The 57163-nt window shown below is 59.8% G+C and carries 49 protein-coding genes and 10 pseudogenes (1 of these 59 cut by a window edge); 29 read left to right on the top strand and 30 right to left on the bottom strand.

The window, feature by feature from the left end:
• From B4968_RS01990 to deoD, 3 genes are all read left to right on the top strand, one after another.
• Window positions 1-1820, top strand: partial view of a protein meaA gene (locus tag B4968_RS01990; RefSeq protein WP_083096148.1) — the 3' portion only. It extends 154 nt beyond the left edge of the window; only the last 1820 of its 1974 coding nucleotides appear in the window; the start codon falls outside the window, past its left edge; its stop codon occupies window positions 1818-1820.
• 123 nt (window positions 1821-1943) lie between these two features.
• On the top strand, window positions 1944-2261 hold the full coding sequence (locus B4968_RS01985) for an H-NS histone family protein (protein ID WP_083096146.1): 318 nt from the start codon (window positions 1944-1946) through the stop codon (window positions 2259-2261).
• 20 nt (window positions 2262-2281) lie between these two features.
• A complete protein-coding gene (deoD, locus tag B4968_RS01980) occupies window positions 2282-2986 on the top strand; it encodes a purine-nucleoside phosphorylase (RefSeq protein WP_083096144.1) in 705 nt (234 codons plus the stop codon).
• Between the two features lie 217 nt (window positions 2987-3203).
• Here the strand turns inward: deoD and B4968_RS01975 are convergent, their stop codons facing one another.
• From B4968_RS01975 to B4968_RS01910, 15 genes and pseudogenes are all read right to left on the bottom strand, one after another.
• A complete protein-coding gene (locus tag B4968_RS01975) occupies window positions 3204-4061 on the bottom strand; it encodes an urea carboxylase-associated family protein (protein WP_083096278.1) in 858 nt (285 codons plus the stop codon).
• Window positions 4062-4146: 85 nt separating this feature from the next.
• Window positions 4147-5358: a type III PLP-dependent enzyme gene (locus B4968_RS01970; protein ID WP_083096142.1), complete on the bottom strand. Its 1212-nt coding sequence runs from the start codon at window positions 5356-5358 to the stop codon at window positions 4147-4149.
• Window positions 5359-5575: 217 nt separating this feature from the next.
• Window positions 5576-5764 (bottom strand): hypothetical protein, encoded by a 189-nt coding sequence (locus B4968_RS01965; RefSeq protein WP_083096140.1) that lies wholly within the window; start codon window positions 5762-5764, stop codon window positions 5576-5578.
• A gap of 131 nt (window positions 5765-5895) precedes the next feature.
• The gene (locus tag B4968_RS01960) at window positions 5896-6675 is read right to left on the bottom strand and encodes a succinate dehydrogenase iron-sulfur subunit (protein ID WP_083096138.1); all 780 of its coding nucleotides are present in this window, start codon (window positions 6673-6675) and stop codon (window positions 5896-5898) included.
• Between the two features lie 156 nt (window positions 6676-6831).
• Window positions 6832-7272 carry a hypothetical protein gene (locus B4968_RS23960; protein ID WP_241525502.1) on the bottom strand — a complete coding sequence of 147 codons (441 nt, stop codon included), beginning with the start codon at window positions 7270-7272 and terminating at the stop codon, window positions 6832-6834.
• Between the two features lie 54 nt (window positions 7273-7326).
• Window positions 7327-7746 (bottom strand): hypothetical protein, encoded by a 420-nt coding sequence (locus tag B4968_RS23955; protein WP_241525501.1) that lies wholly within the window; start codon window positions 7744-7746, stop codon window positions 7327-7329.
• Window positions 7747-7806: 60 nt separating this feature from the next.
• A complete protein-coding gene (locus tag B4968_RS01950; protein ID WP_139792546.1) occupies window positions 7807-8013 on the bottom strand; it encodes a hypothetical protein in 207 nt (68 codons plus the stop codon).
• Between the two features lie 25 nt (window positions 8014-8038).
• A complete protein-coding gene (sdhA, locus tag B4968_RS01945) occupies window positions 8039-9847 on the bottom strand; it encodes a succinate dehydrogenase flavoprotein subunit (protein WP_083096134.1) in 1809 nt (602 codons plus the stop codon).
• A 25-nt stretch (window positions 9848-9872) separates the two neighbouring features.
• On the bottom strand, window positions 9873-10244 hold the full coding sequence (gene sdhD, locus B4968_RS01940; RefSeq protein ID WP_083096132.1) for a succinate dehydrogenase, hydrophobic membrane anchor protein: 372 nt from the start codon (window positions 10242-10244) through the stop codon (window positions 9873-9875).
• A gap of 10 nt (window positions 10245-10254) precedes the next feature.
• Complete coding sequence (gene sdhC, locus B4968_RS01935; RefSeq protein ID WP_083096130.1) at window positions 10255-10644, bottom strand: succinate dehydrogenase, cytochrome b556 subunit; 390 nt, start codon at window positions 10642-10644, stop codon at window positions 10255-10257.
• A 152-nt stretch (window positions 10645-10796) separates the two neighbouring features.
• Window positions 10797-11540: pseudogene (locus B4968_RS01930) on the bottom strand (DUF1194 domain-containing protein).
• A 162-nt stretch (window positions 11541-11702) separates the two neighbouring features.
• Window positions 11703-12750: pseudogene (locus B4968_RS01925) on the bottom strand (MaoC family dehydratase).
• A complete protein-coding gene (locus tag B4968_RS01920) occupies window positions 12750-12953 on the bottom strand; it encodes a DUF1737 domain-containing protein (protein ID WP_027241504.1) in 204 nt (67 codons plus the stop codon). The pseudogene B4968_RS01925 and the gene B4968_RS01920 overlap by 1 nt, the downstream one beginning before the upstream one ends.
• A 3-nt stretch (window positions 12954-12956) precedes the next feature.
• Window positions 12957-13508, bottom strand: a complete 552-nt coding sequence (locus B4968_RS01915; RefSeq protein WP_083096128.1) for an NnrU family protein — start codon at window positions 13506-13508, stop codon at window positions 12957-12959.
• A 34-nt stretch (window positions 13509-13542) separates the two neighbouring features.
• A pseudogene (locus B4968_RS01910) lies at window positions 13543-14396 on the bottom strand (HpcH/HpaI aldolase/citrate lyase family protein).
• Between the two features lie 465 nt (window positions 14397-14861).
• On the opposite strand from B4968_RS01910, the gene B4968_RS01905 reads away from it, so the two are divergent.
• From B4968_RS01905 to B4968_RS01840, 12 genes and pseudogenes are all read left to right on the top strand, one after another.
• On the top strand, window positions 14862-15179 hold the full coding sequence (locus tag B4968_RS01905; RefSeq protein ID WP_420916442.1) for a hypothetical protein: 318 nt from the start codon (window positions 14862-14864) through the stop codon (window positions 15177-15179).
• A 771-nt stretch (window positions 15180-15950) separates the two neighbouring features.
• Window positions 15951-16912, top strand: a pseudogene (gene mdh / locus B4968_RS01895) (malate dehydrogenase).
• Window positions 16913-17080: 168 nt separating this feature from the next.
• Window positions 17081-17317, top strand: a complete 237-nt coding sequence (locus tag B4968_RS01890; RefSeq protein ID WP_083096123.1) for a hypothetical protein — start codon at window positions 17081-17083, stop codon at window positions 17315-17317.
• A gap of 60 nt (window positions 17318-17377) precedes the next feature.
• On the top strand, window positions 17378-18571 hold the full coding sequence (sucC, locus tag B4968_RS01885; RefSeq protein WP_083096121.1) for an ADP-forming succinate--CoA ligase subunit beta: 1194 nt from the start codon (window positions 17378-17380) through the stop codon (window positions 18569-18571).
• An 8-nt stretch (window positions 18572-18579) separates the two neighbouring features.
• Window positions 18580-19098, top strand: coding sequence for a hypothetical protein (locus tag B4968_RS01880; protein ID WP_083096119.1), 519 nt, complete (start codon window positions 18580-18582; stop codon window positions 19096-19098).
• Between the two features lie 12 nt (window positions 19099-19110).
• On the top strand, window positions 19111-19995 hold the full coding sequence (gene sucD / locus B4968_RS01875; protein ID WP_083096117.1) for a succinate--CoA ligase subunit alpha: 885 nt from the start codon (window positions 19111-19113) through the stop codon (window positions 19993-19995).
• Between the two features lie 58 nt (window positions 19996-20053).
• Window positions 20054-20446, top strand: coding sequence for a hypothetical protein (locus B4968_RS01870; RefSeq protein WP_139792544.1), 393 nt, complete (start codon window positions 20054-20056; stop codon window positions 20444-20446).
• Window positions 20447-20481: 35 nt separating this feature from the next.
• The gene (locus tag B4968_RS01865) at window positions 20482-23436 is read left to right on the top strand and encodes a 2-oxoglutarate dehydrogenase E1 component (RefSeq protein WP_083096114.1); all 2955 of its coding nucleotides are present in this window, start codon (window positions 20482-20484) and stop codon (window positions 23434-23436) included.
• An 11-nt stretch (window positions 23437-23447) separates the two neighbouring features.
• Window positions 23448-24955: pseudogene (odhB, locus tag B4968_RS01860) on the top strand (2-oxoglutarate dehydrogenase complex dihydrolipoyllysine-residue succinyltransferase).
• Window positions 24956-25159: 204 nt separating this feature from the next.
• Window positions 25160-25547 (top strand): annotated as a pseudogene (locus tag B4968_RS01855) (MAPEG family protein).
• 91 nt (window positions 25548-25638) lie between these two features.
• A pseudogene (gene lpdA / locus B4968_RS01850) lies at window positions 25639-27029 on the top strand (dihydrolipoyl dehydrogenase).
• A gap of 690 nt (window positions 27030-27719) precedes the next feature.
• Entirely contained in the window at window positions 27720-28028 is a 309-nt protein-coding gene (locus tag B4968_RS01840) for an EthD family reductase (RefSeq protein ID WP_083096113.1), read from the top strand.
• 92 nt (window positions 28029-28120) lie between these two features.
• Here the strand turns inward: B4968_RS01840 and B4968_RS01835 are convergent, their stop codons facing one another.
• The 4 genes from B4968_RS01835 to B4968_RS01820 are packed head-to-tail and all read right to left on the bottom strand — an operon-like array spanning window position 28121 to window position 31023.
• Window positions 28121-28726 (bottom strand): pyridoxamine 5'-phosphate oxidase family protein, encoded by a 606-nt coding sequence (locus tag B4968_RS01835; protein WP_083096112.1) that lies wholly within the window; start codon window positions 28724-28726, stop codon window positions 28121-28123.
• Window positions 28713-29453, bottom strand: a complete 741-nt coding sequence (locus B4968_RS01830) for a lysophospholipid acyltransferase family protein (RefSeq protein ID WP_083096110.1) — start codon at window positions 29451-29453, stop codon at window positions 28713-28715. Before B4968_RS01830 ends, B4968_RS01835 begins: the two co-directional genes overlap by 14 nt.
• A complete protein-coding gene (locus tag B4968_RS01825; protein ID WP_083096108.1) occupies window positions 29450-30349 on the bottom strand; it encodes a cell division protein FtsX in 900 nt (299 codons plus the stop codon). Before B4968_RS01825 ends, B4968_RS01830 begins: the two co-directional genes overlap by 4 nt.
• Entirely contained in the window at window positions 30346-31023 is a 678-nt protein-coding gene (locus B4968_RS01820; RefSeq protein WP_083096106.1) for a cell division ATP-binding protein FtsE, read from the bottom strand. The genes B4968_RS01825 and B4968_RS01820 overlap by 4 nt, the downstream gene beginning before the upstream one ends.
• 203 nt (window positions 31024-31226) lie before the next feature.
• On the opposite strand from B4968_RS01820, the gene B4968_RS01815 reads away from it, so the two are divergent.
• Complete coding sequence (locus B4968_RS01815) at window positions 31227-32297, top strand: zinc-ribbon domain-containing protein (protein WP_083096104.1); 1071 nt, start codon at window positions 31227-31229, stop codon at window positions 32295-32297.
• A 239-nt stretch (window positions 32298-32536) separates the two neighbouring features.
• Here B4968_RS01815 and B4968_RS01810 read toward each other — a convergent pair whose 3' ends face one another.
• From B4968_RS01810 to argH, 4 genes and pseudogenes are all read right to left on the bottom strand, one after another.
• Window positions 32537-35323 (bottom strand): TIGR02302 family protein, encoded by a 2787-nt coding sequence (locus B4968_RS01810; protein WP_338153187.1) that lies wholly within the window; start codon window positions 35321-35323, stop codon window positions 32537-32539.
• 63 nt (window positions 35324-35386) lie between these two features.
• On the bottom strand, window positions 35387-36652 hold the full coding sequence (lysA, locus tag B4968_RS01805) for a diaminopimelate decarboxylase (RefSeq protein WP_083096102.1): 1266 nt from the start codon (window positions 36650-36652) through the stop codon (window positions 35387-35389).
• A 407-nt stretch (window positions 36653-37059) separates the two neighbouring features.
• Window positions 37060-37247: pseudogene (locus tag B4968_RS01795) on the bottom strand (hypothetical protein).
• A gap of 142 nt (window positions 37248-37389) precedes the next feature.
• Window positions 37390-38784 carry an argininosuccinate lyase gene (gene argH, locus B4968_RS01790; RefSeq protein WP_083096098.1) on the bottom strand — a complete coding sequence of 465 codons (1395 nt, stop codon included), beginning with the start codon at window positions 38782-38784 and terminating at the stop codon, window positions 37390-37392.
• Window positions 38785-38804: 20 nt separating this feature from the next.
• Here argH and B4968_RS01785 point away from each other — a divergent pair, with 20 nt between their 5' ends.
• The 9 genes and pseudogenes from B4968_RS01785 (at window position 38805) to yddG (ending at window position 47181) form a co-directional block, all read left to right on the top strand.
• The gene (locus B4968_RS01785) at window positions 38805-39368 is read left to right on the top strand and encodes a TlpA disulfide reductase family protein (RefSeq protein ID WP_083096096.1); all 564 of its coding nucleotides are present in this window, start codon (window positions 38805-38807) and stop codon (window positions 39366-39368) included.
• A 63-nt stretch (window positions 39369-39431) separates the two neighbouring features.
• Window positions 39432-40064, top strand: coding sequence for a hypothetical protein (locus B4968_RS01780; RefSeq protein ID WP_083096094.1), 633 nt, complete (start codon window positions 39432-39434; stop codon window positions 40062-40064).
• 109 nt (window positions 40065-40173) lie between these two features.
• Window positions 40174-40599, top strand: coding sequence for a hypothetical protein (locus B4968_RS01775; protein WP_083096092.1), 426 nt, complete (start codon window positions 40174-40176; stop codon window positions 40597-40599).
• 4 nt (window positions 40600-40603) lie between these two features.
• Entirely contained in the window at window positions 40604-41527 is a 924-nt protein-coding gene (locus tag B4968_RS01770; RefSeq protein ID WP_083096090.1) for a sterol desaturase family protein, read from the top strand.
• Between the two features lie 229 nt (window positions 41528-41756).
• Window positions 41757-42566, top strand: coding sequence for an EAL domain-containing protein (locus B4968_RS01765; protein WP_083096088.1), 810 nt, complete (start codon window positions 41757-41759; stop codon window positions 42564-42566).
• A gap of 354 nt (window positions 42567-42920) precedes the next feature.
• Complete coding sequence (locus B4968_RS01760; RefSeq protein WP_083096087.1) at window positions 42921-44096, top strand: acetyl-CoA C-acetyltransferase; 1176 nt, start codon at window positions 42921-42923, stop codon at window positions 44094-44096.
• A 190-nt stretch (window positions 44097-44286) separates the two neighbouring features.
• On the top strand, window positions 44287-45009 hold the full coding sequence (gene phbB, locus B4968_RS01755; RefSeq protein WP_083096085.1) for an acetoacetyl-CoA reductase: 723 nt from the start codon (window positions 44287-44289) through the stop codon (window positions 45007-45009).
• Window positions 45010-45381: 372 nt separating this feature from the next.
• A pseudogene (locus B4968_RS01750) lies at window positions 45382-46330 on the top strand (transcriptional regulator GcvA).
• Window positions 46327-47181, top strand: a complete 855-nt coding sequence (yddG, locus tag B4968_RS01745; RefSeq protein WP_083096084.1) for an aromatic amino acid exporter YddG — start codon at window positions 46327-46329, stop codon at window positions 47179-47181. Before B4968_RS01750 ends, yddG begins: the two are co-directional and overlap by 4 nt.
• A 237-nt stretch (window positions 47182-47418) precedes the next feature.
• Here the strand turns inward: yddG and B4968_RS01740 are convergent, their stop codons facing one another.
• The 3 genes from B4968_RS01740 to B4968_RS01730 all read right to left on the bottom strand — a co-directional run bounded on the left by B4968_RS01740 (window position 47419) and on the right by B4968_RS01730 (window position 48878).
• Entirely contained in the window at window positions 47419-47598 is a 180-nt protein-coding gene (locus tag B4968_RS01740) for a YdcH family protein (RefSeq protein ID WP_083096082.1), read from the bottom strand.
• A gap of 219 nt (window positions 47599-47817) precedes the next feature.
• Window positions 47818-48660, bottom strand: a complete 843-nt coding sequence (locus B4968_RS01735) for a tRNA1(Val) (adenine(37)-N6)-methyltransferase (RefSeq protein WP_083096081.1) — start codon at window positions 48658-48660, stop codon at window positions 47818-47820.
• The gene (locus B4968_RS01730) at window positions 48657-48878 is read right to left on the bottom strand and encodes a putative signal transducing protein (RefSeq protein ID WP_083096079.1); all 222 of its coding nucleotides are present in this window, start codon (window positions 48876-48878) and stop codon (window positions 48657-48659) included. The genes B4968_RS01735 and B4968_RS01730 overlap by 4 nt, the downstream gene beginning before the upstream one ends.
• Window positions 48879-48934: 56 nt before the next feature.
• On the opposite strand from B4968_RS01730, the gene B4968_RS01725 reads away from it, so the two are divergent.
• Window positions 48935-49933 (top strand): polyprenyl synthetase family protein, encoded by a 999-nt coding sequence (locus B4968_RS01725; RefSeq protein WP_083096078.1) that lies wholly within the window; start codon window positions 48935-48937, stop codon window positions 49931-49933.
• A gap of 334 nt (window positions 49934-50267) precedes the next feature.
• On the opposite strand, the gene B4968_RS01720 is transcribed toward B4968_RS01725, so the two are convergent.
• The 4 genes from B4968_RS01720 to soxR form a co-directional block, all read right to left on the bottom strand.
• Complete coding sequence (locus tag B4968_RS01720) at window positions 50268-51095, bottom strand: 4-(cytidine 5'-diphospho)-2-C-methyl-D-erythritol kinase (protein WP_083096076.1); 828 nt, start codon at window positions 51093-51095, stop codon at window positions 50268-50270.
• Window positions 51085-52818, bottom strand: coding sequence for a tetratricopeptide repeat protein (locus B4968_RS01715; protein WP_083096074.1), 1734 nt, complete (start codon window positions 52816-52818; stop codon window positions 51085-51087). Before B4968_RS01715 ends, B4968_RS01720 begins: the two co-directional genes overlap by 11 nt.
• A 184-nt stretch (window positions 52819-53002) precedes the next feature.
• A complete protein-coding gene (locus tag B4968_RS01710; RefSeq protein WP_083096073.1) occupies window positions 53003-54652 on the bottom strand; it encodes an electron transfer flavoprotein-ubiquinone oxidoreductase in 1650 nt (549 codons plus the stop codon).
• Window positions 54653-54825: 173 nt separating this feature from the next.
• Window positions 54826-55293: a redox-sensitive transcriptional activator SoxR gene (gene soxR, locus B4968_RS01705; RefSeq protein ID WP_083096070.1), complete on the bottom strand. Its 468-nt coding sequence runs from the start codon at window positions 55291-55293 to the stop codon at window positions 54826-54828.
• 116 nt (window positions 55294-55409) lie between these two features.
• On the opposite strand from soxR, the gene B4968_RS01700 reads away from it, so the two are divergent.
• The 3 genes and pseudogenes from B4968_RS01700 to B4968_RS01690 form a co-directional block, all read left to right on the top strand.
• The gene (locus B4968_RS01700) at window positions 55410-55793 is read left to right on the top strand and encodes a VOC family protein (RefSeq protein WP_083096068.1); all 384 of its coding nucleotides are present in this window, start codon (window positions 55410-55412) and stop codon (window positions 55791-55793) included.
• Between the two features lie 271 nt (window positions 55794-56064).
• Entirely contained in the window at window positions 56065-56535 is a 471-nt protein-coding gene (greA, locus tag B4968_RS01695) for a transcription elongation factor GreA (protein ID WP_083096066.1), read from the top strand.
• Between the two features lie 109 nt (window positions 56536-56644).
• Window positions 56645-57163, top strand: a pseudogene (locus B4968_RS01690) (hypothetical protein); the annotation flags it as partial.

The following is a 57163-nucleotide window of genomic DNA, read 5'->3' as shown; positions in this document are numbered from 1 at the left end:
AGACCGGCTATGACAGCGACCACATTCTGGCGCGTGGCGAGGTTGGTAAGGTTGGCGTGCCGGTTGGCCACCTTGGCGATATGCGCAGCCTGTTCGACCAGATCCCGCTGGAACAGATGAACACCTCGATGACCATCAACGCCACCGCGCCCTGGCTGCTGTCGCTCTATATTGCGGCGGCCGAGGAACAAGGCGCAGATGTCAGCAAATTGCAGGGCACGGTGCAAAACGACCTGATCAAGGAATATCTGAGCCGCGGCACCTATATCTGCCCGCCCAAGCCCAGCCTCAAGATGATCGCCGATGTGGCCGAGTACTGCTACACCAATGTGCCCAAGTGGAACCCGATGAATGTCTGCTCCTACCACCTGCAGGAGGCCGGTGCCACGCCGGAGCAGGAACTGGCCTTTGCGCTGGCAACAGCACAGGCCGTTCTGGACGAGCTGAAGCCGCGCATCGCCCCTGAGGATTTCCCGGCGCTGGTGGGGCGGATCTCGTTCTTTGTGAATGCCGGCATCCGCTTTGTCACCGAGATGTGCAAGATGCGCGCCTTTGTCGATCTCTGGGATGAAATATGCCGCGACCGGTATGGCGTCGAGGACCCCAAGTTCCGCCGCTTCCGCTACGGGGTGCAGGTGAACTCGCTGGGGCTGACCGAGCAGCAGCCAGAAAACAACGTCTACCGTATTCTGATCGAGATGCTGGCGGTGACCCTGTCGAAAAAGGCCCGTGCCCGGGCGGTGCAGCTGCCTGCCTGGAACGAAGCCCTTGGCCTGCCCCGCCCCTGGGGTCAGCAATGGTCGATGCGGATGCAACAGATCCTCGCCTATGAGACAGACTTGCTGGAATTTGACGACCTGTTTGAGGGCAATCCGGCCGTGGACAAAAAGGTCGAAGAGCTGAAAGAGGGCGCCCGCGCCGAGCTGGCAAACCTGCAATCCATGGGCGGCGCGGTTGCCACGATTGAATATATGAAGTCACGTCTGGTGGATTCCAACGCCGAACGCCTCAACCGGATTGAGTGCAACGAGACCGTTGTGGTTGGCGTCAACCGCTGGACCGAGGGCGAAGCCTCGCCGTTGCAGACCGAAGATGGCGGCATCATGGTTGTTGACCCGGCGGTCGAGCAGGAACAGATCTCGCGCCTCAACGCCTGGCGCCGCGCGCGTGACAATGACGCGGTCACCAAAGCGCTGGCGGATCTGCGCGCCGCAGCCCGCGACGGCAGCAATATCATGCCTCCATCGATTGCGGCAGCCAAGGCCGGCGTCACAACCGGCGAATGGGCCGAAGAAATGCGCCAGGTGCACGGCACCTATCGCGGCCCCACTGGCGTGTCGGGCTCGCCGGCCAACAAGACCGAAGGGCTGGAAGATCTCCGCGAGGCGGTCAATGCGGTCTCAGACCAGCTCGGCCGCCGGTTGAAATTCGTGGTGGGCAAGCCCGGCCTTGATGGCCACTCAAATGGCGCCGAACAGATCGCCTTTCGCGCCCGGGATTGCGGTATGGACATCACCTATGATGGCATCCGTATGACCCCCGAAGAACTGGTGGCCCAGGCCCAGGATGATGGCGCTCATGTGGTTGGCCTGTCCATCCTGTCCGGCAGCCACCTGCCCCTGGTCGAAGATCTGATGCAGAAAATGAAGGCCGCCGATCTGGACCAAATTCCGGTGGTGGTCGGTGGTATTATTCCAGACGAAGATGCCGAAAAATTGCTCAAGATGGGTGTCGCCCGCGTTTACACGCCAAAAGACTTTGAGTTAAACACAATTATGGCAGACATTGTGAAATTGGCGGACCCACTTCAGATTGAATGACGTCTTTTTTATAAAAAAATAGTGGCATTATTCATGAATTGGGGGTGAAAGTCCCTATATCTTTAGGCATGAAAGAGAATTGCACGTCAAAAGATGTGCGACATATAAACTTGGAGTATCAAAATGAGCTTTGACCTTTCGGGACATTGCCGAAAAGAGCTTCTTGAGCTAAAGACCGGCATTGATGATGCCTTGAAAGAAGCCGAACAGCGTGAGCGCAAGGCGGCGATTAAAGCGGCAGAAGAAGCCGCTGCCCAATTTGGTTTTTCTTTGGACGAAATTGCAGGCTTGCAGCGGGGCTCCGCCAAGAAACAAAAGGCAGCCGCAAAATATCGTAACCCGCACAACCCAGAGGAAACCTGGAGTGGCCGTGGACGCAAACCTCATTGGGTGCATTCCGCCATGACCTCTGGTATGGACATCTCTGAACTGGAAATCTGATTCCGGACTGGAGAAAACCTATGACCATTCACATCGGCGCTTCAAAAGGCGACATTGCAGAAACTGTTCTTATGCCAGGCGACCCTTATCGGGCCAAATGGGCTGCTGAGAACTTTTTGCAGGATGCCAAGCTGGTAAATGAAGTCCGGGGCATGCTGGGCTATACCGGCAGCTGGAATGGAAATCGTGTTACAATTCAGGGCAGCGGCATGGGAATGCCCTCCCGCTCCATTTACGCCAATGAATTAATCCGTGACTTTGGCGCAAAAACGCTAATTCGCATCGGGTCCTGTGGCGGCATGCAGCCGCAGGTAAAACTCCGCGACGTTATCCTGGCAATGTCGGCCTCCACAGTCGCCTCCCCCTCGCAAAGCATTTTTAAGGAATTGAATTTCGCACCAACTGCGGATTGGTCCCTTTTGCATGCGGCGTCTCAGGCCGCGCAATCGCGCGACATTGGCATACATGTTGGCGGCATCTATTCCTCCGACACCTTTTATGATGAACGCCCCGACCTGAACGAGCAGATGGTGCGGCATGGCATTCTTGGTGTTGAGATGGAGGCCGCTGAACTTTATACGCTGGCAGCCCGCTATCAATGCCGCGCTTTGGCTGTGCTGACAGTGTCCGACCATTTGGGCACCGGCGAAGCCCTGCCCTCGGATCAACGCGAGCGCAGCTTTGGCGATATGGTCGAGATCGCGCTGGAAGCCGCCTTCGCCTGACATCAAAGCGGCTACTGGCCTGCCTCAGGTCCTTTTTGATCAGACAGCTCCAACGGTCGCCTTTTCTTTTTTCAGAACTCTCTAAATGCAGGCCTTTATGTATCGCGGTGGACGCAGCGCGCCGTTAAGGCGCGCTGCCGGGCCCAAAGCGGGGTGAGCGCATCTATGATGCGCCCAGCCTGCGCGGGAGCGCTACCTGCAGGGCTTCGCTGACACCTCAGCGGCCATGGCTTTGGTCATAGCCATTGCGCTCCGGGCTTTGCCAGCCCGCCAAAACGCCCTCTTGCGGCGCAAAGACTTCCACCAAGAGCGGGTAGCACGCTGCCGTGTCACTGGAATGCTCTGCGGAACAATCGCCACCGGGGCAGGCGCTCAGGGCGCCCAAAAGCGGGATTTCCGCAAAGAACTCCAGATAGTCCCCCGGGCGCACCGGGCTTTGTTTCATGAAATACTGGCCAGTGTCACGACTGAACCCGGTGCACATAAAGACGTTGAGCACGTCATGCACATGGCGTTCAGCCTCAGCCAGACTGAGGCCCAAGTGATCCGCCAACGCCCGGGTGAGGTTGGAATGGCAGCAGTGGTGATACTGGCTGTCTGCCAGCAGATTACCGGTATAGGGATCGCAGCGGGTGCCGATGACGTCATGCACTGAGCCTCCAAATGCATCGATGCCATACCAGCCCAGCGTGTCTGCGATAATCGTCGCCATCGGCCGCATCATAGGAAAACTCGTCCACATGCGCTCCCCTGTGGTGATATGAGTGCCATGCAACGCCCGGGTCTTGCCGGAATAAAACCGCTCGTTGAGATCCTCGCGGTTCCACAGGTTCAGATCGCCCACCTGGGCGCCCTGTACCGAAGAGATCCGAAAGAAATGTCCTGCAGGCACTTCAAAACAGGCGGCATCGCGCGGCGGCACCAGAACCTCTGCCACCTTGCTGGCCCCCTGACGCGCCGCCCGGTACAGCGCCACGTCCGGCTGGGGCAGCGTTTCATTGGGATAACAGATCACCGGTTTGACAGCGCGACGGGCCTCTGCATCGGCAGGCGCCGGAAAGGATGGTTGCGGCATGGGAAGGACCTTTTTGTTGTTTGGCACAACTAGGCCTCTTTCCCACGCCCACTGCAAGCCGCGCAGGGCTTATAGCTCTGTCGTTTCAGATCACGACCACGTCAAGCGGCGCAAATCCGTTAAATCCAACCGAGGCATAGGTCGAGGTATAGGCCCCACAGGAATGGATCACCACCCGGTCGCCTGACCGCAGCCCGACAGGCAGCTGCACCGGCTGTTTTTCATAGAGCACATCGGCGCTGTCACAGGAGGGGCCCGCCAGCACACAGCTGCCCGTCGCCTCATGGTCGCGCGCCGTGGTGATCCGGTAGCGGATCGCCTCATCCATGGTTTCTGCCAGCCCGGAGAATTTGCCGATATCCAGATAGACCCAGCGATGCAGGTCATTCTGGTGCTTTTTGGAAACCAACAGCACCTCAGCGGCAATAGCCCCTGCCTCGGCCACCAGGCCACGGACCGGCTCTGCCATGATCTGCGACACGTCAGGGAACCGCGCCTCGACCAGTGCCATAACCTCGGCCCCGTAGCTCTCGGCACCCTGCACAGCACTACCGTAGCTGGCCGGAAAACCTCCACCGATATTGAGCAGGGTCAGGGTGTACCCGGCCTCTTTGGCGCGCTGCCACAGCGCTGCGACCTGATCCAGGGTCTCTACCCACATCCAGGGCGCGCGGGTTTGTGAGCCCACGTGAAACGACAGCCCCGCAACCTGCAGCCCCAGTTCCACCGCATAGCCCATCAGCACCAGCGCTTCGTTGGCTGCGCAGCCAAACTTGCGGCTCAGCGGCCAGTCAGCGGCGCTGTTTTCCACAATCAGACGCAGGCACACAGTGGCGCCCGGCGCATGTTCGCACAGCTTTTCCAGCTCTTCACGTGAATCGGCCGCAAAGTGGCTGATCCCCGCCGCATAGGCAAAGGCGATATCAGCAGAGCGTTTGATGGTATTGCCAAAGCTGATCTGATCCGGGCGCGCTCCAGCGGCCAGACACATCTCAATCTCAGCCCGGCTTGCCGCATCAAAATGCGCGCCCTCTGCCACCAGTCGGCGCAGGATCGCCGCCTCTGGGTTGGCCTTTACTGCATAGTGGAGCTGTGCCCGCCCCAGACCGCGCGCCAGAGCGTGATACTGCGTTGCCACGGCCTCAAGATCAACCACCAGCGTCGGGCGCTCAAAACTGTTCTGGGCGATATAGTCCAGATGCCGCGCGCGGGCCGGGATGTGCGTGTCAGAGGATGGCAAGACTGGCGACTGCTCAGCAACAGCTGCAGCCCCGATTACAAATGCGTTCATGGTCATCTCCAAAAGACCCGGCCATATATGACCGCTCAGTTCCATCAGAGACGTTACCGTCGCTACGTACCCATGGATTAAAGACCCTTGGGACAGAGGCGCGTGCGTTGGCGTCTTATGTCGCGCTATCGGGCAAAGCCGCGAGTCGATCAAGCGTTTTTTTGCTGCTGTGACAGAAAATGCGACACCCGCACCCAGCCATGGCAGCCATGCCACGCTGGGTTTATTTGCCCCGCAGGCAGTCCCGCGGCTCTGCCGCACCGGGCTGCACCGCAGCGCAATTGGCGCATTGCCAACGGTGCTGACTGCGCTGCTGACGCCAGCGACAATCGCGGCTCAGGGTGCTGGTCTTGCGACGCCAGATAAAATAGCCAAACACACCGGTCAGCAGGAGCAATATCAAAACAGGCATGGCCCCCCTCTAGCCTCTTGGCGTCTTGGGCTCAAACAAAAAACCCCGGACAGTCCAGCTGCCCGGGGGCTAAAATGATACCGCAGTGACGGGCAATCCAGCTGATTGTCCAGCCGGTTCACCCAGGCGGATCAGACCGCGCGGTCGACCATCATATGCTTGATATGCGCAATCGCTGCCGCCGGGTTCAGACCCTTGGGGCAGGTCTTGGTGCAGTTCATGATGGTGTGGCAGCGATACAGTTTGAAGGGATCCTCAAGCTGGTCAAGACGCTCAGGAGTCGCCTCATCACGGCTGTCGATGATCCAGCGATAGGCGTGCAGCAGGGCGGCTGGCCCGAGGTATTTGTCGCCATTCCACCAGTAGCTCGGGCAGGAGGTCGAGCAGCTGGCGCACATCACGCATTCATACAGACCATCGAGCTTTTTACGGTCCTCAATGGACTGACGCCATTCTTTGGCGGGCGCGTTGGTTTTGGTTTCCAACCAGGGCATAATCGAGGCATGCTGGGCATAGAAATGCGTCAGATCCGGGATCAGATCCTTCACCACCGACATATGCGGCAGCGGGTAGATCTTTACGTCGCCCTTGACCTCATCCAGCCCGTAGATACAGGCCAGCGTGTTGATACCGTCGACATTCATCGCGCAGGAGCCACAAATGCCCTCGCGGCACGAGCGCCGGAAGGTCAGCGTGGGATCAACTTCATTTTTGATCTTGATCAGCGCGTCCAGGATCATGGGACCACATTTGTCCATGTCGAGGAAATAGGTATCAACCTGCGGGTTCTTGCCATCGTCGGGATTCCAGCGATAGATTTTGAACTTGCGCACATTGGTCGCGCCGTCCGGCTTGGGCCACGTCTTGCCTGTGGTGATCTTGGAATTTTTCGGAAGTGCGAATTCGACCATAGATCGTTCTCCTTGCTTAGCGACCTGCCACACCAAGGGCAAAAGCCCTCAGCTGGCAGGAGATCGGATGGAACGGCAAAGCCAACAGGCCCTGCCGAAAATCAATAACAACCCCGGATGAGGCAATTGTGAGGTTCTGGCGACAGGAGGCATGGATCATGAAATCGCCCCCTGCGGCAAAGGCGCCTGTTCGGCCACCGATTTCAGATAGGCTGCGTCCTTGGGAAACAAAGCGTCAAGCGCGGCCATCAGCGCCGTATCGCGCGCCGCCAGATGCAAAACCGCCTGATACTCTGGCTCACCCCGCATCTGGGCCCAGCGTTTGTCTGTCTGCAACTCGGTCGCGGAGGCCGCTTCTTTTTGGAAAGACGAGCCGCCACCGTAGGCCTGCACCTTGCCAAGACCATTGTCCCGCTGCTGCAGTCCCAGATCTTGCAACAGCGCTGCACGATAGCTTTCGCTGGCGACCCAGCGGTCATAGCAAATCGCCACCAGCCCAAGATCCCGCGCCTGGCGCACCAGCTGCAGAAGCCGGGTATAGCTGTCCACCGTGCGCAGCAATATCGCATTGCGGCGCACCAGGACTGTAGCCCTCATTGCCCTGCATCTTTTTCAGCAGCGAGGCCGACCAGTTCAGAAAACTTCTGTAGATCAGGATATTGTGGGAAAACAGCCCCTCATCAAAGCCGCCCGAGACCTGACGCGAAACACCAAACTCCGCCGGGCTGGTGTCCTCATAGGAGACCAGTAATAGCGCGCCATCAGCTGCCTCACGGTCACCGAGGTCATGTCACGCCGGGCCTTGTTCTGCGAGGCATGGGCGCCATTGAGCTCGATCCCGCGCGAGTTCTGCAGCGGATCAGTGCCGGGTTTGCAATTGTTCAGAAAGACCGAACCCCCCGCCGGTGCATTGCGCTGCAACCAGGACAGAATGGCGTGATTGCCCGAGCGGCGCATGCCAAACACCCGCAGGCTGAGGCCCGGCGTAAAGCCAAGCGCCTGCCATTCGCGCGGCAGCGAGCTATCCAGTTCCGCGCCATCCAGTGCCGAGCTGTCTAATGTCGACATCATCAGCCCCTTCCACGACGGAAAGGATAAGCTGAAACAGTGCGATGCGCCACAGCCACCATGTTAATAGTCCCCTGCAAGAGAGGACCGGATGGTCGAGCCATCAGACAAGAACGCCAAGGCGCGCCTTTGCTCTGCCTCGGTCAGTCTTTGCCACAGGGCCTCATCACCGGGCATCAGGGCGTAGCCCGCTGGCAGAGCGCTCTGGGATATCTCGGGCATGTCGGCACAGGCCGACAGCAACAGGACAATAAAGCCCAGCTGCACCACTTTGATATCCCAGCCTGCCCTCATATCAGAAGGTACGCGCTTTTGGAGCGATCTTCGCCAGGCTGATGCCGCCTTCTTCTTCGGTGGTCAGACGATCAAGGATAACCGGAGGGTAGGTCAGATCGACCTTGGCGTCGTCAACCCGGCTGACGGTATGGACCCGCCAGTTCTCATCATCGCGTGTGGAATAATCCTCATGCGCGTGGGCACCGCGGCTTTCGCGGCGGGCTTCGGCGCCGTGAATGGTGGCCAGCGCGTTTGGCATCAGGTTGGCCAGCTCCAGCGTCTCCATCAGATCCGAGTTCCACACCAGAGAGCGATCAGTGACCTTGAGGTCGCCCATCTTGCCCGCAATCGTGGTCATCTTATCGACGCCCTCTTTCAGCGACTTGTCCGTGCGGAAAACAGCTGCATCCGACTGCATGGTGCGCTGCATCTCCAGACGCAGATCCGCCGTGGCGATACCGCCATTGGCATTGCGCAAGCCATCGAAGCGATCAAAGGCCTTATCGACCGAAGGCTGGTTCAGCACTGGGTTCGGCGCCTCTGCGTCAACGATTTTGCCGGCGCGAATGGCCGCAGCCCGGCCAAAGACCACAAGGTCAATCAGCGAGTTCGATCCCAGACGGTTGGCGCCATGCACCGAGGCACAGCCCGCTTCGCCCACAGCCATCAGGCCAGGCACAACGCCGGTTGGGTTCTCTGCGGTTGGGTTCAGCACTTCGCCCCAATAGTTGGTCGGAATGCCACCCATGTTGTAGTGCACCGTTGGCAGAACCGGGATCGGCTCTTTGGTGACATCAACACCGGCAAAGATCTTGGCGCTCTCAGAGATACCCGGCAGACGCTCGGCCAGGGCCTCGGGCGGCAGGTGGCTGAGGTTCAGGTGAATATGGTCACCATCAGCGCCAACACCACGGCCTTCACGGATCTCCATGGTGTTGGAACGCGAAACATAGTCACGGGGGGCAAGGTCTTTGTACTGGGGCGCGTAGCGCTCCAGGAACCGTTCCCCTTCAGAGTTGGTGAGATAGCCGCCTTCGCCGCGTGCGCCCTCGGTGATCAGACAGCCAGAGCCGTAGATGCCGGTGGGGTGGAACTGGACAAATTCCATATCCTGCAGCGCCAGACCCGCCCGCGCCACCATGCCGCCACCGTCGCCGGTGCAGGTATGGGCCGAGGTGGCCGAGAAGAAGGCACGGCCATAGCCGCCGGTGGCCAGAACAACCATCTTGGCATTGAAGACATGCATGGTGCCGTCATCAAGCTTCCAGCAGACAACGCCCTGACATTCACCCTCGTCCGACCTGATCATGTCGATGGCAAAATATTCGATGTAGAATTCAGCGTTGTTCTTCAGAGACTGACCATAGAGCGTGTGCAAAATGGCGTGGCCGGTCCGGTCCGCCGCGGCACAGGTGCGCTGCACCGCAGGGCCTTCGCCGAACTCAGTGGTGTGGCCACCAAAGGGACGCTGATAGATCTTGCCCTCTTCGGTACGGCTGAACGGCACGCCGTAGTGCTCCAGCTCATAGACCGCCTTGGGGGCTTCGCGGGCGAGGTATTCCATCGCATCCGTGTCACCCAGCCAGTCAGAGCCCTTGACCGTGTCATACATATGCCACTGCCAGTTATCGGGGCCCATATTGGACAAAGAGGCGGCAATGCCGCCCTGTGCCGCAACCGTGTGCGACCGGGTTGGGAAAACCTTGGTCACGCAGGCCGTGCGCAGCCCCTGTTCGGCCATGCCGAGCGTCGCCCGCAAACCTGCACCACCTGCGCCTACAACAACGACGTCGTATTCGTGGGTTTCATATTCATATGCTGCTGTCATCGTTTTATTCCTTACCGCGCATATTCTAAAGAGCGAGTTTAACGAGGGCGAAAAGGCCCGCAGTGATCATCGTGTAGGAAAAGGCGGTCACGGCGACAATCGCGAGCTTGGCCTTGGTCCCGTGGACATAATCCTCGATCGCCTCATGGGTTTCGCGCATGACGTGCTGGATGATCACGATCAGGCTCAGCGCCATGATGATGGCCGGGATGGGGCGGCTGAAATAGGCCAGAACCTCGTCATAGCTGCCGCCCAGACCGTAGCCAAACGTGAAAATAAACAGTGGAACCGTGGGGATCATCAGGATCGAGCTGACAAGCATCTGCCAGTGATGTTTGGTGCCGGTGCGGCTTGCACCCAGACCCTGGGCTCGTTTGCGGTCGGTCAGATATTGCATGGGTCGCTCCTTACACCACGAGGGCAGTGATTACTGTCAGGACGGTTGCGCCAACAAACATGCCCAGGCCCATCCGTTCTGAAACCTTGATCTCAACCCAGTAGCCGAAATCCCAGATCACATGCCGCAGGCGCCCCAGGACGTGATACCACAGCGCCCAGGTCGCACCGAGCAGAACCAAATCGCCAAACCAGCTGCGCAGCAGACCGTCGACCAGGGCAAAAGCCTCTGCAGACATTGCAGCAGCCACCAGCCAGCCCACCACCAGCACTGCCAGGCCAAGCGTAGCGATCCCGGTGATGCGGACCATAATGGACGAAATAGACGTCATCTGGGGCCGGTAGTACGACCCGATCATAAATGGCGAAAGCGGGCGGTTGCCGCGATTGGCGTCGGCCATGGTGGCTCCTTCACAGTTAGCTGGTGATGTTTTAGCTGATTTTTGCCTGCTGTCACCCAAACGACAGGTAAATTTCGGCGGTTATTTGACCTGTTTTGCAAAAAAAGATGTTTCGTGATCACAGGAAACCGCCCAGTGATCACAAAATCCCATTATCTGAAATCTTTTTCAGAATCATCCCCCCTCAGTACAAATCTTTGTAAATTACGGCCGCGCTGCTGAATTGGCGGTGCATTTACGGCAGTTTTGCGCGCGACTTCTCGCACCAGCTTGCGGCGGATCTTTTCAGGATAGTCGCGAAAGCTGCGCGCCGTCTCCACAAACGCACCTTCGCCCCGGATCACATGCTCATAGAAATAGGCTGTCAACTCGGGCTCGCTCTGTTCAATGGCGATGGCATTGACGGTGACCCCGGCCGCCTTCAGCCGGGGCTTCAAGGCGGCGGGCTCAATGCCCTCGTTGGATTAGCTGTCACCGGCTACATCAATCACCCGCTTGTCACAGTCAGCCCCCCGCGAGAACTGTGTCAGCCCCAGCAAAAGCGCCTCGCCCAAAGCGGTGGAATAGTTGCGCCAGGGACGCGGCGCGGCTTCGATGCTTTGGGCCAGAGCCTCGACATCTCCGAATGTGTGGGTCGCCGTCCAGGGAATAGAGACTTCCTGCCGGGCCCGCCCGGACCACTGGATCAGGGTGACCTGCGCCTGCGCCCGCACCAGTGCCTCAGAGACGACACCATCACGCAGCCCCGCTGCAAGACCATCCATCTGAATGCGATACTCGGTGGCATCCACCGAGCCCGAGACATCCACGGCCAGCACCAGCGCCAGATCGCAGGCCAAAGCAGGCAGCGGCAGCACTGAGATGAAACCAGCAAGGAGACGGGCTTTGATCCTCATGACAAAAGTCTAGGCCAGAAGTTTTGATGCCGTCACCCCCTTTGAGCCGGCAAAGGGAGCGGACAAACACAAAGCTATGCGCTTTTCACCCGTAAAAAACACAAATGGCCACGCGCACTGCCGCATGGCCATTCTGGAAGCAGCTATGTGATATGGGACTGATTATTTAGGCATCAACGCCCAGTAATCCAGATCCAGCAGCACGTCTGGCAGGTATTTGCCATCCTCGCCCTTCAGATCAAAAGGCGCGCCGCCTTTGGTGGCCACCAGACGCAGACGAATGACGCCCACGCCGGCGGCCGCGGTCTCTGCCTTGTCCAGCACCTCGGACCAGGCGCGGATGGTGGTGCCAGACAGACAAGGGTTGGCATGCGCCCCACCGTTGAGGCCCACAATCATCTGCGCATTGGCCAGACCATTGAACGACAGCGCCCGCGCCATCGAGATCGCGTGGCCGCCATAGATCAGCCGGGTGCCATCCGGGCGTGCGGTATTGTCAAAATGCACCTTGGCGGTGTTCTGCCACAGGCGGGTGGCCAGCATATGCTCGGCCTCCTCAACGGTGACGCCATCGACGTGGTTTGATGGTCTCGCCCACCGCGTAGTCGCCCCAGCGATGCGCCTCTCCCGCGAGGTCAAAATCGTAATCGCTGAAATCCAGCCCCGCAGGCAGCACCAGCTGATCCGCCGGAATGACCTTTGCCAGCTCTGGCAGCACGGTTTCGGGCGCGGGCGCGTCCAGGTTGCCTTTGCGCACCATCACCCAGCGCACGTATTCCATCACCGTCTCGTCACGCTGGTTCAGGCCGCGTGTGCGCACATAGACCACACCGGATTTGCCGTTGGAGTTCTGCTTAACGCCAATCACCTCGCTCTCAGAGCGCAGGGTGTCGCCCTCATAGACCGGCAGCAGCCAGCGTCCCTCGGCGTAGCCCAGATTGGCCACTGCATTCAGCGAAACATCCGGCACCGTCTTGCCAAACACGATATGAAAGGCGGCCAGATCGTCCAGCGGCGCCTTTGGCAGACCAGAGCGGCGGGCAAATTCATCCGAGGAATAGAGCGCATGACGCGCCGGATAGAGCGCATGATACAGGGCGCGCTCGCCGCCCGATACGGTGCGCGGCACCGCATGGCGGATCACATCGCCCAGGGCGTAGTCCTCAAAAAATCGGCCTGAATTGGTTTTTGCCACTCTGGTCTTGACCATCAGTGTTCTCCCAGTTTTGTCTCGGGTGTGTAGGTGCCATCCACCTCTTTCACCACAGACTGACCGCAACGCATGATGCCTTTGACCGGATCAAAGGTCTGGGTAGGGCTGCCATGCAGCTCCCACCCTTTGTTCAGCGCATCGGTCACCTTGTGACAAAAGGCGGAGGTGTCGTCTTCGCTCAGGAACCGGTACAGTTTCATGCCTCAGCCTCCTGGAAACGGTGAGGGGCCAACCAGCCCGTGAATAAAGCCAATAACCGCCAGCAGCAGGATGGAGATCGCAAAGAACATCGCATCCTTTTTGATGCTGCCTTTGGGTTTTGGTGTCCAGTTGGGCTCTGCCCGGTTGATCACCACCATCTCGACCAGCGCCCAGGCCAGCAAGCCGCCAAACAGCACAAAGGACGCCGGATCCCAGTTGACCAGCAAATGTGCAACCGCCCAGAGCGCAAAGCCAAACAGCATCGGATGCCGCATCTTGTAAAAAATCGCGCCCTTAGAGGGGCCGGGGCTGGTGAAATACAGCGCAATCAGCACCAACAGATTGTTGATATGCTGCAAAAACGGCGGGTACAGCGCCAGATCAAAGCTCTCGGCCGAGCGATAGCCCAGCACCATAAGAACAATACTCAGCACCAAAGCAACGGCCACAATGCCCTTGCCCTTGGGGCCCAGTTTTTCACGGATGCCGGGGGCGACGCGCTTGAACAGATGCGCGCCCCACCACAGCAGGATGCCTAGGACCAGAAGTGTCATGTCAGTCTCCCATAGATGTTAACTTTGTTAACACCTAGGCGGAAATGGCAGCAATTGCATCCGCTTTTGCAAGGATTTCGCGTGCGGTGGCCACATGCAGGTTTTCCACGATCTTGCCGTCCACAACCGCCACGCCCTGCCCCGAGGCCTCGACCTCTTCAAAGGCGGTGATCTGACGCCGGGCGAGATCGATTTCATCAGCGCTGGGAGCAAAGGCCGCATTGGCCACATCGACCTGCGCCGGGTGGATCAGCGTCTTGCCATCAAAGCCCATGTCGCGCCCCTGGGTGCTTTCCTCCTTCAGACCGTCGTCATCTTTGAAGGCGTTGTAGACACCACCCACAATGATCCGCCCCTCGGCCTTGGCGGCCAGCAGACACAGGCCCAGCCCCGCCATCATCGGCAAACGATCGGCGCGAAACCGGGTCTGCAGCTCCTTGGCGAGATCATTGGTGCCCATGACCATGCCCTGCAATTTGGGATGCGCCGCGATGGCGGCGGCGTTCAGCATACCGCGCGGCGTCTCCATCATCGCCCAAAGCGGCTTGTCGCCGGTGATCTCGTCCAATGCATCCAGATCCGCCGGGCTCGAGACCTTGGGCAGCAGAATGGCGTCACAATCCATCAACGCCGCCGCTTTGGCATCCTCTTTGCCCCAAGGGGTGTCAAAGCCATTGATGCGGACAATTTTCACCCGCGCGCCATAGCCGCCCTCTTTCAGGGCCGCCGCCAGGATATCGCGCGCATTGTCCTTTTCTTCCGCCGAGACCGCATCCTCAAGGTCAAAAATCACCGCGTCCACCGGCAAGGTCTTGGCCTTTTCCAGCGCCCGGGGCTTGGAGCCGGGGATGTAAGTACCGAACGATAGGGGCGGGGGCGCGGGTCCATAAGGAAACCTCCAGGTTATTTTGTTGCGCAAACGGCTACAGATTCGGGCGGAAACTTTCAAGAGCATTCATGCCGCATTGCAGAAACGACCTCACGACACTGCCAGGGCGCCGGGCTAAGCCGCACATGAAAAAGGGTATTTTGACTTGACATTCCATATCTTCACTTCGGATCGGCGAATTAACCGTTTTTCAAAGTGTCCTTGGCAAACTTTTTCTATCGCAGAGACCGAAAGGTCAGGGATCAGAGCCGAGATTTAGCCTCCGGGTTTCGGGGACTGGGCTTCGACACAGGATCTCTTTCTGCGAGGGCAGAAGCCCGTTGAGAATACATCAGGTCAAAGGCCTGCATAACGATTACGTCACACGCAACCGGCCCCAGATCTGTTGGGTTCGCAGAGAGGTCAGCTGACCGCTCTCTTTCAGATCGGCCGTTCCGCAACGGGTAAAACCCATGGAGAAGACGATGTTTAAAACTACACTTGGCCTGTCTGTCCTGGGCCTTATCACTGGACTGATGACCGCCGCCCCCGTTGCCGCCCAGGGCCGCAACTGCGCACCGCGCGAGGTTGTCATTGCACGGCTTGCTGAAAAATACGGCGAAAGCCGCCAGGCCATTGGCATGGGCCAGCAGGGAATGGTCATGGAAACCTTTGCCTCAGCCGAGAGCGGCAGCTGGACCATCACGGTCACGATGCCCACGGGCATGACCTGCCTGATGGCCTCGGGGCAGTCCTTTGAAGCCCTGGCAGAAGCAGTGCCCTCCGTCGACAACGACGCCTGAGCGGCTCTGGCCTTTTTAAAGCCCCCCCTAAGCGCTTATTCCGCTGATCGCAGCGACAGCCCAATGTCAGTGCAGTGATTGGCGCGATCTGTTGATGGGCTGAGCAGTGGCCGCCCCCACTCCCTGCCTGCCCTCAGCTGCCAGATCGGAATCACCAGATCAGAACGCAGCAGTGAGACCCAGTCCAGGGCCTCACTGACCATGCGCGACGCGCCATCGCTTCACGTGCCATCGCATTGAGCGCACCGTTTCAGAGGACCGATGAGGCCCCTGAGCGCATGCCCCGCCAACCACGATGGCGCTGGCTTTTCCGGACACCCCTCCCCCACCTCTGCAGTGCCGGAAAAGCCAGTTTTGGCCATACCAGCTTTGGCCATAAAGGCATTCGACAACTCATTCCCAACACCCTTTCCCAACACCCTTTCACAGCGCCCTTTCACAACGCCTTTTCTCACCTGAATGGGCCGTAACCCGAGGCTTGCGCGACAAGAATCGAAACCCTGCTGCGTTCCAATCTGCCCCCGGGCAGTCCCACTGGCGCCTGCAAGACCGGAGCCAAAACCGCGCGCCGGATCACAAAAGCGAAAAACATACAAAGCAATGTCGCAAAAAGGGATGGCCCGATATCCCTTGTTTGCAAGAGGTTTAGCGCTAGCAATCTGTGTCTCATACGCGTCAGCTTTCGCGATGCCGCAGCGCAGAACACTTGCGCGGGCGCGCGGGAGGGCGTAGGCATCCACCCAATTACAACCCGACCGGAGAGAAATCCCCATGGCCAGACCCAAGATCGCGCTTATCGGCGCAGGCAACATCGGCGGCACGCTCGCTCACCTCGCAGCCATCAAAGAACTGGGCGACGTTGTCCTGTTTGATATCGCTGACGGCCTTCCCCAAGGCAAAGCGCTCGACATCGCCAAATCCGGCCCCGTTGAGAAACTCGACGCCGCCATGTCCGGCTCCAGCGACTACGCCGATATTGCCGGCGCCGACGTCTGCATCGTCACCGCCGGTGTGGCGCGCAAGCCCGGCATGAGCCGCGATGACCTACTCGGCATCAACCTCAAAGTGATGAAGTCGGTTGGCGAAGGCATTGCCGCCCACGCGCCCGACGCCTTTGTCATCTGTATCACCAACCCACTGGATGCGATGGTTTGGGCACTGCAGAATTCTCGGGCCTGCCCGCGAACAAGGTCTGCGGCATGGCTGGTGTGCTTGATTCAGCGCGCTTCCGTCACTTCCTTGCAGAAGAATTCAACGTCTCCATGCGCGACGTCACCGCCTTTGTTCTCGGCGGCCACGGCGACACCATGGTGCCTTCCGTGCGCTACTCTACTGTAGGCGGCATCCCCCTGCCCGATCTGATCGACATGGGCTGGACCACACAAGAGAAACTGGACGCCATGGTTCAGCGCACCCGTGATGGCGGCGCAGAAATCGTTGGCCTGCTGAAAACCGGCTCTGCCTTCTACGCCCCTGCTGCCTCGGCAATCGAGATGGCCGAAGCCTATCTCAAGGACCAGAAGCGCGTTCTGCCCTGCGCCGCCTACTGTGACGGCGATCTCGGCGTCAAGGACATGTATGTCGGCGTGCCAACCGTGATTGGTGCCGGTGGCGTTGAGCGCGTTGTCAACATCAAGCTCAACAAAAGCGAGCAAGACATGTTCGACACCTCGGTCAAAGCGGTTCAGGGACTGGTCGAGGCCTGCAAGGCCATCGACAGCTCGCTCGCCTAAAGGCGCAGCACTCCCATATACAAAGATTAAAGCCGTCGGAGTTTCCGGCGGCTTTTTTTACATCCGAGCGCAGCCGCGCCCCCTGTGAGGGCCAGGCCGTGCGCTCAGGCCATCCGCTCTGGCCGTGCGATCAGCAGGCCATGCGCTCAGGACCCGCGCTCAGGACAAGTGCCAGACAAGCATCGCGGCACCACCCAAACAACGCCACAGCGCCCGGCCCTGTTTTTTGAAAAATTCAGGTTCAAGGCTTTTGTCTTAGTTGCACCTCCTCTCTTCAACCCACGGGTTGATTCGCTTGCGCAGGCGCCTGGTTTTGCCGCAGTTGTGATCACGCGTAAAAAACCTGTGATCACAAATAGTGAAAATCTTCGTGAAAAACCCGCGCGGCATAAGAAAAACCTTTAAAGATTTGGCATATGACGGCGGTATGACAGAGATTATTGAAGCCAGACGGGACAGTTTCTCATGAACATCCACGAATATCAGGCCAAGGCCCTTCTTCGCAGCTATGGAGCGCCAGTTTCCGACGGTCGCATCGTACTGAAGGCCGACGAAGCCAAATCCGCCGCAGGGGAGCTTGACGGCCCACTTTGGGTGGTAAAAGCACAGATCCATGCCGGCGGTCGCGGCAAGGGCTCTTTCAAAGAAGCCGATGCCGGTGAAAAAGGCGGTGTACGCCTCACCAAATCGGTCGAAGAGGCCTCGGAAGAAGCCAAGAAAATGCTGGGCCGCACCCTGGTCAGGCATCAGGCCGGCCCCGCCGGCAAACAGGTCAACCGCATCTATATTGAGGCGGGCTCGGGCATTCAGACCGAATTGTACCTGGCGCTGCTGGTGGATCGCCAGACCTCGCGCATCTCCTTTGTCTGCTCCACCGAGGGCGGCATGGACATCGAAGAGGTTGCCGCCTCTACCCCGGAAAAGATCCTGTCGTTCAGCGTTGATCCAGCCACCGGCTATCAGGCGTTCCACGGCCGTCGCATCGCCTTCTCGCTCGGCCTTGAGGGCCAGCAGATCAAGCAGTGCGTCAAACTGATGGGCCAGCTGTACCAGGCCTTCACCGACAAAGACATGGAGATGCTGGAAATCAACCCGCTGATCGTCTCTGACACCGGTGATCTGAAAGTGCTCGACGCCAAGGTCAGCTTTGACGGCAACGCCATGTACCGCCACCCCGATGTGGCTGAGCTGCGCGACACCACCGAAGAAGACCCCAAAGAGTTGGAAGCCTCCAAGTACGACCTGAACTACATCGCGCTCGACGGTGAGATCGGCTGCATGGTGAACGGCGCCGGTCTGGCGATGGCCACCATGGACATCATCAAACTCTATGGTGCTGAGCCTGCAAACTTCCTCGATGTTGGTGGCGGCGCCACCAAAGAGAAAGTCACCGAAGCGTTCAAGATCATCACCTCTGATCCACAGGTCAAAGGCATCCTGGTCAACATCTTCGGCGGCATCATGCGCTGCGATGTGATCGCCGAGGGTGTTGTTGCCGCGGTGAAAGAAGTGGGCCTGAAGGTTCCGCTGGTTGTCCGTCTTGAGGGCACCAATGTGGAAGCCGGCAAAGAGATCATCAACACCTCTGGTCTTGACGTGATCGCAGCCGACAACCTCTCTGACGGCGCCGAGAAGATCGTAAAAGCGGTTAAAGGGTAAGTCAGAGAATGCTTCGTCAATTTCTCTTTGCGATTTTGTCCGTGCTAATTTCGGCTCCGTCACAGGCGGAGACTGCGGTTTCACAAGACGAATTTGTTTCGCTTTTTGATCGTGCCGTGCAAACGGTTCCGAACCTTGAAGCCTTAGAGAAATTGTCTATCCAAGCAGGATTTCGCATTGTTTCCAAAGAAAGCACTGGCAGCCACCTAAGCTACTTAGAAGCAGCCAACACAGACGAAGATTTTTACATTGTCGGTATTCGTGACCATCGCGCGTCTCTTAGTGCAGACCATGTACGCCTCCTCGTCACTCAATATGGAACAGACGCATCCTACGCGAAGAATCTAACAAGCCAAGCTCAGCAGCACTTGCCCCAGGGGCCAAGTCACAAATCTGACCTTTCTGGCGGGTTCACCTTCGGCACCGCTTGGGAAGCAGGCTACCCCGACCTCATCACACTCGAAGTCAAGTTTCATCGAAAAGAGAAAGCTTCCTTGATGGAAGCAGTCTTTCTCAAGACAAATTAGGAGACTCCTAAAATGGCAGTCCTCATCGACGAAAACACCAAGGTTATCTGTCAGGGCTTTACCGGCTCGCAGGGCACCTTTCACTCTGAACAGGCCATTGCCTATGGCACCAAAATGGTCGGCGGTGTGACCCCAGGCAAAGGCGGCATCAACCACCTTGGTCTGCCCGTCTTCAACTCGGTGCACGAAGCCAGGCATGTGACCGAAGCAAACGCTTCTGTCATCTACGTGCCGCCCCCCTTCGCCGCTGACTCAATCCTCGAGGCAATCGACGCCGAGATGGAGCTGATCGTCTGCATCACCGAAGGCATCCCGGTTCTGGACATGATGCGGGTTCAGCGCGCGCTGGAAGGCTCTAAATCGCGCCTGATCGGCCCCAACTGCCCCGGCGTGATCACCCCTGACGCCTGCAAAATCGGCATCATGCCCGGTCACATCCACAAACGTGGCTCTGTTGGTGTTGTGTCGCGGTCCGGCACCCTGACCTATGAAGCGGTGAAACAGACCTCCGACATCGGCCTGGGCCAGTCTTCGGCTGTTGGCATCGGTGGTGATCCCATCAAGGGCACCGAGCACATCGACGTGCTGGATCTCTTCCTCGACGATGATGAGACCCAGTCGATCATCATGATTGGTGAAATCGGTGGTTCTGCCGAAGAGGAAGCCGCAGCATTCCTCGCCGAGCAGCGCAAAAAAGGCCGCTGGAAGCCCGTGGCTGGTTTCAGCGACGGCCGGACTGCCCCTCCCGGCCGTCGCATGGGCCACGCTGGCGCAATCGTCGCCGGTGGCAAAGGTGGCGCTGAGGACAAGATCGAAGCCATGCGCTCTGCTGGTATCGTTGTTGCCGAAAGCCCCGCCGGCCTTGGCGAAGCGGTGCTGAAAGCCATCAAAGGTTAATAGTTCTTCGGGGCGAATGAATTCGCCCCGAAAACCCTACTCAGTTACGGCAGGCCCCATGACTATGAGACTGATATGTGCAGCCCTTGCATCAGTGGTTCTGGCAACCGGCTGCAGTGGCCCCAGTCCGCGTGTCGCCTATGTGCAGGATGGTGAAGGCTGGCGTCAGATTTCGCTCGCCGAGGCCAGGAGCCTGAAACGTCAGGAGCAGGCCGCCGCGCCGCAAAACGAGCCAACACCCATCTCCGCAGATCAGATGTCCGCGATACCGCCACCCGCCGCCCTGGCAGAGGCCGAAGCAGCCGCGCCCCTACAGCACACCCCGCTGGCTGAGCTTTCATCGCAGGGCTCTGCAGCTGACACAGATAAAACCTCCGTAAGTATTGCGAAAGATGTCTGCAATATACCCGGTGGTCAAAGCCCTACGCCAACACCACCCTGTACCCTATAAATTTTCGCCTCTGACCTTTCGCAGTGAGAACATCCATGACCGATAACTCTCCCAACGACCTGTTCCACGCCTCCTCCTTCATGCAGGGGCATAATGCCGAGTATCTCGAACAGCTCTATGCGCAATATGCCAATGACCCGAATGCGGTTGATGCCGCCTGGGGCGAGTTCTTTCGCCAGATGGGCGATGCTGACCTGGATGTGAAGGCTGAGGCCCAGGGTCCTTCCTGGGCACGCCCTGACTGGCCGCCCGCTCCCAATGATGACCTGACCGCCGCCCTGACTGGCGAATGGCCTGCGCCGGTCGAGGCAAAGGCTGCGGGCAAAAAGATTGCCGAAAAGGCGGTCAAGGCCGGTGTGGAAGTCTCGGATGAGCAGATCCAGCGCGCCGTGCTCGATTCGATCCGCGCCCTGATGCTGATCCGCGCCTACCGGATCCGGGGTCACCTGGCGGCCGATCTTGACCCGCTGTCGATGCGCAGTGACGCCCCCCACCCCGAGCTGGACCCGCAAAGCTATGGCTTTCTGGACGCCGACATGGATCGCCCGATCTTTATCGACAATGTTCTGGGGCTGCAGGTCGCAAGCATGCGCCAGATCGTCGAGATCGTAAAACGCACCTACTGTGGTACCTTTGCGCTGCAATACATGCATATTTCTGACCCCGGCCAGTCCGCCTGGCTGAAGGAACGCATTGAGGGCTACGACAAAGAGATCCGCTTTACCCGTGAGGGTCGCAAGGCGATCCTGAACAAAATGGTCGAGGCCGAGGGTTTTGAAAAATTCCTGCACGTCAAATACATGGGCACCAAGCGCTTTGGTCTGGATGGCGGCGAGAGCCTGATCCCGGCGATGGAGCAGATCATCAAACGCGGTGGCAACCTGGGCGTCGAAGAGATCGTCATTGGTATGCCACACCGGGGCCGCTTGTCGGTTCTGGCCAATGTGATGCAAAAACCCTACCGCGCCATTTTCAACGAGTTCCAGGGCGGCAGCTTTAAGCCCGAAGACGTTGATGGCTCGGGCGATGTGAAATACCACCTTGGCGCCTCGTCGGATCGCGAATTTGACGGCAATACCGTGCACCTCAGCCTGACCGCCAACCCCTCGCACCTTGAGGCGGTGAACCCGGTGGTTCTGGGCAAGGTCCGCGCCAAACAGGATCAGAAAAACGACGGTGCGCGCGGCAAGGTTCTGTCGATCCTGCTGCACGGCGATGCGGCCTTTGCCGGCCAGGGTGTTGTGGCAGAGTGTTTTGCGCTGTCGGGACTGAAGGGTCACAAAACCGGCGGCACCATGCATATCGTGGTGAACAACCAGATCGGTTTCACCACGGCGCCGCATTTCTCGCGCTCCTCGCCCTACCCCACCGACAACGCGCTGGTGGTCGAGGCGCCGATCTTCCACGTCAATGGTGATGACCCCGAGGCCGTGGTACATGCCGCCAAGGTGGCCACCGAGTTCCGCCAGAAATTCGGCAAGGACGTTGTTCTCGACATCTTTTGCTATCGCCGGTTTGGTCACAACGAGGGCGACGAGCCCATGTTCACCAACCCCCTGATGTACAAACGGATCAAAGGCCACAAAACCACGCTCAGCCTTTATACGGAACGTCTGGTCAAGGATGGCCTGATCCCCGAGGGCGAGATCGAGGACATGAAGGCCGCGTTTCAGGCCCAGCTGAACGAAGAGTTCGAGGCCGGCAAAGACTACAAACCAAACAAGGCCGACTGGCTTGATGGTCGCTGGTCGCATCTGGACCGTCAGAAAGAAAACAAATACCAGCGCGGCAAGACCGCGATTGAGCCTGAAACCATGGCCGAAATCGGCAAGTCCCTGGCCAGCGTGCCCGAAGGCTTCCCGATGCACCGCACCGTTGGCCGGGTTCTGGAAACCCGCGGCAAGATGTTTGAAAGCGGCGCGGGCTTTGACTGGGCCACCGGTGAAGCACTGGCCTTTGGCTCCTTGCTGACCGAGGGCTTTCCGGTCCGTCTGTCGGGACAGGATGCCACCCGTGGCACCTTCTCGCAGCGCCACTCCGGCATCATCAACCAGAACACAGAAGAGCGCTACTTCCCGCTCAACAATATCCGCGCAGGCCAGTCACATTTTGATGTGATCGATTCTGCCCTGTCGGAATATGCGGTTCTGGGGTTTGAATATGGCTACTCGCTGGCGGAACCCAACGCGCTGACCCTCTGGGAAGCCCAGTTTGGCGATTTTGCCAATGGCGCGCAGATCATGTTTGATCAGTTCATCTCTTCCGGCGAAAGCAAATGGCTGCGGATGTCCGGTCTGGTCTGCCTGATGCCGCACGGGTTTGAGGGCCAGGGGCCGGAACACTCCTCCGCCCGTCTGGAGCGGTTCCTGCAGATGTGTGGTCAGGACAACTGGATCGTGGCCAACTGCACCACGCCAGCCAACTACTTCCACATCCTGCGCCGCCAGCTGCACCGCTCGTTCCGTAAACCGCTGATGCTGATGACGCCCAAATCGCTGCTGCGCCACAAGATGGCTGTTAGCAATGCCGAGGATTTCACCACCGGCTCCAGCTTCCACCGGGTGCTGTGGGATGATGCCCAAAAGGGTAATTCCGACACGCAACTGGCCTCTGATGACAAGATCAAGCGCGTCGTCATGTGCTCGGGCAAGGTCTACTATGACCTGCTGGAAGAGCGCGATGCCCGTGGGATCGACGATGTCTATCTCATGCGGGTTGAACAGTTCTATCCTTTCCCGGCGATCTCGCTGGTCGAAAGGATAGAACGGTTCAACGGCGCTGAGATGGTCTGGTGTCAGGAAGAGCCCAAGAACCAGGGGGCCTGGTCCTTTATTGAGCCCAATATCGAATGGGTGCTGAGCCGCATCAAGGCCAAGCACACCCGGCCCGCTTACGTCGGCCGTGCCACCTCGGCGTCGCCTGCAACCGGTCTCGCCAGCCAACATAAAGCCCAACAAGCTGCGCTCGTGAACGACGCGCTGAGCATCTGAGGAAGACAGTCATGACCACCGAAGTTCGCTGCCCACTTTGGGCGAATCCGTTACCGAAGCCACTGTCGCCACCTGGTTCAAGAAACCCGGCGACACTGTAGCGCAGGATGAAATGCTCTGTGAGCTGGAAACCGACAAGGTTACCGTCGAGGTGCCTGCTCCCGCCGCAGGCGTGCTGGCCGATATCGTCGCCAATGAAGGCGACACGGTCGGCGTTGACGCGCTGCTGGCCAATATTACTGCCTCCGGCGCCGCCGCAGCTCCGGCAGCCGTTGCAGCGCCTGCTGCTGCGGCCCCTGCGGCCCCTGCCGCCACAGGTGGCAGTACTGATGTGATGGTGCCCACGCTTGGCGAATCTGTGACCGAGGCCACCGTTTCGGTCTGGTTCAAAAAGGTCGGCGACACCGTGGCCCAGGACGAGATGCTCTGTGAGCTGGAAACCGACAAGGTCTCGGTCGAGGTGCTTTCACCTGCCGCAGGCGTGCTGGCGGAAATCACCGCCGCAGAAGGCAGTACTGTCGAGGCCAGCGCCAAACTTGGTGAGATCTCAGGCGCAGGGGCAGCCGTCGCGGCGGCGCCAGCCACGGCGCCCGCAGCCGCAGTGGCTCCTGCCGCCGCAGGCAAGGACATCGCCAATGCGCCATCGGCGGAAAAGGCCATGGCCGAAGCCGGGCTCTCTGCCGCCAGAGTTGCAGGCACAGGTCGCGATGGTCGGATCATGAAGGACGATGTCACCCGCGCCATGGCAGCCGCCGCTGCCGCTCCGGCCCCAGCTGCCGCAGCGCCAACACCGCGCGCGCCTGTGCCCGCAGATGATGCGTCACGCGAAGAGCGGGTGAAAATGACCCGCCTGCGCCAGACGATTGCCAAGCGCCTGAAAGAAAGCCAGAATACCGCCGCCATGCTGACCACCTATAACGAGGTGGACATGGGCGAGGTCATGGCCCTGCGCACTCAGTACAAAGACCAGTTTGAGAAAAAGCACGGTGTGCGTCTGGGCTTTATGTCCTTCTTCACCAAGGCCTGCTGCCACGCGCTGAAAGAAGTGCCTGAGGTCAATGCCGAAATCGACGGCACCGATGTGGTCTACAAGAAATTTGTCCACATGGGCGTTGCTGCCGGCACCCCGACCGGCCTGGTGGTTCCGGTGATCCGCGACGCCGACGCCATGTCATTTGCCGAGATCGAAAAGGCAATTTCCGAAAAAGGCAAACGCGCCCGTGACGGCAAGCTATCGATGGCAGAGATGCAGGGCGGCACCTTCACGATCTCCAACGGTGGCGTCTATGGTTCCCTCATGTCTTCGCCGATCCTGAACCCACCGCAGTCCGGCATTCTGGGCATGCACAAGATCCAGGACCGCCCCATGGCGATCAACGGTGAAGTGGTGATCCGCCCGATGATGTATCTGGCGCTGAGCTACGTCCGCCGCATCGTCGACGGCAAAGGGGCTGTGACCTTCCTGGTGCGCGTCAAAGAAGCGCTGGAAGATCCCCGCCGCCTGCTGATGGATCTGTAATTGACCAAATGGGTTCTTCCCGAGTGGGTAAAAAAAACCTGATCGGGAAGAACCATCGAGAGCGTGTCGGAAATCTATCCTCATACTCTCTCAACTTTCCTTTTCCGATGGTGCGTCGCTCACTCTAGTCGCCATGCCGTTCCGCCAAGGGACATTGGACGCCCATTACATCGAAGGCGATGATTTTCTGGACGAGGCCCTAAAATGACCACCGAACTCACCATCCTCACCCTCGCTGCCCTGCTGCGTCCTGCAGTTCTGCGCCTATTCCTTCACGGCCAACCAGCAGGTCAGCCGCAAGGTCGCCTTTGGCCCGCGTGATACAGCCGTGGAACTCACCGGCACTGCCGGACGGCTAAAACGCGCCATGAACAACCACTTCGAGGGGCTGATCCTCTTCTCCATCGCCTGCATCGTTGTCACGCTTGGGGATCAATCCACGCCCTTCACCACCGCCTGCGCCTGGACCTACCTCGGCGCCCGCATTCTTTATGTCCCCGCCTACGCCTTCGGGCTCAGCCCCTGGCGCTCCCTGATCTGGGCCGTGGGGCTCGTCGCCACCACCGCCATGCTGGTTGCCGCCCTCATATGACCATTCACCTTCTCTCAAATACCTCGGGGGAGGCCCATCAGGGCCGGGGGCAGCGCCCCTCCCCCGCTCAACCGCAAAGGACCTTTTAAAAATGGCAAGCTATGACGTCATCATCATCGGTGCAGGCCCCGGCGGCTATGTCAGCGCCATCCGCTGCGCCCAGCTGGGTCTCAAGACCGCCATTGTTGAGGGGCGCGAAACCCTCGGCGGCACCTGCCTCAACATCGGCTGCATCCCGTCAAAGGCACTGCTGCATGCGACGCATATGCTGCACGAGGCCGAACACAACTTTGCCGGCATGGGCCTCAAAGGCAAATCGCCTTCGGTCGACTGGAACCAGATGAAATCCTACAAGGAAGACGTCGTCAGCCAGAACACCGGCGGTGTCGAATTCCTGATGAAAAAGAACAAGATCGACTGGCTCAAAGGCTGGGCCTCTATTCCGGCCGCCGGTCAGGTCAAGGTCGGCGATGAGACCCATGAGGCCAAAAATATCGTCGTGGCCACCGGCTCTGTGCCCTCCTCGCTGCCCGGTGTCGAGGTCGACGAGAAGGTCGTTGTCACCTCCCCGGCGCGCTGGACCTGCCAAAGGTTCCCAAAAAGATGCTGGTGATTGGCGCCGGTGTCATCGGGCTTGAGCTGGGCTCGGTCTATGCCCGCCTCGGCTCCGAGGTCACCGTGGTGGAATACATGGATGCGGTCTGCCCCGGCATGGACAAGGACGTGCAGCGCGGCTTTAAACGCATGCTGGAAAAGCAGGGCGTCACCTTCATCATGGGCGCCGCCGTGCAGGGCGTCGAGGCCAGCAAGACCAAGGCCAAGGTGACATACCAGCCCAAAAAGGGTGGCGATGCCGAGGTGATCGACGCCGATGTGGTGCTGGTCGCGACCGGGCGCAAAGCCTATGCCGAGGGCCTCGGGCTCGATGCCCTGGGTGTCAAACTGACCGAGCGCGGCCAGATCGCGACGGACGCCCAGTGGCGCGCCAATGTGCCCGGCCTCTTTGCCATTGGCGATGTCATTGAAGGCCCGATGCTGGCCCACAAGGCCGAGGACGAAGGCATGGCCGTGGCAGATGTGATCGCCGGTAAGCATGGCCATGTGAACTATGGCGTCATCCCCGGTGTGGTCTACACCACGCCCGAAGTGGCCACCGTGGGCGCCACCGAGGATGCGCTCAAGGCCGAGGGGCGCAAGGTCAAGGTTGGCAAGTTCAACTTTATGGCCAATGCCCGCGCCAAGGCGGTGCATCAGGCCGAGGGTGGCTTTGTCAAAATCATCACCGACAAGGAAACCGATCGAATCTTAGGCGCGGCGATCATCGGCCCCGGTGCCGGTGATCTGATCCATGAGCTCTGCGTTGCGATGGAATTTGGCGCCTCTGCCGAAGATGTGGCCCTCACCTGCCACGCGCACCCAACCTATTCGGAAGCCGTGCGTGAGGCCGCCCTGGCCTGCGGCACCGGCGCGATCCATAGCTAAACAAGATCTCTGCGCCCCGGTTTCCTTTTAACTGGGGCGCAGGACCTGCCGCACAGACCCCGTGAAAAAATCCATACTTGCCCCCATTGTGGCTCTTGGCCTGATCGCAGGCTTGCGGACTGGCATCGCTCCTCTGGCCAGTCCCAAGCCGTGCTGAACGCATTGCGACACTCTTCAAAGACTACTGCCTGCCGCATCATCGCGGAGAAGACGTGACAGCCAAAGCATCGGCCGACTTGGTTCCCCACGCGCACACAGCATCCTCTACGCAGTGGATAGATCAGGCCTCCGCCAGCTTTCTACAGCTCGCGACACGGCGCTGCCAGGTAACAACCACCCACCCCTTTGCGCTGTCCGCTTTAGATGCCAAAGAACTGCTTGATCTGATTGCGCCCATCGTCGCACAAGAATTCTCGGAATTGCCAATTGATCCCAAGGCTACGATGGGGCCGGATAGCATCAGCAAAGGCTGGCTGCTCGGTAAGGCCCAATCACCAGAGCGATGGGGAGTTTTCTTTTCCGCCTATCCCGACTGGGGAGCGTCTGTCGGCAGCATTCTCTTCCTTGCATCCCCAACGCAGAAAATCATGCCCGCTGAGACAAGAACGCAGCATCACAAAAAGTTTCATTTGGAAAATCACTGTCCGCCCTGTCTACTGCAGCCAGTTTCAACGCAGGGGAGGACGACAGATGGCCGTTTCACTACAAGTAATTTATCCAGTCAGCGACGACAGCACCTTTGACCACGGCTATTATGCCGATACCCACATGGCGCTGGTTCAGGAACATATGGGCAGCCATATCGACCGGGTTCTGGTCACCAAAGGCATCGCCGGTGGCCCCGACAAACCGGCCGGATTTCATGCGGTGGCAAGTATCGTCTTTGCCGATCAGGCGGCCATGGGCGCCGCATTGAAGGCCTCGGGGCCGGTGATGGCGGATGTGGCGAATTTCACCAATATCCAGCCGCAGGTGCTGATTGGTGAAGTCATCGCCTAAAGGCCCATCAACAGGGCGCGCCACCGTACCGACCCGGTACCGTAGAGACCCAGTGCAAACTCTGTGCGGGCGCTACAGGCCCTGCTGTTGTCTCACCACATGGTCGCAGCAGCCCGCGCACCCCAGGCGGCGTCATAGTCGGCGCCGCCCTCTTGTCCCCCCGTCTGCTCAGCCAGGATCTCGCCCACAGTGGGCAGATCTTTGCTTTCGTCGACACCGCTCCAGGTGCCCGCCCGCATCAGCGCCCGGGCACATTGGCTGTAGATCTCGCCAATCGAGATCACGATCATCGTGGCAGGTAGTTTTCCCGCCTTTTCAAACCGGGCGCGCAGATCCGCATCAGCCGTCACCTTGGCCGTGCCATTGATGCGCACCACATTATTCGAGCCCGGCACCAGAAACATCAAAGACACCCGGCCATCGCACACAATATTGCGCAGGGAATCCAGACGGTTGTTGCCGCGCCAGTCCGGCAGGGCAAGGGTGCCAGGGTCAAGTTCAAGCACCACCGGCCCGTCATCGCCGCGCGGGCTATCGTCTGTGCCATCGGGCCCCACCGTGGTCAACATGCACAGCTTTGAGGCCATGATCCATTGACGGTACAGCGGCGTCATCCGACGGGCCACCTTGCGCAGAGAGGGCGCCCCCGGTGTGCCATAAAGCGACGTTAGATCGTCGATGGTTTCAAGATACTGCATCCGGATCAAACCCCAGTTCTCGCATCAGTTCATTTGACCTGGCCTCAACCCGGGTTTCAAGCGTCTCCATGAACTCTTTACGGTCGAGACCCGCGTCGATTTGGTCGAGAAACTCCACCACCGCCACGCCGGGTTTGCGCATAATACCCGTACGCGGCCAGAGCACGCCGACATTGGTCGCCACAGGCACACAGGGCTGCGCCAGCTGTTCATACAGAACCCCGGTGCCGACCTTGTAATCCGCCTTGACGCCAGGGGCGACGCGGGTGCCCTGTGAATAGATAATCAGCTGCCCGGCCTCCTGATGCCCGGCCTTTACATCCGCCACCATCTTGTCGATGGCCGCGCCGCGTTTGCCCCGGTCCACCGCAACGCAGTCCAGCAATTTGGCATATTGGCCAATCACAGGCGTGCGCAGGATCTCTTTTTTCATGATGAACTTGGCAGTTGGCAGCGCCGTGAAGATCATCATGATATCAAGAAAGGACTGGTGCTTGGCCGCAATCAAAACCTCGCCCGTTGGCGGCGTGCCGCGTACCTCACAGCGAATGCCCACCATGAGACGCGCGGTCCAGAACACCCAGCGCGAATAGCTTTTGCAGCAGGCCCGCGCGCCGCGTTTGCTGAAAATCGCCCAGGGGGCAAACAGCAGGCCAAAGATCGGCATCATGAAATAGATCTGAAACACAAAAAGAAACGAGCGCAGCCACTGAAGTGCAAATCTCACGTCAAATCTCCCAAACGTTTCTTAGCCGCCCGGCTTGTCGCCGCAAAGGCCACTAGGGCGCCCAACACAGGGATCAGCAGAGGCAGCAACCAGGCCCAGCCCTGAAAGCCAAGCCCGGTGAGAAATCCCCCCTCATTAGAGGCCGCAGGCATCAGCCAGACTCCGACCATGCCCAGCGCCACCCCCACGGCAGAACCGCCAAGGGCGCGCAGGGTAAAGCGGCGAATAAAGGCATGCGCAATATAGCTGTCCAAAGCGCCGACAAGCCGCAGCACTTCGATCACCTGCGCATTGGCCGCGAGGGCTGCATTGGCTGCAAGGGTGATCATAGCGGCTGTGGCCCCGGCGATCAGCAGGATAGAGACCGCCCCCAGCCGCCTGAGCGCCCGGGCGGCATCCACCAGGGGCGCGCGCCATCGGGTGTGGTCATCCAGAACCGCCCCCGGCACCTCTGCCTGCAACCGTAGTCGCAGGCCTGTGCCATCATAGCCGGGGTCGCCCTCGATCACCTCGATCAATTGCGGAACCGGCAGGCTGTCGATGGGCAGGCCAGACCCAAACCAGGGGGCCAGCAAGGCAACCTGTTCTTCGGTGCTCAGCGCCCGGGCAGAAGCGACACCCGGTGTTTGTTGCAAAATGGTCAGCGCCGCCTCGGTCTGTGCCAGACGTTGTTCGGCAGGCGCATTGATGCGCAGCGTGGCCGCCCGCGCCAGCTCATCTGCCCAGCGATTGGCCAGCCGCCCCGAGGCCAGCGACAGCGCCAGCGCAAAGACCGCCAGAAAGGCCATGGCACCGGAGACAAACAGCGTCAGCTGCGCCGTAAAGCCGCTGGGGGGAACCACCCGATCCGCCTGGGCATCACCCACAATCAGTTTGCGTAGACGTCCCTCGCTCATAGGTCTGCCCCCGCCTGTTGCAACTGTTTTGACGAGATCCGCAGCACCCGGGCCTGCACCTGTTTCTTGGCGGCCCGGATCAGCGCCATATCATGGGTTGCGACCAAAATGGTCTTGCCCATCCGGTTGAGCTCTACCAGCAACTGCAGCAGGCGTTGCGACATTTCCCAGTCCACATTGCCGGTCGGCTCATCCGCGATGATCACATCCGGCGACAGAATGACTGAGCGCGCCAGGGCCGCCCGCTGCCGCTCGCCGCCAGAGAGCTCTGGTGGCATCGCATCAGCACGTTGCGACAGCCCGACCCAGTTCAGCAACTCACGCAGGTTGGCCTCTTCCAGAGACAGATCCTTGCCGGCAACAATCAGCGGCAGGGCGATATTCTCGATCACCGGCAGATGGTCGAGAAAACGGCAGTCCTGATGCACCACGCCAACGCGGCGGCGCAGATGCGCCATCTGATCGCGGTCCAGCCCCTGCACATCCATATTCATGGCACGCACCCGACCCGAGGTGGGAGACAAAGCGCCGTAGCACAGCTTCATCAACGTGGTCTTGCCCGAGCCTGACGGCCCGGTCAGGAAATGAAAGGACCCCGGAGCGAGTTTAACCGAGACCTGGCTCAGCAGCTCTCCTCCTCCGTAGTTGTAACCAACGTTTTCCAGCTCTATCACGACTGTCCCCTGTATGCGCCACGCAGTTTTGCCCTAGCGGGTCGTCAGTTTCAATGGGCCATGGCTGAAAGCGACAATACCAGCCTTATCACCACGGGGAGCAAAACGCGATTGACCCTTTCGCGAAAGCTTGGAACTGCCTATTGTTATTTGGAAATACTGCCGACAGTTTCCCGGAGGCCTCCGGGTTCAAGGAGATATTTATGCGCCTGACCTGCCCGAATTGCGGTGCCCAGTACGAAGTGCCGGATGACGTCATTCCCGACGAAGGCCGTGATGTGCAGTGTTCCAACTGCGGCGATACCTGGTTTCAGCAGACTGCTGGTTTTGGCCAGGCCACAGATGACATTGATGCCGAGGAGCAGGACAATGACCCAAGCGTCCCACCTGCCGGGCATGAGGCCGCGCCGACCGCCTCCCGTCCAGAGGCTGCGGTGCCCGAGGATGAAGATCTGCCCGCAGAGGACGCAGAGCTGGCAGCAGAGGAAACTGAGGGCACAGAGGGCAGAGAGCGCACAGAGGCCGAAATCGCATCAGAGCCATTTCAGGATCCCACCCCGCCTGAGGTCGCAGTCACCAAAGCCCTGCAAGAGGCTGCATCACCGCAAGACGCTGAAGATGTCGCGAGGGCACCGCGCCCAAGCAGGCCGCAGCCCCGGCGGGGCCTCGCGCACGACAGCAGTCCAGCCTCTGAAACCGCGCCTGTTTCTGACGCTGTGGCCCCTGAGGCGACGCCGCAGAAGCGCCGCCTTGATCCGGCGCTTGGCGAGATCCTGCGCGAAGAGGCAGAGCGCGAGGCGAGCCTGCGGGCCAATGAGCACGGCCAGGCCGAGGCGCTTGAAACGCAGCCCAACCTCGGTCTGGATGATTTCCCTGAGAACGAGGAGGCACGCCGCACCCGGCAGGCTTCTGATCGTATGGCCCGCATTCGGGGCGAAGACCCGCGCCGTCGGGCCGCCGAAGCCAGCGGGCTGAAACGCGGCGTCCTGCAAGATATTAAAAAAATCAACCCAACGCTGCGGGCGGCGGATACCGCCCCGCCTGCTCCGGTGGGCGACATGGTGCCGCCGCCGCGCAAATCCGGCTTCACCCGCGGGTTTGCCCTGGCGATCCTCGCCATATTGGCCCTAGTCATGGTCTACAGTAACGCGCCTCAAATCGCTGAGCTGCTGCCACAGGCAGATCCCTATCTCAGCACCTATGTCACCTGGGTGGATCAGATGCGCCTGTGGCTGGACACGCAGGTAACCGAGCTGAAAAAGCCCCAGTTCTGAGCCCTGATCTGCTCTGGCTGTCTCGAAAGCGCCGCCAGAGCGGCTCAGGACTAAAGCTGCGGTCAGGACCAAGGCCTTCGTTAGGACGAATACCGGGCTCAAACGAAGGCCAAAATCAAAACTGTGACAACAGATTGCACCTATCGCGCAAAACCCCTCCCCCCTGATCGGCCCCGGTGACGCCACATGCCCGGTGACGCCGCATGCCATGCGGCGCGCTTAGCGCTCCGTCAGGAGCGCTAAGCGCCATGCCCAACGAGGCCGTGGGATTTTTCAAATCCCAAGACCTGGGCGGGAGCCCCCCCCTCTCTCGTGGGCCAAAGGCTTCGAAAACAATGCTGGTGCTCTAGAGCGGCCTCGTCCAAATCAGAACTGATCCAAAAGACGCTCAAAATATCGCCGCTCCTCTTCGCCCCACGCTCCAAGTCTCCGGCGCGGCGGCGGAGTTCTTCCAACAAATCCCAGGCCCGGCGGTAGGCGCGCTCGCCGCCAAAGGGCGCATTGCGCTCATCACCAGCCCCGGTGGAATTGCGGTCACGTCCCAGGGGATCCGCCTGTGCTGACGAGGCGTTTTGCCCCTGACCCTGTTGCTGTCCGGGTTGCTGGTTCTGCGCCATTGCCTCGCCCAGGGCGCGCATCCCCTCGCGCAGAGCTTCCATCGCCTCGGATTGCCGGTCGATCGCCTCGGCCAGATCCCCCTGGCGCAGTGCCTCTTCGGCCCCATCCATCGCCCGGCCCGCCCGGTCCAGCGCCTCTCGGGTTCCTTCGCCCTCGGCGCCCTGTCCCAGTGGCAGCGCATCTTGCTGTTGCCGCAGCGCCTCGCGCAGCGCCTGCTGTTGCTGGGCCAAACTGCCAGCGCCCTGATTCCCGCCATCAGCGCCACTGCCCTGACCACTTTGGCTGTCGCTGCCGTTCTGGCCCGATTCTCCGTTCTGGCCCGATTCTCCATTTTGACCAGAGCCGCCCTGATGCTGCTGTCCGCGCCCCTGACCGCCACTGCGCCCTTCATTGTTCTGGCTCTCACCAGCCTGAGCATTGGGGTTGAACTGTTCCTGCAGATCCCGAAACGCCTGATCCGACAGCCCCTGCTGTTGTTGCAGTGTTTCGCCCAGATCCTCCATGGCCTGCTGACCGTCAGAGCCCTGCTGACCCTGCTGGCTCTGGCTCATCCGCATGTTTTCCATCATACGCTGAAACTCTTCCAGCGCCTGTTCCGCCTCGGCCATGCGGCCCTGCTCCATCAGCTCTTGGATCCGGTCCATCATGGCCTGCAGGTCCTGTTGGTTCAGGGTCATGGCACTGTCCTGGCCCTCGCCCTGCTCGCCGGACTGGCCTTCGCGTTGCGCCTGCCGCTGCAACTGGCGCATGTAGTCCTGGGTGGCCTCGCGCAGTTTTTGCATCAGCTGGGCGATTTCTTCGTCACTGGCGCCATCGCGCATGGCCTGGCTCAGGCGCTCCTTGGCCTGCTGCATCCGCGCAAGGGCATCGCCAATATCGCCATCTTCCAGACTCTGCGCCAGCGCCCAAAGCGCCGCCGCCGTCTCATCGCGTTGCGCCTCACTGAGGATGTCAACGCCCGACTCTGCAGGCTGCCCCGACTCTGCAGGCTGTAAAGACGCCTCAAGGCGACGCAAAATGCCGCGCATTTGCAGATAGCTGCCCGCCTCGCGGAAGATATCCTGAGGTCGGTGCGACACCGCGCGCAAGATCTGCGCGATACGCGGCGCATTTTGTCGCGACCAGATCAGGTCCCGGCGTTGCTCTGCGACCGCCGCCGCCAGAGGATCAAAGAAACGCGGTGCAACCAGAGGCGCGCCAAGCCCGGCGCTGGTGGTCGACTGCCCGGCTGCATCCTGCAGCGAGACATGATAGACCACCGGTAAATTGGCCCAGGGGTGCTTGGCAAAATCCTCGATCAGGAAGGCCTCAAAAGACTGGCGTGAGCCGCTGAGAGGCATGGGCAAATCCAGCACGATATCTTCGCGTGGTTCGGGATCCGGGGTCAGGCCATACCGCCGCGTAAGCGCCAGAATGTCCAGCGAGATCTTGACTTCGCCACGCTCGACCCCGTAGTCGTCCTGCGCCAGGAACGGCAGTGACAGCGCCCCCTCCGGGGTGAGTTCGGGCAGACCGGTAATGGATATGCTGGGCGCAAAATCCGGCAGCACCGCGATATCCCAGGCCCGGCCATTGCGGCCATTGATCGCCAATCGCCCCGCCTGCTGAATTTCGACCGCATGCTCCAGCATGCTCTCTGATGCGGCGTTTTCGCCTTGTTCAGAGACGGTTTGCTCCAGCGTCAGCGCGCCGACTTCGCCATAAAAGCGCAGCGTAATACGGCTGCCCACGGGCAGTTCCAGATCCTCGTCCTGCTGATCATTGAGATAGAGCACCGGCAAGCCGGTGTAGCGCGGCGGCTCGATCCAGCCCTCCCAGGAAGGCCCCGCCAGTCCAGCCCCCAGTCCGGCCCCGCCCCCCGGTGCCATGGCCGCAAGGCTGCTGACCCGCCACACAGAGCCAAACACCAGCGCCATCAGCAGCGAGACCAGCGCCACATAGCGCAGGGCAAAGGGGTCTGCCGCTGCAATGCGCAGATCGGGAGCTGGAGCTTTTGCCTGTGCGGCGGCGCGCGCCATGCGCGCCTGATGCGCCTGCCACAGCGCCGCCGACCCGGGATCAGAGCCGCCAATCGCCTGCGCATCCAACAGGGCGGTGACCGGTCGGCCCGGCAGGCTGGCATCCAGCCGCGCCAGTGCCTCATGACGGCGTGGCCAGCGAAAGCGCCATATACCAAAGGTAAGGGTCGCAAGGCAGCACAGCAGGGCAATCGCTGCCGCAAGCCACACGGCGCCAGGCGACACCAGATCATGCAGCCCCAACATCACAGCAGCACAGACCAGCATCACCACCGAGGCCAATGGCCAAAAAGCCCGCAGGGCGCGTTCGCCAAACAGTCCCGCCTGCGTCAGCCGCAGGGGCCATCGCAGCGGATGCAATCTTGGGTCAGCCTTGCCGTTTCGCGCCATCTCTGCTCTGCCTCCTTTGGGCTTTGCATGTGGCCAAAAATTCCGACAGGTACGCCGGAGCCGTTACAGCCACTCCGGGATGGTATCGCGATTTATCATTTCGTCAAAGCTCGGTCGTGGGCGAATAACCGCGAATTGATCACCATGCACCAGAACTTCGGGAATCAGCGGCCGGGAATTGTCCTCGCTCGACATCACCGCGCCGTAGGCACCGGCACTGCGAAAGGCGATGAGGTCGCCCGCCAGCAGCGGCGGCATGTCGCGCTCTTTGGCAAAGGTATCGCCGGATTCGCAGACGGGCCCGACGATGTCATAGGGACGAGGTTCAACCCCCGGCGCCGGTTCATTGACGGCAACGATGTCATGGTGCGCTTCGTACATTGCCGGGCGGATCAGGTCATTCATGGCGCCATCCACGATCAGAAATTCGCGGTCCTCGCCGGATTTCACATAGATCACCTTGCTGACCATCAGCCCCGCATTGCCCGCAATCAGCCGCCCAGGTTCGATCTCGATCTCGCAGCCCAGATGGCCCAGCGTCTCCTTGATCAGCTGGCCATATTCCACCGGCAGCGGTGGCGCCTCGTTTGAGCGGGTATAGGGAATGCCCAGACCGCCGCCCAGATCAAGACGGCGAATGTCATGGCCGTCGTCGCGCAGCACCTGCGTCAACTCGGCGACTTTTTCATAGGCCTTGCGAAAGGGCTCAAGCTCGGTCAGCTGCGAGCCAATGTGGACGTCGATCCCAATGACCTGCAGCCCCGGCAGCTGTGCTGCATGGGCATAGACCTCGCGGGCGCGGGCAATGGGAATGCCAAATTTGTTTTCAGACTTGCCGGTGGCGATCTTGGCGTGGGTTTTTGCATCCGCATCCGTGTTCACCCGAATGGTGATCGGCGCCACCTGGCCCAGCTCTAGCGCGACCGCGTTGATCACTGCCATTTCCGGTTCAGATTCGACGTTGAACTGACGAATGCCACCGCTGAGGGCGGTGCGGATTTCTTCCGCCGTTTTGCCAACGCCGGAAAAGACAATTTTGTCCCCCGGCACACCTGCGGCCCTGGCGCGCAGATATTCGCCCTGGCTGACCACATCCATGCCAGCCCCGGCCTGTGCCAGAGTTTTTAGAATAGCCTGATTGCTGGCCGCCTTCATGGCGTAGCAAACCAGATGATCCATGCCCTCCAGCGCCTCGTCAAACAGGCGAAAGTGGCGCTGCAGCGTGGCAGTGGAATAGACGTAAAACGGAGTGCCCACGGCAGCCGCAATCTCGGCAACCGGCACGTCTTCGGCGAAAAGCGCGCCGTCGCGGTAGAGAAAGTGATCCATGCCTTGGCCACTAGACCAAAACCGGCAGGGCTGGCAAATGATTCCCGCGCACCCAAAGATCTTTGAGCTTTGCCCGGATCAGTGCGACCTGCCCGGACCGGCCCCTGTCAGCGCTGCTCAGACCCGTTCAGAAACTGTGCGAAACACCCACGCGCGCATAGCCGGACACGCGAACACCAGAGACTGGCGCCTTTTCAGGCTGCCTGGCCTCGGGCTGTTTGGCCTCGGGCGGTCTTGCATAGGAGGTTGGCAGATCGCAGGCAGAGAGCCCCAGTACACTAAGCCACAGTACACCCAGAACCAAAAAGCGACGGATCATGATAAAAGCCCTCTGTGTGCGGCTGTCTGCAGTCAGGATTGAAATCACTGACCCGCCGGAACGACCCGCGATTGTTAGAAGAAGTTTGCTAAAAGCCGAGGAAGATATTCACCGGACCCTTGTGCAATCCAACAGAGCCGCCCGCATGCACACCGTTATTAGAGACCCCAACACCGGCTTCAGCGAGGGGCGCACCGGCTCGCCATCGACGCCACAGGCGCTCAGGCTGGCGATCAAAACAGCAGCGCCAGTCAGGCTCAATATCGATCTGCGCATCTGTAGCCTCCAAAAACCAGCCGGGCTCGTTACCCGGCATAGATGGGTGTCATGGGCCAAAATTCAAGGCGGCCCATGATCAAAGTCGCAAAGCCGGAAACCCATAAAAGGTCCCTTTCAGGCCCCTGAAAGCGCTGTCCGCTCAGGCGTCCAGAATCGCGGTCCAGCGGGCCACCTGGGCGCGCACCTGCGCCGGGGCTGTGCCGCCATAGGACAGGCGTGAGTTTACCGAGTTTTCAACGCCGAGAACAGAGAAGACATCCTGGGTGATCGCGCTGTGCACGCCCTGCATGTCGGCAAGAGTCAGTTCCGGCAGATCACAGCCGCGCGACTCGGCCAGGGCCACCAATGAGCCAGTAACGTGATGCGCATCGCGGAACGGCAGGCCCAGCACCCGCACCAGCCAGTCGGCCAGATCGGTAGCGGTTGAGAAACCCGAGGCGGCGGCCACGGCCAGCTCGGCACGGTTGGCGCTCATATCCTTGACCATGCCTTCCATCGCGGCCAGGGCCAGCATCCAGTTGTCGGCAGCATCAAAGACCTGTTCCTTGTCTTCCTGCATGTCCTTGGAATAGGCCAGCGGCAGGCCCTTCATCACCACCATCAGCGCCGTGTTGGCGCCAAAGATACGGCCCACCTTGGCGCGAATCAGCTCGGCTGCGTCGGGGATTTTCTTTTGCGGCATAATGGACGAGCCGGTCGAAAAACGATCCGACAGGGTGACAAAGCGGAACTGCGCCGAGGACCAGATCACCAGCTCTTCGGCAAACCGGCTGAGATGCACGGCACTGATCGAGGCGGTGGAGAGGAATTCCAGCGCGAAATCACGATCCGAGACCGCATCCAGTGAGTTTGCCGCAGGCCGGTCAAAGCCCAGCGCCGCCGCTGTCATGTCGCGATCAATCGGAAAGGAGGTGCCCGCCAGGGCCGCAGCCCCCAGAGGCGATTCGTTCATGCGTTTGCGGGCGTCGCGCACACGAGACAGATCGCGGCCAAACATCTCGACATAGGCCATCATATGATGGCCCCAGGTCACCGGCTGCGCCACCTGCAGATGGGTAAAGCCCGGCATTACCCAGTCGGCCCCGGCCTCGGCCTGGGTCAAAAGCGCGCGGATAAGGGCCAAAAGACCGCCTTCGGCGGCATCCAGCTGGTCGCGCACCCAGAGTTTGAAATCGGTGGCCACCTGATCATTGCGCGACCGGCCCGTGTGCAGACGGCCTGCGGGCTCGCCGATGACCTCTTTCAGGCGGGCCTCGACGTTCATGTGGATGTCTTCCAGCGCAGTCGAGAACTGGAACGTGCCGGTCTCAATCTCTGACAAGACCGTGAGCAGGCCTTCCCGAATTGCCTCGGCGTCGTTATCGCTTATAACGCCTGTTGCGGCCAACATCGCTGCGTGGGCCCTGGAGCCAGCAATGTCCTGGGCAGCCATTCGCTTGTCAAAACCGATCGAGGCATTGATTGCCTCCATGATCGCGTCTGGACCAGCGGCAAAACGGCCGCCCCACATCTGGTTCGAGGCTTGATCTGTCATGGTGGAATCCCGGAGATAAAATGCGTCTGTTACGTCACCTTTCCCTTTATATCGCCCTGGCCCTGGGTGCAAATGCAGCAATCGCGGCTGATGCGGCCCAGCTGGAAGCGCTGCGCGATCACAGTCTCAAACGTCTGGTGGTGCACTCCACTCCCCGTGCTGTCTCTGATGCGGAATTTTTCCTTCAGGATGACAGCGGCACCGCGACGCTGCAGGACTACCACGGCAAGGTGGTACTGTTGAACTTCTGGGCCACCTGGTGCGCGCCCTGCCGCAAAGAAATGCCGCAGCTTGCGGAATTGCAGGAGGAATTGGGGGGCGAGGATTTTGAGGTGCTGACCATTGCCGCCGGGCGCAACAGCCCTGCTGGCATTACAAAGTTCTTTGACAAAAACGGCATCAGCAACCTGCCCCGCCACACGGACCCGAAACAGGCACTAGCCCGTAAGATGGCAGTGATCGGCCTGCCCGTCACCGTGCTGTTGGACCGCGAGGGGCAGGAGGTCGCCCGCCTTTTGGGCGATGCCGAGTGGAATTCCGACAGCGCCAAAGCGATTATTGCGGCGATGATCGAAAGCAATTAACCTCCGGTTGAATTTTCGGCCGGGGGAAGCAGTTTCTCCCTGTCGACATCCGGAGGAAAACCCTTGTTTAAGAAAGCGCTTTTGGCCCTGGCAGCTGCGGCCACAATTACATCAGCAGCAATTGCCGGGGATCTGAAAATTTTAGACGGCCCCGCTGTCCTGACCATCCACAGCCAGAGAACGCTCAACTCTGACGCGAAAGAGGCTCTCCAAAGACTGAAACAAAACCATTTCTTTGGGGCCTTAGCCGTTTCCAGAACTGGTTTGGCTTTTGGGCGCGCTGACGGTGTCAACGACCTGAAAGCAGCCAAGGATCTCGCCTTGATGATTTGCAGGAAATACGGCGATCAAGGCTGCAAGATCCATGCCACCCTTTCCCCAAGAAAATATGTGGCTTCGCGGCGTGATGTCACCTTGTCGGAAATCAACTTTGGATACTTCAACTCCCACTATCGTGTAAAAGCGACAAGGGGAGGGTTTTCGGCCTTGGCAATAAACCGGATTGGAGGTCTCGGATACGGGGTCAATCAGAAAACCCCGGCAGATGCGCGCGCCATAGCCTTGCAAGACTGCCAAAGATCCACCGCAGATCTGGATGACAAGCCGGGAGTCCCCATGATGGCTCAACAGATTATGAATTCCCCCAAATGGCGGTGCCGGATCGTAGATCAGATTGGGCCAGCTGACAGCGATTAACCAGCCGTTTCCTGCTGTCTCGGGTTGCCCTTGCCCCTACGCAACCTTTGACAGCACGCCCCCTGGGCCGCCATTCTGATCAGCAACAGGCGAGATCAGGGAGGGGCCGATGCCGCTGGAACTGTTGTTAACCCTGGTCATCGGGGGCATCACGGCAATTGCCGTGGTCCTGCACCTGACCGGACGCTCCAGCCAGAAAGTGATGACTGCCGCTCAGGCGCGCGAGGCCTGGCTGCGACAGTTTCCTGAAAACCACATTGCGCAATTGACCCTGGCCGAGGACGGTCATGCCGCCCTTGTCCAGCTAGAGGATGACACGGCACCGCTGGGGCTGGTTTGGTCTTTTGGCGCCGACACCGTGGCGCGCAGCCTGCACGACACAAAAGCAACAAGAGCAAAACACGGCCTGCACCTGCGCTTTGCCGATTTCTCGGCGCCGCAGGTTCTGTTGCGCCTGAGTGCTGCAGAGACCGATGCCTGGCTGCGCCAGATTGTCGGTGCAGACGCGCGCCCCCGCGCCCCAAAGGAGACCTGACCTGATGGACCATTTGTCTTTCCCGGATGTAACCCAACTGGCCGTTCCGATTTTCATAGCTGCAATCCTGGTTGAGTTCCTCTGGATCGCCCTCAAGGGCCGCGGCGGGCGCTATGAGACCCGCGATGCGGTGACCTCATTGATCATGGGGGCTGGCAGCGTTGCCTCTGGCATTCTTCTGGGCTTTATCGCCTGGGGGTTCTTTATGCTGCTTTGGCGGATCACACCGCTGGATTTAGGGGCCTCAGTCTGGGTGATAGCTCTGTGTTTTGTACTGGATGATCTGCGCTACTACTGGGTGCACCGCTTTGGCCACCGCATCCGCTGGGTCTGGGCCAGCCATGTCAATCACCATTCGAGCCAGCACTACAATCTGACCACCGCGCTGCGGCAGACCTGGACCGGCACCTTTACCTTTATGATGGTGGTGCGTGCGCCGCTTGTGCTTTTGGGGTTTCACCCGGCGCTGGTGCTGTTTGTCGGTGGTATCAACCTGGTCTACCAGTTCTGGATCCACACCGAGGCCATTGGCAAAATGCCGCGTTGGTTTGAAGCGGTGATGAATACTCCCAGCCACCACCGCGCCCACCATGGCCGCAACCCGCGCTATCTCGATTGCAACTACGCCGGGGTTTTCATCATCTGGGACAAGATGTTTGGCACCTTTGTGCCCGAACAGGAGAGTGACCCGGTCGACTATGGGCTGGTCTACAACATCGCATCCTTCAACCCCCTGCGGGTGGCCTTTCACGAATGGCTCGCGATCTATCGCGATATGACCCAACCCGGCCTGACCCTGAAACAGCGCCTGGCCTATGCCTTTGCGCCCCCCGGCTACAGCCATGACGGCAGCCGCGACACCTCTGCCACCCTGAAGGCCAAGCATCTCGCCCGCACACCCAAAGACCTGGGCACGCCAGGGTTTTAGGGTGACAAGGTTCTGATGTGCCAGCCTGTGCGGGTATAACTGCGCAGCTAGGACTGTGTGGCAAAACCGTGTGGTAAAACTGTGCGGCTAAAAACCATTAAGATTGTAGGTTTAAGCCTCAATTTACCCTTTTGCGCGACAGTCCGCAGTGACGCTATAGTTTTCATCGAACACAGCAGCACCAGGAGGCATACGCGTGATCAACAAGCGGAAATTGAGACTGGCAAATATGGCCGAGGGTTCTGAAGATCCTATTTCCGCGGCCGTGGTATCGCGGGAACGCTCAACGCTGGACATGGTGGCTGAGGCCGTCAAACACAACCAGACCATGCTGGCCTACCAGCCCGTCATGCAGGCAATGCCGCCGCATGGCACCGCCTTTTATGAGGGCTATATCCGGGTTCTCGACGCAACCGGGCGGGTGATTCCCGCGCGCGACTTTATGCATGTGGTCGACGACAAGGAAATCGGCCGCGAGCTGGACTGTCTCGCGTTGCAGCACGGTCTGCGCGCTCTGGTCAAATCGCCGCAGATCCGTCTGTCGATCAACATGTCAGCCCGCTCAATTGGCTACAGCCGCTGGTCCAAGGTACTGGATACCTTCCTGAAAAAGGACAGCAGCATCGGCGAACGCCTGGTTCTGGAAATCAGCGAAGCATCAGCCATGGCAACCCCAGAGCTGGTGATCGACTTTATGAACCGGATGCAGAAACACGGCATTGCCTTTGCGCTGGATAACTTTGGCGCCGGAACCACGGCAATCGGCCATTTCCGCGAATTCTTCTTTGATGCGGTAAAAATCGACGGGCAATTCATCCGTGGCATCACCTCCAATCCGGACAATCAGGCCGTCACCCGCGCTCTGGTTGGCATTGCCAAACAATTTGACATGCTGGTCGTGGCGGAATCCGTCGAAACCCAGAATGATGCCGAGTTCCTGGTTTCTATTGGCGTCGACTGCCTGCAGGGCTTCCTCTATGGCGCGCCGACCGTGACGCCGCCCTGGCTGGAAGACATGAAAAAAGCCAACCGGGCCTAGGGCCAGCACCAGGCCAGAACCGGGCCAGAACCGGGCCAACGCCGGGCGCAAATGGTTGTCATAGGCCATTGTCGCAAGCCACTGTCATAAGCCACTGTCACAACTCAGAAAACACCGCTGCGCTGCAGCATCAAAAAGCCGTCTTGGGGCCACCCGGGGCGGTTTTCTTCGTTTTTACATATCATAGTTGACTCAAGCCCAAGGCCTGAGACACCCTGTCAATTGCTGCAACTGCAGCAATAGGCTATATCGGTCCCAGACAGGGAGGTGGAGATGTCACAGACTGCGGCAAATATCTCGTCGTGAGCTGCGCATATCTTCATGTAAGAATTTGATGACAGAGGACCCAAATTAATGACCAATGTTGTAATTGCATCCGCCGCGCGTACCGCAGTCGGCAGTTTTGGCGGTGCCTTCGCCAATACGCCGGCCCACGATCTGGGACGTGCCGTGCTCGAAGCCGTGGTAGAGCGCGCAGGCATCGACAAGGCCGAGGTTTCCGAAACCATCCTGGGTCAGGTGCTGACTGCCGCCCAGGGCCAGAACCCGGCGCGTCAGGCCCATATCAATGCTGGCCTTCCGCAGGAAAGCGCCGCCTGGAGCATCAATCAGGTCTGTGGCTCTGGTCTGCGTGCCGTGGCCCTTGGAGCGCAGCACATTCAGCTGGGCGATGCCTCGATCATCTGCGCCGGCGGTCAGGAAAACATGACCCTGACCCCCCATGCCGCAAACCTGCGCGCCGGGCACAAGATGGGCGATATGAAATATATCGACACCATGATCCGCGATGGACTCTGGGATGCCTTCAACGGCTACCACATGGGGCAAACGGCCGAGAATGTTGCCGACAAATGGCAAATCTCGCGCGAAATGCAGGACGCCTTTGCGGTTGCCAGCCAGAACAAAGCCGAAGCCGCGCAAAAAGCAGGCAAATTCGCCGATGAGATTGCGGCCTTTACGGTAAAGACCCGCAAGGGCGACATCATTGTCGACCAGGATGAATACATCCGCCACGGCGCCACCATGGAAGCGATGCAGAAACTGCGTCCTGCCTTTGCCAAGGACGGATCTGTCACTGCCGCCAATGCCTCCGGCCTGAATGACGGCGCCGCCGCCACTCTGCTGATGAGCGCCGATGAAGCCGAAAAGCGCGGGATTGAGCCGCTGGCCCGGATCGCCTCTTATGCCACGGCAGGTCTTGACCCCTCGATCATGGGTGTCGGCCCGATCTATGCCTCGCGCAAAGCGCTGGACAAAGCCGGCTGGTCGGCTGGTGATCTCGATCTGGTCGAGGCCAACGAGGCCTTTGCCGCCCAGGCCTGTGCCGTCAACAAAGACATGGGCTGGGATCCAGAAATCGTCAACGTGAACGGTGGCGCCATCGCCATTGGCCACCCCATTGGCGCCTCGGGCTGCCGGGTGCTGAACACGCTGCTGTTTGAGATGCAGCGGCGCGGCGCCAAAAAAGGCCTTGCCACCCTGTGCATCGGTGGCGGCATGGGCGTCGCAATGTGCCTGGAGCGGCCATAAATCGTCGCAGAACTTGACATAGAACAGGGCGCCGTTTTGGCGCCCTTTTTATTGGTACTATAGGTGCTTGCTGCAGGTGCGACAATTTACGCGGCGGTGCGGCAAAAATCCATTGCGCAATATTGTTGCGCATATCATTAACAAACTGTAGCAAGATTACCGAGAGAATCTCGAACTGGAGGAATATTGAATGGCACGTACTGCACTCGTCACCGGCGGATCGCGCGGCATTGGCGCAGCAATTTCTAAGGCCCTGAAGGACCAGGGCTGCAACGTCGCTGCCACCTATGCTGGCAATGACGACGCGGCGGCAAAGTTCACTGAGGAAACGGGCATCAAGACCTATAAATGGAATGTCGGCTCCTACGCGGACAGCCAGGCGGGCATCGCCAAGGTCGAAGCGGAACTGGGCCCTATCGACATCGTTGTTGCCAATGCCGGCATCACCCGTGACGCCCCCTTCCACAAGATGACCCCCGAGCAGTGGCAGGAAGTGATCGACACCAACCTCACCGGCGTGTTCAACACGGTTCACCCTGTCTGGCCCGGTATGCGCGAGCGCAAATTTGGCCGCGTCATCGTGATCTCGTCGATCAACGGTCAAAAAGGCCAATTCGCACAGGTGAACTATGCCGCAACCAAGGCCGGCGATCTGGGTATCGTCAAATCCCTGGCTCAGGAAGGTGCGCGCGCCGGCATCACCGCCAATGCGATCTGCCCCGGCTATATCGCAACTGAAATGGTGATGGCCGTGCCCGAAAAGGTGCGCGAATCAATCATCAGCCAGATCCCAACAGGCCGTCTGGGTGAGCCGGAAGAAATCGCCCGCTGCGTCGCCTTCCTCGCCTCAGACGACTCTGGCTTTATCAATGGCTCGACCATCTCGGCCAACGGCGGTCAGTTCTTCGTCTGACCAGTGCACGCCTTAAGTCAGTGCGCGCCGTAGGGACAGCACCACCAAAAAAGGGCCGGTCTTTGCAGACCGGCCCTTTTGCATTCCGTAAGAACATGCGCGCTATGCCCAGCGGAAAAACCCTGTTCCGGCGAGTTTACCAACCGCCGATTTGCAGAAATGGAAGACCCAGGAGACACCCGCGAAAAGGGTTTGACTGCGGATATCATGTGCCCGCTCCATCGCCTGCTTGACGTCTTTGCTGGTAGAATATTCCATCGTTTCGGCCTCCATTCGGATCAAAATTGTCTATCTGAAGCCAATATGACGCTTTAGCCGAAAACGCACAAACGAGACCTTTCATCCCTTCAGTTAAGTTATACTTGTGTGAGCATGACTGACAGGCTCCCTCCCCTCACCGCTCTGCGCGCCTTTGATGCCGCCGCCCGCCATATGTCCTTTGCCCTTGCGGCAGCAGAAGTTGAACGTGACGCCGGCCGCGCTGTCGTTTCAGATCAAATCTCTTGAAGAGCACCTTGGTGTGGCGCTGTTTCGCCGCCTGAACCGCGCTGTTGAGCTCACCGAGGCAGGCCGCACCCTGGCGCCGGGCGCTGCCGAAGGGTTTGCAACACTCTCGGCCGCCTGGAGGGCCACCAAACGTCTGCAGGACAACAGCGCGCTGACGGTCACTGCAGGCCCGGCCCTGACGGCAAAATGGCTGGCGCCGCGGCTCTATGACTTTGCCCGGGCGCATCCCGAAATTGACCTCAGGTTCTCGGCAACCCTGCGCAACATGGATCTGGCGCGCGATGACGTCGCTGTGGCGATCCGTTTTGGCTATGGCCAGGACGATGGACTTTATTCAGTGCCGATCCGCAAGGAATGGCTGACACCCGTGATGACCCCAGAAATGGCGGCACAGTTTCCAACTGCCGAGAGCCTGAAAGACGCACCGCTGATTTTTGATGATTCCATCGACTTTCTGCAGCCAGCCTGTGACTGGCCCGACTGGTTTCGCGCGGTTGGCATCGATTTCACCCCTGATCACGGCACCCATTTCTCTAATGCGGATCACGCCATCAATGCGGCCGTCTCTGGCATGGGCGCAGCGCTTGGGCGTCGTCCGATGATCATCAAGGACCTGCAGGAGGGCCGTCTGGTCGCCCCGTTCAAAATCGCCATCGAAACCCAGGCCCGGTTTCGCTTTCTCTGCCTGCCGGGCGCAGAAGAACGGCCGCAAATCGCAGCCTTTCGCGACTGGTTCTTGGCCGAGATCGAGAAAACGGCCTATATCTCTGACGATTTTCAAATCATCCCGGTTGAGGATATCCCCGCCCTATGACCCGTACAAAAGCCACCGCAGTCGGATTTATTGCTGTTCTGCTCTGGGCGCTGCTGGCGCTGTTGACGGTCGGCTCGGCCCCGACACCGCCGCTGTTGCTCAATGCGATCTGTTTTTCCATTGGCGGCACCCTGGGGCTGATCTGGACCCTGCGCAGCGGCGGGCTGGCACAGTTGCGCGCGATCTCGTGGAAAGTCTACGCCTTTGGCTCGCTCGGGCTGTTTGGCTATCACGCGCTGTATTTTTCCGCCCTGCGTCTGGCACCGGCTGCTGAGGCGGGGCTTATCGCCTATCTCTGGCCCCTGATGATCGTGCTGTTCTCCGGTCTGCTGCCGGGGGAGCGCCTGCGCCCCGGCCATATGATTGGCGCGCTTTTGGGCTTTGCGGGTGCTGCGGCGATCATCACCGGTGGCTCTGGTGGCTTTCAGGCCGAGTTCCTGCCCGGCTACCTCCTCGCCTTTCTCTGTGCGCTGACCTGGTCCGGCTATTCCGTGTTGTCGCGTTTGATGGGCGCTGCCCCGACCAGCTCGGTGGCGGTGTTTTGCATCGTGACAGCCATAGCCTCCTGGGGGCTGCATTTTACGCTGGAAGACACGCTTTGGCCGCAGGGCACTGTGGGCTGGGCCTCCGCGCTGCTCCTGGGGCTTGGGCCTGTTGGGCTGGCGTTTTATGTCTGGGACATCGGAGTCAAACAGGGCGATATCCAGATGCTTGGCACCAGCTCTTATGCCGCGCCGCTGCTGTCCACCCTGGTGCTGGTTCTGGCGGGTGTTGCGGATCCAAGCTGGGCGCTGGCGCTGGCGGCCGCGCTGATCACGGCTGGCGCTGCAATCGCCGCAAAAAGCGGCTGAGGCAGACGCGCGCCCCCGTTTTCTGGCCCCACTTGCTGGCCCCGCTACGGTTTGATCGGCTTCGGTGTGACCCGCTTCGGTGCGATCCGCTATGGTTTGACCCGTTACGGTTTGGCACAAGAGGCGCAGAATCAGGGTCGGATGCGGCATTCAGACCGCGGCGCTCAAAACAAAGGGCCGCCATATCTGGCAGCCCTGGGACTTACTTCACTCGATTCACCCGCAGGTGACCAAAGACTATGCTGATGCTGTTTCGCTGCCCAGCCGCATGATCTCTTCCTTGATTTTTAGTTTTTGTTTTTTCAATCCAGCGATCTGCAACCCATCGGTACTCGGCGATCGATGAGCGTGCTCTACTTCCATACTCAGGTGGTCATGCTTCTTTTTCAGTTCGGTGAGATGCGAGCTGAGGCTCATGGCGTTCCTCCTTTTAAAGCGAGACGATCAGCCCCAATGCCTGCGGGGCTGACATGAGTGGAGCACAAGTTTTTGAATCTGTCACGCCGCAGTCGCATAGTTTTTGTCATGAATTTGTCATATCGGCCAAAGCTCGCCAATATCGTTATTTTTATAGCGCAAAAGCCCATAAAATTTGTGCACCTTTGATGGGTTCTCTTGCAAAAGACCGGCCGCAACCTATCTAGGCGCCGGTTTGGGTGCCAGTTTGGTTTTCGGCCATTCCAGTGCACAGCCCTGCCGCAAGATGGCGCGGATCTCGGCCCGGTAGCTTTCGACATCGCGCAAATGACGCTCGCCGTCGTGCAGGATCAGGGGCGCATGCAGCCGAAAATCGGCCCGTCCACCTTTGCGTGCCCGCAGTAAAACCAGCTCGGCTGCGCGACACCGGCGAGGCGCAAGGGGCAGCACCTCAAGCGAGCCGAGACATCCCGCACAGGCCATCAACATCTCCGGCAGGCGGTCCGCCCGCTGGATCATATGCAGATAGCCTTTATGGGTCAGTCGCCTGGCTGCCGTCTCGATCCAGAGCGCTAATGGTGTGTTCTCTCCCAGCGCAATCTGCCGCCCTGCATCCTCGGCAGGACTGTGAGCACCGGCACGATAGTACGGGGGGTTGGCCAGGACGTGGTCAAACTGACGTTGCCGCATCCCGGCTGGCAGCGCGGCAAGATCCGCCTCGACCACGTCGAGAACCTGGTTGTTTTCTGCTGCATTTCGCCGCGCCAGACGGGCATAGCCGGGCTGCAGTTCAATCCCCGTCAGAGACAGTCCCGGCACCCGGGCACCAAGGCACAACAGCACCTGTCCGCCGCCGCAGCCCAACTCCAGAACACGTTCGCCTGCACGGGCCGGAATGGCAGCCGCCAAAAGCACAGGATCCACCCCGGCACGATAGCCCTGTCGCGGCTGCCAAAGCTGCACCCGGCCACCCAGAAAATCGTTTCTGGACAATGCTTCATCCGGAAAATCCTGGTCAGACCCAGTGTCGTGGCTCAGGCCCTCATCGCTTGGCAGGCTCATGTCTCGGTGCCAAGCGGGATCTCGTTGTCCTGCATCGCCCGGAGCGCCAGTGTATAGTCGCCTTCGCGCACCATCAGGCGACGTGGAAAAATACCGATGCCCCCTTCAAGGATGCTCATATTTACGTCCATCTGAAAGCAGTCTATATCCTCCCCCTGAAGAAGGGCGGATGCAAAGGCCAGGACTGTTGGATCGGTACTGCGCAAAAGTTCTTTCATGGGGATGGATCTAAGGGCAAGGCCTGCGCCTTGTCGAGCCTGAAAGCCGGAATGTAATGAACCAAGTCAAGACGCAGAAGCCACATGACATGCTGGCCGCTACCTTGAGCGGCGAGATGGCCGCAGTAAATACGCTGATCCAGACCCGGATGGCCTCTGAACATGCCCCCCGCATCCCCGAGGTGACGGCACATCTGGTTGAGGCCGGCGGCAAACGCCTGCGCCCCATGCTGACCCTCGCGGCGGCGCGTCTGTGTGGCTATGAGGGTGAACACCATATCAAACTGGCTGCTACGGTAGAGTTCATTCACACGGCGACCCTGCTGCACGATGACGTTGTTGATGAAAGCAGCCAGCGGCGGGGACGCCCCCCTGCCAATCTGCTTTGGGACAACAAAAGCTCGGTTCTGGTTGGCGACTATCTGTTTTCCCGCAGTTTTCAGTTGATGGTCGAAACCGGATCCCTGCGGGTTCTTGATATTCTCGCCAATGCCTCGGCGACCATTGCCGAAGGCGAGGTGCTGCAGATGACTGCCGCCTCAAATCTGGCCACAGATGAGGCCATCTATCTGCAGGTGGTCCGTGGCAAAACTGCGGCTCTTTTCTCGGCAGCGACCGAAGTTGGTGGCGTCATTGCCGGGGGTTCTGCCGCCGAGGTGAAGGCGCTGTATGACTATGGTGACGCCCTGGGCATAGCCTTTCAGATTGCAGATGATCTGCTGGACTATCAGGGCGATAGCAAGGCGACCGGTAAGAATGTTGGCGATGATTTTCGCGAACGCAAGCTGACTCTGCCGGTGATCAAGGCCTGGGCCACGGCCAGTGATGAGGAACGCGCCTTTTGGCAGCGCACCATTGAAAAGGGCCGCCAGGAAGAGGGCGACCTGGACCAGGCTCTGGCCCTGATGGCGAAATATGACACGCTGGAAGCCACCCGCAGGGATGCGCTGCTCTGGGCCGAAAAGGCCACCCAAGCGCTTGCGGACCTGCCAGATCATCCGATCCGGCATATGTTGCATGATCTGGCAGAATACGTCGTAGCCCGGCTGCACTGAGTACACCCTGCTGGCCGTGGGGCTCCCGCCTGTTGTACGGGCATTAAAATGCCCTGCACCAGTTGGGCCCGGCGCCGCACTCCGCGCGGCGCTGCAGCGCACTGACAGCCCCCTTTCGGACAAATGGCTAACCTTGTTCCGAAAGATGCAGGCCGCCGCTCCACATAGCCGCCGCGTTCAAATATTTGAGGTCGCAATGGCGCGCCGACCGCAGCGTGCGTAAGCACGCTGCCATGCCCAACGGCAGCGCCCCATCTTTAGATGGGGAAGCTGCGGGCGGGAGCATTTGCTCTGCCGACTGTCCTCTCGGGATCAGCCCCTACAGAATCGCGCTCTAGCACAGGGTTGCAGGCCGAACCCACCAATCGGGATATTTCTGCTCCAGCCTCAGCGCTGCCTCTTCGGCCTCCGCCCCGTGCGCAAAGAGCGCAAAACACGTCGCACCTGACCCTGACATACGTACAACGCTGGCGCCGGGAAGCTCGGCAAGGGCTTCTAGCACAGTGCCAATGCCCGGATGCAACGAGAGCGCTGCTGGCTCCAGATCATTGCGCATGGCCTGCAGCCAAAGCATCATGTCAGACGCTGTCTCAAATCGCGGGATCTCCGCGGGCATCGCAGCATTATCTTTTTGCGCCAAAGCCTTAAAGACTGCAGGCGTCGGAACACTGAGGCCTGGATTGACCAGAATCGCATGCAGCACCGGCAGCTCGGGAACGCCCGACAGCTGCTCTCCGATGTTCTGCATGCGGGTGGCACGCGCCGCAAGGCAAACGGGTATGTCCGCGCCCAGTGCCTCGGCCCCTGCAACCACAGGCGCACCGGTCAGCTGTGACACAGCCCGCAGCATAGCTGCCGCATCTGATGAGCCGCCGCCAATACCCGCCTCCGCAGGGAGGTTCTTTTCCAACACAACACGCCCCGTCGCAAAGCCTGCAAACTGCGCCGCCTTGAGCACCAGATTGCGCCCGTCACTGGGCACGCCTTCAGCCATTGGACCGGTTACCGTGAGGGACAAATCCTCTGCCGGCTCAATGCGCAGCCGGTCGCCAATATCGGCAAAAACCACAAGGGAATCCAGCATATGATAGCCATCCGGGCGCTGGCCGGTGACATGCAGGGTCAGGTTTATCTTGGCGGGTGCAAAACCCTCAACCCCCATTGGCCACCTGCAGGGGGGCGGCGCCTTCCTGCTCCAGAACGGCATCCAGACCCAGTTCCAGCTTGCTGCGGATCCGCTCGGGATCAGCCTCGCCGTCGCCCTCGCCAGAGCGGATGAACGACAACGCCCGCTTCCACTGGAATTCAGCCTCGCGTTGACGTCCAACCGCCCAGAAAACGTCGCCCAAATGGTCGTTCACCACCGGATCCTCCGGCATCAGCTCAACGGCGCGCTCCATATGGCCCACCGCCTCACGATAGCGGCCAAGACGGTACAGTACCCATCCCAGACTATCGACGATATAGCCCGAGTCCGGCCGGGCCGCGACGGCGCGCTCAATCATGCTCAGCGCCTCGTCCAGTTTGTCTTCTTTCTCGATCAAGGAATACCCGAGATAATTCAAAACCTGCGGACTGTCGGGACGCAGCGCCAGCGAGGCGCGAAAGTCCGCTTCGGCCTTTGGCCAGTCAGAAAGCCGCTCATAGGAAATCCCGCGGGCGTAGTACAGAAACCAGCGGCTGCCAGAATTCTCGGGCATATTGCCCAGCGCAGAGTCATAGGCCGCTGCTGCGCCGACATAGTCCTCTTGCTGGCGCAGCAGATCGCCCAGTCCAGTCGAAATCTGCGGCAGGGTCGGAAAGTCCTGCACCAGCTGCTCCAGCACTTCGACGGCGGCATCCGGTTTGGCCGCACGGCGTAGCGCCTCGGCACGGCCCATTTCGGCGGCGTAATACTCGGGATGGCCGCTCGGCACCTGTTTATAGGTGGCAATTGACAGCTCATAGCGCCCCAGCTGATCCAGCAACTCGGCGCTCAGCAGCACTGCATCCACATGCTCCGGGCTAAGAGCCGAAGCCATGCGGGCATACATCAGGACAAAATCATTGGCAGCTTCACCGGTCATCACAGCCGCAAGCGTATAAAACACCTCGGCGATACCATCGCGGGCTGTACTGGCAACCGAGAAGCCCAGCGCCTCACCGGCCTCGAGGCGCTTGCGCATTGCGGCAAGGGCTGGATCATTGCCAGCACCAAACGCGGCATCCAAAGTGGCCAGCGCCATATCATTTTCGCCAAGCTGTGACTGGATTTCAATCCGCGCCAGCGCCGCGCGCCGCGACAGCCGGGTGAGCTGGCCATCCTCCGCCGCAAACAGCGCTTCAGCGGCGCCGTAATTGCCGGCTGAGGCCAGGGCCAGGGCCTTGTGATAGGTGGCAAAGGCCCGCAGGGCCTCTTCTTCGGCGACCTGGTCAAAGGCCTTGATCGCCTCGTCAACCGAGCCGATCCCCATATGCGCCCAGGCCTTTAGCAGCCCGTCCACCAGTGGATGAATTTGCCGCGTTTCAAGATCACGGTCCAGAATGGCCTGGTAGTTATCGGAGAGGACAAAGCCCCCCATCATAACGATATTGGCAACCTGGCTACGCGCCCCGGCCTGCCAAAGCCGCTCGGCGACAGGGAGCGCCTGCTTCAAACGGCCCTGCGCCAGTTGCGCAAAGACCACGTTCTCCATCAGCACCAGATTGGCCGGGTCGCGGACCAGCGCGCGGGTGTAATACTCTGCCGCCGCCGAGAAGTCGCTTTCATAGGTGGCCGCGCGCCCGGCGAGATAGGCCCCCGCCAGACCATCAGCTGCAGCGCTTTGCGCGCTCACAAGGGGTCCTGTCGCAGAAAAGGCAACCAATGCCAGCGCTGGCAGGTTGCGAAGATATGATGCCGGCACTCGGAACTCTCCTATACGTATGTACGTCGCTTAAAAGGAAACGTAGTGCGGGACCTGTCCACACGCAATGGGGCGACCCGAAGGCCGCCCCAATTTTACGTGATTTCCATATATATTGCGCCAGACAAGCGTTCTGCCGCCTGTTTTACCCCCAGTTTTGCCCCCAGTTTTGCCCCAGGTGGATTTACATATTTGGATAGTTTGGACCGTCGCCACCCTGTGGTGTCGTCCAGGTGATGTTCTGGCTGGGGTCTTTGATATCGCAGGTTTTGCAATGCACGCAGTTCTGAAAGTTGATCACGAACTCTTGCTTGCCGTCTTTTTCGACAAACTCATACACGCCGGCAGGGCAGTAGCGCGCCGAGGGGCCTGCATAGGTCGCAAGGTTCACACCCACAGGGATACTTGCGTCCTTGAGGCGCAAATGCGCCGGTTGGCTTTCTTCGTGGTTGGTAAAGGAGAACGCAACATTGGTCAGCCGGTCAAAGCTCAGCTTTCCATCGGGTTTTGGATAGTCGATCACCTTGTGCTTAGAGGCGGGTTCCGTTGCCTCGGCATCGGATTTCCCGTGACCCAGCGTGCCCAGCGGCGAGACACCAAACAGCGTGTTGCACCACATGTCAAAGCCACCGACCAACAGGCCACCCATCAGGCCAAAACGGGCATTCAGCGGCGCAACATTACGCACTTTTTTCAGATCCTTGCCAACAGGGCCGGTGCGCAGGTCGCTGTCGTATTCCACCAGAGTGTCGCCACTGCGGCCCGCCTTGATCGCAGCATAGGCCGCTTCGGCCGCCTGACGACCTGAATGCATCGCGTTGTGGTTGCCCTTGATGCGCGGCAGGTTCACCAGGCCAACAGAGCAGCCCAAAAGCGCGCCGCCCGGAAAGGCTGCATCCGGCATCGACTGGGTGCCACCCTTGGTCACAGCCCGCGCGCCATATGCGACGCGTTTGCCGCCTTCCAGCAGCTCTGCCACCATGGGGTGATGTTTGAACCGCTGGAATTCCATATAGGGGAACAGATGCGGGTTCTTGTAGTTCAGATCCACGATCATGCCGACATAGACCTGATTATTGTCCAGGTGATAAATGAAGGTGCCACCGGTGTTTTTAACTCCCAATGGCCAGCCCATGGTATGGGTGACCGAGCCGGGCTTGTGCTTGGCCGGATCAATTTCCCAGATCTCTTTCATCCCCAGGCCGTATTTCTGCGGCTCCTTGCCCTGATCAAGAGCGTATTTGGAGATCACCTCTTTAGAGAGCGAGCCACGCGCGCCTTCGCTGAGGAACACATACTTGCCGTTCAGCACCATGCCCGGCTCGGTGTTGGGGCCGTAAGAGCCGTCTGCTTCCAGACCAAAAACACCGGCGACCACGCCTTTGACTTCGCCATTGTCGCCGTAAACCAGCTCTGAGCAGGACATGCCCGGAAAGATCTCGACGCCCAGTTCTTCGGCCTGTTCCGCCATCCAGCGGCAGACATTGCCCATCGAGACAACATAGTTGCGGTGGTTGTCCATCAGGGGGGGCATCGGGAAGTTGGGGATGCGGATTTCCCCCGCCTCGCCCAGCATGTAGAAATGGTCTTCGACCACCGGCACATTCAAAGGCGCGCCTTTTTCCTTCCAGTCCGGGATCAGGGCGTCGAGCCCGCAGGGGTCCAGCACGGCACCCGACAGGATATGCGCGCCCACCTCCGAGCCCTTCTCCAGAACCACGACCTCAAGGTCGGCGTCCAGCTGCTTGAGACGGATCGCGGCAGAAAGACCGGCAGGACCAGCCCCTACGATCACTACGTCATAATCCAACGTTTCGCGTTCGATCTCGGCCATAGAGGTGCTCCTTGGCTATTGTGTTCGCTACCGGTCCCCTCTCTGGGCCCTACCTGGGCGTAATTTTCTTTCGCCGTTGATTAGCGTTTGGCACCCGGCGAGGTCAATCCAAACTCTGCGTTAGTTGCTACGGATCCGCGCTTTGCCGCAGGGGCACTGCCCGTTTTTATGCCTTATGACCCGTTTTGCGGCTCTGGACTGTCTCCCATCAGGTATCGCGGCCCCTTGCCTTTTTGCGCTGCCCTGTCCTGCGGGTTGTACAGAGCACAGTTTGGCAGCGCCAGACAGCCGCAACCAATACAGCCATCCAGATTGTCGCGCAGTTTTTGCAGCGTTTCGATTCGCTGATCCAGATGGCTGCGAAACCCGGACGAGATCCGGGCCCAGTCTGCCGGTGTTGGCGTCCGCCCCCCCGGCAGATCCTTTAGAAGGCCCCGGATTTCAGGCAGGGAAAATCCAAACTGCTGCGCGATCATAACAAAACTGAGACGGCGAATATCTGCCCGGTGAAACCTCCGCTGTCCGCCAGAATTGCGCCAGGGCTCCAGCAGGCCCTGCGCCTCGTAGTAACGAATGGCCGAGACTGCCAGCCCAGCGCGCTCCGCGAGATATCCGATCGCCACCCCTGCTGATTTCGCCATGTTTCCGCCTCCGCAAAATTGTTCAAAATTACCTTGACCTAAAGTTAGGTTGAGAAATTACCGTAAGGAGACTCAGGTCAAAACGAAACCCAAAACTACACTCAGGAGATCGACACATGAGCGCCATTCTCGAACATGCCAATGTCACCGTCAGCAACCCCGAAGCCACCGCCGCATGGATGGCGCAGGTCTTTGGCTGGCACACCCGCTGGTCGGGCGCATCGATCAACGGCGGCCGCAGCCTGCATGTGGGCAGCGCGGACAGCTACCTTGCGCTCTATTCCCCCCCGGCCGCCCCCGGCGAGGCACCGGAAAGTTACCAGACCAAGGGAGGCCTCAACCATCTGGCGGTGGTGGTCACGGACCTCACCGCCACCGAAGCGGCGGTCAAGGCAGCTGGCTTCACGCCGCACAACCACGGAGATTATGAGCCCGGTCGCCGCCTCTATTTCCATGACGCCGATGGGATCGAATATGAGGCGGTACAGTATGATGATTGATCTTTTATGGCAGGTTGGGCTGCCGCAGCTGCCTGACCACAGCATTTTTCCGCGCAAACCCGGCAGCAAACAGTAAAATCTGTGGATTGAGTGTATTAGTCTGGCAACAGATGTCTCCGCCCTCTTGAAATTCACACCCAGATTGGGTCAGGTAATTGCCAACACAAAGAAAGGCCCCGCTGCAGCTCTGTGGCGGGGCTCTGCCTTTGGCGCAAACAAAAGCAACATGACCCAAGAGCTAGTTTTTTAGCCAAACGACCTGACCCAAGAAATGGAAAAGATCCCTATGACTTCTGCGGGTCACACCGCACTGGAAGCCGAAATGAAGAAACTTAAAACGGTTGAACGTACGGCGATTATTCAGGCCATTGCCGAAGCCCGCGAACTGGGCGATCTTTCGGAAAACGCCGAATACCACTCTGCCCGCGAAAAGCACTCTTTTATTGAGGGCCGCATCAAGGAACTCGAAGGCATCCTGAGCCTTGCCGATGTGATCGACCCGGCCAAACTCTCGGGCACGGTTAAATTCGGCGCCCGTGTCACCCTGGTTGACGAAGATACCGATCAGGAGAAAACCTGGCAGATCGTCGGCGAGCACGAGGCCAATGTCGAGGCCGGGCTTTTGAACATCAAATCCCCCATTGCCCGCGCCCTTATCGGCAAGGACGAAGGTGACAGTGTCGAGGTCCGCACCCCCGGTGGTGTGCGCGGCTACGAGATCCTGAGCATCGTTTACCGCTAAGTTTACCAATCATGGGGGACGGCGCAATTGCGCCGCCCCCCTTGCCACCGCATCTGAAACCGGTAGCCTTGTTTCAACCCCGTTCCATTCCCGCATTGCGAGCTTGCATATGACTGCCCAGGAAGCCTCAAAACGCCCCCCCTCTCTTTCTGAGAGCGGCACCAGCGAAGGCCAGGACGATGCAGGAATGGGTAGCGCCGAGATCATTGCCATTTTGCTGTCAGCCCTCTGGCTGCTGGTGATTTTGGCCCTGTATCTGCTGGCTCCGGCAGACAAGGGCCTTGCCCACTGGACCCCAATGGTCCTGACAGCCTTGGCGATTGCCATGCCGCTGGTGATGATCTGGGTTGGCCCCTCGGCTCTGCGCTCGGCCCGGGTGATGCGCGGCGAAAGCCAGCGCCTGCAGGCGGCGATTGACAGCCTGCGCTACAGCTACCTCACCCATGTGCAGCAGACCGATGCCTCCGGAGAGCCAACGGTCAGCCAGAAACTGCAGGAAATCGCCGAGGCCACCCGCAAGACAGAAACCGCATTGGCCACCTTCCAAAGCAGCCGTCACACCCCTGCACGCCCCGCCATCCCGTCAGAGGCGGTCAAACTCGCAACCGAAGATCAGGGCAGCCTGGCG

Origin of the sequence: Pseudophaeobacter leonis (assembly GCF_002087335.1) — a bacterium.
Taxonomy (GTDB): Bacteria; Pseudomonadota; Alphaproteobacteria; order Rhodobacterales; family Rhodobacteraceae; genus Pseudophaeobacter; species Pseudophaeobacter leonis.
The sequence above is the reverse complement of the archived record's forward strand: the minus strand, read 5'-3'. Positions and strand labels throughout refer to the sequence as shown.

Coding starts and splice junctions, on each gene's coding strand:
- B4968_RS01915 (WP_083096128.1), bottom strand. CDS start 13,508: ATGACACTTCTGGTCCTAGGCATCCTGCTGTGGTGGGGCGCGCATCTG.
- B4968_RS01970 (WP_083096142.1), bottom strand. CDS start 5,358: ATGACCATGAACGCATTTGTAATCGGGGCTGCAGCTGTTGCTGAGCAG.
- B4968_RS01880 (WP_083096119.1), top strand. CDS start 18,580: ATGCTTCGTCAATTTCTCTTTGCGATTTTGTCCGTGCTAATTTCGGCT.
- sucC (WP_083096121.1), top strand. CDS start 17,378: ATGAACATCCACGAATATCAGGCCAAGGCCCTTCTTCGCAGCTATGGA.
- greA (WP_083096066.1), top strand. CDS start 56,065: ATGGAAAAGATCCCTATGACTTCTGCGGGTCACACCGCACTGGAAGCC.
- B4968_RS23960 (WP_241525502.1), bottom strand. CDS start 7,272: ATGAGGGCTACAGTCCTGGTGCGCCGCAATGCGATATTGCTGCGCACG.
- B4968_RS01825 (WP_083096108.1), bottom strand. CDS start 30,349: ATGAGCGAGGGACGTCTACGCAAACTGATTGTGGGTGATGCCCAGGCG.
- sucD (WP_083096117.1), top strand. CDS start 19,111: ATGGCAGTCCTCATCGACGAAAACACCAAGGTTATCTGTCAGGGCTTT.
- B4968_RS01985 (WP_083096146.1), top strand. CDS start 1,944: ATGAGCTTTGACCTTTCGGGACATTGCCGAAAAGAGCTTCTTGAGCTA.
- B4968_RS01725 (WP_083096078.1), top strand. CDS start 48,935: ATGAACCAAGTCAAGACGCAGAAGCCACATGACATGCTGGCCGCTACC.
- phbB (WP_083096085.1), top strand. CDS start 44,287: ATGGCACGTACTGCACTCGTCACCGGCGGATCGCGCGGCATTGGCGCA.
- B4968_RS23955 (WP_241525501.1), bottom strand. CDS start 7,746: ATGATGTCGACATTAGACAGCTCGGCACTGGATGGCGCGGAACTGGAT.
- B4968_RS01710 (WP_083096073.1), bottom strand. CDS start 54,652: ATGGCCGAGATCGAACGCGAAACGTTGGATTATGACGTAGTGATCGTA.
- sdhA (WP_083096134.1), bottom strand. CDS start 9,847: ATGACAGCAGCATATGAATATGAAACCCACGAATACGACGTCGTTGTT.
- B4968_RS01700 (WP_083096068.1), top strand. CDS start 55,410: ATGAGCGCCATTCTCGAACATGCCAATGTCACCGTCAGCAACCCCGAA.
- B4968_RS01960 (WP_083096138.1), bottom strand. CDS start 6,675: ATGGTCGAATTCGCACTTCCGAAAAATTCCAAGATCACCACAGGCAAG.
- lysA (WP_083096102.1), bottom strand. CDS start 36,652: ATGGATCACTTTCTCTACCGCGACGGCGCGCTTTTCGCCGAAGACGTG.
- B4968_RS01765 (WP_083096088.1), top strand. CDS start 41,757: ATGGCCGAGGGTTCTGAAGATCCTATTTCCGCGGCCGTGGTATCGCGG.
- B4968_RS01810 (WP_338153187.1), bottom strand. CDS start 35,323: ATGGCGCGAAACGGCAAGGCTGACCCAAGATTGCATCCGCTGCGATGG.
- B4968_RS01815 (WP_083096104.1), top strand. CDS start 31,227: ATGCGCCTGACCTGCCCGAATTGCGGTGCCCAGTACGAAGTGCCGGAT.
- B4968_RS01975 (WP_083096278.1), bottom strand. CDS start 4,061: ATGCCGCAACCATCCTTTCCGGCGCCTGCCGATGCAGAGGCCCGTCGC.
- sdhD (WP_083096132.1), bottom strand. CDS start 10,244: ATGCAATATCTGACCGACCGCAAACGAGCCCAGGGTCTGGGTGCAAGC.
- B4968_RS01730 (WP_083096079.1), bottom strand. CDS start 48,878: ATGAAAGAACTTTTGCGCAGTACCGATCCAACAGTCCTGGCCTTTGCA.
- B4968_RS01720 (WP_083096076.1), bottom strand. CDS start 51,095: ATGGGGGTTGAGGGTTTTGCACCCGCCAAGATAAACCTGACCCTGCAT.
- deoD (WP_083096144.1), top strand. CDS start 2,282: ATGACCATTCACATCGGCGCTTCAAAAGGCGACATTGCAGAAACTGTT.
- B4968_RS01920 (WP_027241504.1), bottom strand. CDS start 12,953: ATGAAACTGTACCGGTTCCTGAGCGAAGACGACACCTCCGCCTTTTGT.
- B4968_RS01770 (WP_083096090.1), top strand. CDS start 40,604: ATGGACCATTTGTCTTTCCCGGATGTAACCCAACTGGCCGTTCCGATT.
- B4968_RS01840 (WP_083096113.1), top strand. CDS start 27,720: ATGGCCGTTTCACTACAAGTAATTTATCCAGTCAGCGACGACAGCACC.
- B4968_RS01740 (WP_083096082.1), bottom strand. CDS start 47,598: ATGAGCCTCAGCTCGCATCTCACCGAACTGAAAAAGAAGCATGACCAC.
- argH (WP_083096098.1), bottom strand. CDS start 38,784: ATGACAGATCAAGCCTCGAACCAGATGTGGGGCGGCCGTTTTGCCGCT.
- B4968_RS01870 (WP_139792544.1), top strand. CDS start 20,054: ATGACTATGAGACTGATATGTGCAGCCCTTGCATCAGTGGTTCTGGCA.
- B4968_RS01775 (WP_083096092.1), top strand. CDS start 40,174: ATGCCGCTGGAACTGTTGTTAACCCTGGTCATCGGGGGCATCACGGCA.
- B4968_RS01760 (WP_083096087.1), top strand. CDS start 42,921: ATGACCAATGTTGTAATTGCATCCGCCGCGCGTACCGCAGTCGGCAGT.
- yddG (WP_083096084.1), top strand. CDS start 46,327: ATGACCCGTACAAAAGCCACCGCAGTCGGATTTATTGCTGTTCTGCTC.
- sdhC (WP_083096130.1), bottom strand. CDS start 10,644: ATGGCCGACGCCAATCGCGGCAACCGCCCGCTTTCGCCATTTATGATC.
- B4968_RS01835 (WP_083096112.1), bottom strand. CDS start 28,726: ATGCAGTATCTTGAAACCATCGACGATCTAACGTCGCTTTATGGCACA.
- B4968_RS01865 (WP_083096114.1), top strand. CDS start 20,482: ATGACCGATAACTCTCCCAACGACCTGTTCCACGCCTCCTCCTTCATG.
- B4968_RS01965 (WP_083096140.1), bottom strand. CDS start 5,764: ATGCCTGTTTTGATATTGCTCCTGCTGACCGGTGTGTTTGGCTATTTT.
- B4968_RS01785 (WP_083096096.1), top strand. CDS start 38,805: ATGCGTCTGTTACGTCACCTTTCCCTTTATATCGCCCTGGCCCTGGGT.
- B4968_RS01905 (WP_420916442.1), top strand. CDS start 14,862: ATGTTTAAAACTACACTTGGCCTGTCTGTCCTGGGCCTTATCACTGGA.
- B4968_RS01735 (WP_083096081.1), bottom strand. CDS start 48,660: ATGAGCCTGCCAAGCGATGAGGGCCTGAGCCACGACACTGGGTCTGAC.
- soxR (WP_083096070.1), bottom strand. CDS start 55,293: ATGGCGAAATCAGCAGGGGTGGCGATCGGATATCTCGCGGAGCGCGCT.